Origin of the sequence: Streptomyces aureoversilis, assembly GCF_042657885.1 — a bacterium.
In the GTDB taxonomy this organism is placed as follows: Bacteria; Actinomycetota; Actinomycetes; order Streptomycetales; family Streptomycetaceae; genus Streptomyces; species Streptomyces aureoversilis.
On the sequence record NZ_JBHSKJ010000015.1, the window covers coordinates 171166 to 227794 of the forward strand.

The 56629-nt window shown below is 72.1% G+C and carries 52 protein-coding genes and 1 tRNA gene (2 of these 53 running past the window's edge); 14 read left to right on the forward strand and 39 right to left on the reverse strand.

Annotation, left to right across the window (positions count from 1 at the left end; all coding sequences use genetic code 11):
• Positions 1–55 carry the beginning of an SCO5389 family protein gene (locus ACFPP6_RS25265; RefSeq protein ID WP_256789670.1) on the reverse strand. It extends 338 nt beyond the left edge of the window, so the window shows 55 of its 393 coding nt (coding positions 1–55); it begins with the start codon at positions 53–55; its stop codon lies off the left edge, out of view.
• Between the two features lie 209 nt (positions 56–264).
• Here ACFPP6_RS25265 and nucS point away from each other — a divergent pair, with 209 nt between their 5' ends.
• A complete protein-coding gene (nucS, locus tag ACFPP6_RS25270; protein ID WP_256789671.1) occupies positions 265–927 on the forward strand; it encodes an endonuclease NucS in 663 nt (220 codons plus the stop codon).
• A 63-nt stretch (positions 928–990) separates the two neighbouring features.
• Here the strand turns inward: nucS and ACFPP6_RS25275 are convergent, their stop codons facing one another.
• The 3 genes from ACFPP6_RS25275 to ACFPP6_RS25285 all read right to left on the reverse strand — a co-directional run bounded on the left by ACFPP6_RS25275 (position 991) and on the right by ACFPP6_RS25285 (position 5343).
• Entirely contained in the window at positions 991–3699 is a 2709-nt protein-coding gene (locus tag ACFPP6_RS25275) for an ATP-binding protein (RefSeq protein WP_382046571.1), read from the reverse strand.
• Between the two features lie 271 nt (positions 3700–3970).
• Entirely contained in the window at positions 3971–4303 is a 333-nt protein-coding gene (locus ACFPP6_RS25280) for an STAS domain-containing protein (RefSeq protein ID WP_382046576.1), read from the reverse strand.
• 191 nt (positions 4304–4494) lie between these two features.
• Entirely contained in the window at positions 4495–5343 is an 849-nt protein-coding gene (locus tag ACFPP6_RS25285; protein ID WP_382046579.1) for a 3-hydroxyacyl-CoA dehydrogenase family protein, read from the reverse strand.
• Between the two features lie 247 nt (positions 5344–5590).
• Here ACFPP6_RS25285 and ACFPP6_RS25290 point away from each other — a divergent pair, with 247 nt between their 5' ends.
• Entirely contained in the window at positions 5591–6163 is a 573-nt protein-coding gene (locus ACFPP6_RS25290; protein ID WP_336005733.1) for a cob(I)yrinic acid a,c-diamide adenosyltransferase, read from the forward strand.
• Between the two features lie 80 nt (positions 6164–6243).
• Here ACFPP6_RS25290 and ACFPP6_RS25295 read toward each other — a convergent pair whose 3' ends face one another.
• A complete protein-coding gene (locus ACFPP6_RS25295; protein ID WP_382046582.1) occupies positions 6244–6825 on the reverse strand; it encodes a hypothetical protein in 582 nt (193 codons plus the stop codon).
• Between the two features lie 159 nt (positions 6826–6984).
• Between ACFPP6_RS25295 and ACFPP6_RS25300 the strand changes: the two genes are divergently transcribed.
• The 3 genes from ACFPP6_RS25300 to ACFPP6_RS25310 all read left to right on the forward strand — a co-directional run bounded on the left by ACFPP6_RS25300 (position 6985) and on the right by ACFPP6_RS25310 (position 11279).
• Complete coding sequence (locus ACFPP6_RS25300) at positions 6985–8190, forward strand: sensor histidine kinase (protein ID WP_382046585.1); 1206 nt, start codon at positions 6985–6987, stop codon at positions 8188–8190.
• On the forward strand, positions 8187–8876 hold the full coding sequence (locus ACFPP6_RS25305; protein ID WP_382046588.1) for a response regulator: 690 nt from the start codon (positions 8187–8189) through the stop codon (positions 8874–8876). Before ACFPP6_RS25300 ends, ACFPP6_RS25305 begins: the two co-directional genes overlap by 4 nt.
• Before the next feature lie 81 nt (positions 8877–8957).
• Positions 8958–11279 carry a glycosyl hydrolase family 18 protein gene (locus ACFPP6_RS25310; protein WP_382046591.1) on the forward strand — a complete coding sequence of 774 codons (2322 nt, stop codon included), beginning with the start codon at positions 8958–8960 and terminating at the stop codon, positions 11277–11279.
• A gap of 63 nt (positions 11280–11342) precedes the next feature.
• On the opposite strand, the gene ACFPP6_RS25315 is transcribed toward ACFPP6_RS25310, so the two are convergent.
• The 25 genes from ACFPP6_RS25315 to ACFPP6_RS25435 form a co-directional block, all read right to left on the reverse strand.
• Positions 11343–11792: a DUF2550 domain-containing protein gene (locus tag ACFPP6_RS25315; RefSeq protein ID WP_382046593.1), complete on the reverse strand. Its 450-nt coding sequence runs from the start codon at positions 11790–11792 to the stop codon at positions 11343–11345.
• Positions 11793–11909: 117 nt separating this feature from the next.
• Positions 11910–12284 (reverse strand): F0F1 ATP synthase subunit epsilon, encoded by a 375-nt coding sequence (locus ACFPP6_RS25320; RefSeq protein WP_058046298.1) that lies wholly within the window; start codon positions 12282–12284, stop codon positions 11910–11912.
• A gap of 114 nt (positions 12285–12398) precedes the next feature.
• Positions 12399–13841, reverse strand: a complete 1443-nt coding sequence (atpD, locus tag ACFPP6_RS25325; protein ID WP_382046596.1) for a F0F1 ATP synthase subunit beta — start codon at positions 13839–13841, stop codon at positions 12399–12401.
• Complete coding sequence (locus tag ACFPP6_RS25330; RefSeq protein ID WP_382046599.1) at positions 13841–14764, reverse strand: F0F1 ATP synthase subunit gamma; 924 nt, start codon at positions 14762–14764, stop codon at positions 13841–13843. The genes atpD and ACFPP6_RS25330 overlap by 1 nt, the downstream gene beginning before the upstream one ends.
• A 2-nt stretch (positions 14765–14766) precedes the next feature.
• Positions 14767–16338 carry a F0F1 ATP synthase subunit alpha gene (gene atpA / locus ACFPP6_RS25335; RefSeq protein ID WP_058046295.1) on the reverse strand — a complete coding sequence of 524 codons (1572 nt, stop codon included), beginning with the start codon at positions 16336–16338 and terminating at the stop codon, positions 14767–14769.
• Positions 16339–16474: 136 nt separating this feature from the next.
• Positions 16475–17293, reverse strand: a complete 819-nt coding sequence (locus ACFPP6_RS25340; RefSeq protein WP_382046603.1) for a F0F1 ATP synthase subunit delta — start codon at positions 17291–17293, stop codon at positions 16475–16477.
• Positions 17290–17859, reverse strand: coding sequence for a F0F1 ATP synthase subunit B (locus tag ACFPP6_RS25345; RefSeq protein ID WP_179082673.1), 570 nt, complete (start codon positions 17857–17859; stop codon positions 17290–17292). Before ACFPP6_RS25345 ends, ACFPP6_RS25340 begins: the two co-directional genes overlap by 4 nt.
• Before the next feature lie 41 nt (positions 17860–17900).
• Positions 17901–18152 carry an ATP synthase F0 subunit C gene (gene atpE, locus ACFPP6_RS25350; protein ID WP_087926250.1) on the reverse strand — a complete coding sequence of 84 codons (252 nt, stop codon included), beginning with the start codon at positions 18150–18152 and terminating at the stop codon, positions 17901–17903.
• A 76-nt stretch (positions 18153–18228) separates the two neighbouring features.
• On the reverse strand, positions 18229–19038 hold the full coding sequence (gene atpB / locus ACFPP6_RS25355) for a F0F1 ATP synthase subunit A (RefSeq protein ID WP_246430503.1): 810 nt from the start codon (positions 19036–19038) through the stop codon (positions 18229–18231).
• Positions 19039–19296: 258 nt separating this feature from the next.
• Entirely contained in the window at positions 19297–19734 is a 438-nt protein-coding gene (locus tag ACFPP6_RS25360) for a hypothetical protein (RefSeq protein ID WP_336005764.1), read from the reverse strand.
• A 309-nt stretch (positions 19735–20043) separates the two neighbouring features.
• Entirely contained in the window at positions 20044–21429 is a 1386-nt protein-coding gene (locus ACFPP6_RS25365) for an MraY family glycosyltransferase (protein ID WP_382046740.1), read from the reverse strand.
• Between the two features lie 99 nt (positions 21430–21528).
• Positions 21529–22803, reverse strand: coding sequence for a serine hydroxymethyltransferase (locus tag ACFPP6_RS25370; RefSeq protein WP_382046608.1), 1275 nt, complete (start codon positions 22801–22803; stop codon positions 21529–21531).
• Positions 22804–22895: 92 nt separating this feature from the next.
• Positions 22896–23555 (reverse strand): arsenate reductase/protein-tyrosine-phosphatase family protein, encoded by a 660-nt coding sequence (locus tag ACFPP6_RS25375; RefSeq protein ID WP_382046610.1) that lies wholly within the window; start codon positions 23553–23555, stop codon positions 22896–22898.
• Positions 23552–24199 (reverse strand): L-threonylcarbamoyladenylate synthase, encoded by a 648-nt coding sequence (locus tag ACFPP6_RS25380; RefSeq protein WP_058046287.1) that lies wholly within the window; start codon positions 24197–24199, stop codon positions 23552–23554. Before ACFPP6_RS25380 ends, ACFPP6_RS25375 begins: the two co-directional genes overlap by 4 nt.
• Before the next feature lie 52 nt (positions 24200–24251).
• Positions 24252–25097 (reverse strand): peptide chain release factor N(5)-glutamine methyltransferase, encoded by an 846-nt coding sequence (gene prmC, locus ACFPP6_RS25385; RefSeq protein ID WP_058046286.1) that lies wholly within the window; start codon positions 25095–25097, stop codon positions 24252–24254.
• Positions 25098–25194: 97 nt separating this feature from the next.
• The gene (gene prfA, locus ACFPP6_RS25390) at positions 25195–26274 is read right to left on the reverse strand and encodes a peptide chain release factor 1 (RefSeq protein ID WP_190022139.1); all 1080 of its coding nucleotides are present in this window, start codon (positions 26272–26274) and stop codon (positions 25195–25197) included.
• 117 nt (positions 26275–26391) lie between these two features.
• Complete coding sequence (gene rpmE, locus ACFPP6_RS25395; protein ID WP_086573283.1) at positions 26392–26616, reverse strand: 50S ribosomal protein L31; 225 nt, start codon at positions 26614–26616, stop codon at positions 26392–26394.
• A 213-nt stretch (positions 26617–26829) separates the two neighbouring features.
• Positions 26830–27948, reverse strand: a complete 1119-nt coding sequence (locus tag ACFPP6_RS25400) for an LCP family protein (protein ID WP_382046615.1) — start codon at positions 27946–27948, stop codon at positions 26830–26832.
• A 313-nt stretch (positions 27949–28261) separates the two neighbouring features.
• Positions 28262–30313, reverse strand: coding sequence for a transcription termination factor Rho (rho, locus tag ACFPP6_RS25405; protein ID WP_382046618.1), 2052 nt, complete (start codon positions 30311–30313; stop codon positions 28262–28264).
• Between the two features lie 425 nt (positions 30314–30738).
• Entirely contained in the window at positions 30739–31653 is a 915-nt protein-coding gene (thrB, locus tag ACFPP6_RS25410; RefSeq protein WP_382046621.1) for a homoserine kinase, read from the reverse strand.
• Positions 31654–31977: 324 nt separating this feature from the next.
• The gene (gene thrC, locus ACFPP6_RS25415) at positions 31978–33066 is read right to left on the reverse strand and encodes a threonine synthase (protein ID WP_382046623.1); all 1089 of its coding nucleotides are present in this window, start codon (positions 33064–33066) and stop codon (positions 31978–31980) included.
• An 8-nt stretch (positions 33067–33074) separates the two neighbouring features.
• A complete protein-coding gene (locus ACFPP6_RS25420) occupies positions 33075–34367 on the reverse strand; it encodes a homoserine dehydrogenase (RefSeq protein WP_382046626.1) in 1293 nt (430 codons plus the stop codon).
• A 97-nt stretch (positions 34368–34464) separates the two neighbouring features.
• Complete coding sequence (lysA, locus tag ACFPP6_RS25425) at positions 34465–35865, reverse strand: diaminopimelate decarboxylase (RefSeq protein ID WP_382046629.1); 1401 nt, start codon at positions 35863–35865, stop codon at positions 34465–34467.
• A 14-nt stretch (positions 35866–35879) separates the two neighbouring features.
• Positions 35880–36716, reverse strand: a complete 837-nt coding sequence (nrtL, locus tag ACFPP6_RS25430) for an ArgS-related anticodon-binding protein NrtL (protein ID WP_382046632.1) — start codon at positions 36714–36716, stop codon at positions 35880–35882.
• A 228-nt stretch (positions 36717–36944) separates the two neighbouring features.
• A complete protein-coding gene (locus tag ACFPP6_RS25435) occupies positions 36945–37478 on the reverse strand; it encodes a response regulator (RefSeq protein WP_382046635.1) in 534 nt (177 codons plus the stop codon).
• Between the two features lie 163 nt (positions 37479–37641).
• On the opposite strand from ACFPP6_RS25435, the gene ACFPP6_RS25440 reads away from it, so the two are divergent.
• From ACFPP6_RS25440 to ACFPP6_RS25450, 3 genes are all read left to right on the forward strand, one after another.
• Positions 37642–37713: transfer RNA gene (locus ACFPP6_RS25440), tRNA-Arg, on the forward strand.
• A 237-nt stretch (positions 37714–37950) separates the two neighbouring features.
• Positions 37951–38922 carry a hypothetical protein gene (locus ACFPP6_RS25445; RefSeq protein ID WP_382046638.1) on the forward strand — a complete coding sequence of 324 codons (972 nt, stop codon included), beginning with the start codon at positions 37951–37953 and terminating at the stop codon, positions 38920–38922.
• A gap of 118 nt (positions 38923–39040) precedes the next feature.
• Complete coding sequence (locus ACFPP6_RS25450) at positions 39041–40597, forward strand: amino acid permease (protein WP_382046641.1); 1557 nt, start codon at positions 39041–39043, stop codon at positions 40595–40597.
• 57 nt (positions 40598–40654) lie between these two features.
• On the opposite strand, the gene ACFPP6_RS25455 is transcribed toward ACFPP6_RS25450, so the two are convergent.
• Positions 40655–41482: a polysaccharide deacetylase family protein gene (locus ACFPP6_RS25455; RefSeq protein WP_382046644.1), complete on the reverse strand. Its 828-nt coding sequence runs from the start codon at positions 41480–41482 to the stop codon at positions 40655–40657.
• A 155-nt stretch (positions 41483–41637) separates the two neighbouring features.
• On the reverse strand, positions 41638–42765 hold the full coding sequence (locus ACFPP6_RS25460) for a ferritin-like domain-containing protein (RefSeq protein WP_382046647.1): 1128 nt from the start codon (positions 42763–42765) through the stop codon (positions 41638–41640).
• A 126-nt stretch (positions 42766–42891) separates the two neighbouring features.
• On the opposite strand from ACFPP6_RS25460, the gene ACFPP6_RS25465 reads away from it, so the two are divergent.
• The 4 genes from ACFPP6_RS25465 to ACFPP6_RS25480 all read left to right on the forward strand — a co-directional run bounded on the left by ACFPP6_RS25465 (position 42892) and on the right by ACFPP6_RS25480 (position 46375).
• Positions 42892–43824, forward strand: coding sequence for an AurF N-oxygenase family protein (locus tag ACFPP6_RS25465; RefSeq protein ID WP_382046650.1), 933 nt, complete (start codon positions 42892–42894; stop codon positions 43822–43824).
• A 104-nt stretch (positions 43825–43928) separates the two neighbouring features.
• On the forward strand, positions 43929–44681 hold the full coding sequence (locus tag ACFPP6_RS25470) for a TetR/AcrR family transcriptional regulator (RefSeq protein WP_382046652.1): 753 nt from the start codon (positions 43929–43931) through the stop codon (positions 44679–44681).
• A gap of 48 nt (positions 44682–44729) precedes the next feature.
• Positions 44730–45017, forward strand: a complete 288-nt coding sequence (locus tag ACFPP6_RS25475) for a hypothetical protein (protein WP_382046655.1) — start codon at positions 44730–44732, stop codon at positions 45015–45017.
• Positions 45018–45208: 191 nt separating this feature from the next.
• On the forward strand, positions 45209–46375 hold the full coding sequence (locus ACFPP6_RS25480; RefSeq protein ID WP_382046658.1) for a C40 family peptidase: 1167 nt from the start codon (positions 45209–45211) through the stop codon (positions 46373–46375).
• A gap of 27 nt (positions 46376–46402) precedes the next feature.
• Here ACFPP6_RS25480 and ACFPP6_RS25485 read toward each other — a convergent pair whose 3' ends face one another.
• The 5 genes from ACFPP6_RS25485 to ACFPP6_RS25505 are packed head-to-tail and all read right to left on the reverse strand — an operon-like array spanning position 46403 to position 51970.
• Positions 46403–47656 (reverse strand): styrene monooxygenase/indole monooxygenase family protein, encoded by a 1254-nt coding sequence (locus ACFPP6_RS25485; RefSeq protein WP_382046660.1) that lies wholly within the window; start codon positions 47654–47656, stop codon positions 46403–46405.
• A gap of 10 nt (positions 47657–47666) precedes the next feature.
• Positions 47667–48440 carry a GTP-binding protein gene (locus ACFPP6_RS25490; RefSeq protein WP_382046663.1) on the reverse strand — a complete coding sequence of 258 codons (774 nt, stop codon included), beginning with the start codon at positions 48438–48440 and terminating at the stop codon, positions 47667–47669.
• Complete coding sequence (locus tag ACFPP6_RS25495) at positions 48421–48816, reverse strand: DUF742 domain-containing protein (RefSeq protein WP_382046666.1); 396 nt, start codon at positions 48814–48816, stop codon at positions 48421–48423. The genes ACFPP6_RS25490 and ACFPP6_RS25495 overlap by 20 nt, the downstream gene beginning before the upstream one ends.
• Positions 48813–49322, reverse strand: a complete 510-nt coding sequence (locus ACFPP6_RS25500; protein ID WP_168091433.1) for a roadblock/LC7 domain-containing protein — start codon at positions 49320–49322, stop codon at positions 48813–48815. The genes ACFPP6_RS25495 and ACFPP6_RS25500 overlap by 4 nt, the downstream gene beginning before the upstream one ends.
• Positions 49319–51970 carry a sensor histidine kinase gene (locus ACFPP6_RS25505; RefSeq protein WP_382046669.1) on the reverse strand — a complete coding sequence of 884 codons (2652 nt, stop codon included), beginning with the start codon at positions 51968–51970 and terminating at the stop codon, positions 49319–49321. Before ACFPP6_RS25505 ends, ACFPP6_RS25500 begins: the two co-directional genes overlap by 4 nt.
• Before the next feature lie 248 nt (positions 51971–52218).
• Between ACFPP6_RS25505 and ACFPP6_RS25510 the strand changes: the two genes are divergently transcribed.
• Complete coding sequence (locus ACFPP6_RS25510) at positions 52219–52983, forward strand: protein phosphatase 2C domain-containing protein (RefSeq protein ID WP_382046672.1); 765 nt, start codon at positions 52219–52221, stop codon at positions 52981–52983.
• A gap of 169 nt (positions 52984–53152) precedes the next feature.
• Here ACFPP6_RS25510 and ACFPP6_RS25515 read toward each other — a convergent pair whose 3' ends face one another.
• On the reverse strand, positions 53153–53584 hold the full coding sequence (locus ACFPP6_RS25515) for a MarR family winged helix-turn-helix transcriptional regulator (RefSeq protein WP_382046743.1): 432 nt from the start codon (positions 53582–53584) through the stop codon (positions 53153–53155).
• A gap of 289 nt (positions 53585–53873) precedes the next feature.
• Between ACFPP6_RS25515 and ACFPP6_RS25520 the strand changes: the two genes are divergently transcribed.
• Positions 53874–54767, forward strand: a complete 894-nt coding sequence (locus tag ACFPP6_RS25520) for a lysozyme (RefSeq protein WP_382046674.1) — start codon at positions 53874–53876, stop codon at positions 54765–54767.
• Positions 54768–54873: 106 nt separating this feature from the next.
• Here the strand turns inward: ACFPP6_RS25520 and ACFPP6_RS25525 are convergent, their stop codons facing one another.
• Positions 54874–56629, reverse strand: partial view of a M4 family metallopeptidase gene (locus tag ACFPP6_RS25525; RefSeq protein WP_382046677.1) — the 3' portion only. The gene runs 1136 nt beyond the window's last position; 1756 of the gene's 2892 nt are visible here — the last part of the coding sequence; its start codon lies beyond the right edge, outside the window; the stop codon is at positions 54874–54876.

Here is a 56629-nt window from a genome sequence, read left to right on the forward strand (position 1 = left end):
CGACCTCGCCTCGCTCGGCCTGTTCGAGGAGGGCCGGTGAGACGTCGAGCGACATGGGGTTCTCCTCTCGCGACCCCGCGAGCGGGGTCTCAGGGGTGGGCGAGCGGACGACGACGCCCCGTGCCCGTACGACGACCGCCCGCTTCAACGGTAATTCGGCCACTGCGGGCGCACCAGGAGAACGCACCGACAACCAGCCACAGCCAAAGGGCCCATCGGGGGCGAATCGCGTCGGGGGGCAGGAGTCGAGTAGCGTTGCGCACCATGCGTCTCGTCATCGCCCGTTGCTCCGTGGACTACGCGGGCCGGCTCACCGCCCACCTCCCCTCCGCCCCGCGGCTGATCCTCGTCAAGGCGGACGGCAGCGTCTCGATCCATGCGGACGACCGCGCCTACAAACCGCTCAACTGGATGTCCCCGCCGTGCACCCTCAAGGAGGGCGACGGGGACGTATGGACCGTGGTCAACAAGGCGGGCGAGAAGCTGATCATCACGATGGAGGAAGTGCTGCACGACTCCTCCCACGAGCTCGGCGTGGACCCCGGCCTCATCAAGGACGGCGTGGAAGCACACCTTCAGGAGCTCCTCGCGGACCGCATCGAGACGCTCGGCGAGGGCTACTCCCTGATCCGCCGCGAGTACCCCACGGCGATCGGCCCGGTGGACATCCTGTGCCGCGACGCCGACGGCGCGACGGTGGCCGTGGAGATCAAGCGGCGTGGCGAGATCGATGGTGTGGAGCAGCTCACACGCTATCTGGAGCTCCTCAACCGCGACCCGCACCTGGCGCCCGTGCGCGGCGTCTTCGCGGCCCAGGAGATCAAGCCGCAGGCCCGCGTGCTCGCCACGGACCGCGGCATCGGCTGCGTCGTCCTGGACTACGACGCGATGCGCGGCATCGAGGACGACAAGCTGCGGCTCTTCTGACGCGCACCGCGCGGGAGCATCACCACGCCGGACGGGCCGACCAGGCCCGTCCGGCGTTCGCGTTCACGCCCCGGCGGACGAGGGGCTGCCGCTGCCGTCGGCCGGCTTGCTGCCCGACGGGCCGCTCGCGGCCGACTGGCTGCTGCCGCCGGCGGGGCCGCTCGCCGAGCTCGACCCGCCGCCGGCCGGCGAGGAGGGCTGGGAGGGCGAGGACGGCTGGGAGGAGGAGGGCTTCGACGACGGCTCGGTGCCGCCGCTGCTGCTCCTGCTCGGCGCGGGCGACTGCGAGGGCTGACCGCCACCGCCCTGCGAGCGCGACGGGCTCGGCGACGACCCGCCCGAGGAGGGCCGGCCCGACGGCTCGCCGCTGCCGCTGGGGGCGCCGCTCGGCGACGTGCTGCCGGAGGCGCCCGGCGAGGCCGAGCCGGAGCCGCCCGCGCCGGGCGAGTGGTTCGGCTTCCCCGGCTTGCCCGGCACCTGGGCGTGCCCGGCCTCGCCCGGGCCCGGCTGGTCGGCGGTGAGGCTGTTGTCGCCGTCCTGCTGGGACGCGGACTGGCCCGGCTTCACCCGTTCGGGCGACTTTCCGTCCTGACCGCCGGAGGTCACCCCCAGGGTGACGACCGTGCCGAGGACGGCGGCGAGCAGGGCACCCGCACCGGCCGCGACGAGGTTGCGCCGGGCGCCGCCCATCATCATCTTCCGGGCCCACGGCTGCCGCGCGGAGCCCCGCTGCCGCTGGGCGCGCTCGGCCGCGAGGCGGGCGATGACCGTCGTGGCGACCTGGTCCGGGTCGCCGCCGGGGGCCGCCGGGGCGGCGGAGGAGGGCACGGAGGGCGGCACGGCGGACTGCTCGCTGCGGGCGGCCGGGATCTCCTCGCCCGCGGGCGTACGGCCGGCGGGCCCTCCTGCGGGCCGGGACGCGGGCGGCTGCGGCACGGGCGACACCGCGGCGGCACCGGCGGCACCGGCGGCGCCGGGCGCGGCCGCGGGCGGGCTGCCCGCGGGGCCGCCCGCCGCGAACCCGGAGCGGTCGGCGACCAGCGCGAGCGCCCGGCGGCCCGCTATGGCGCCGCGCTTGTCCGCCATCACGCCGCGCATGCCGACGGACGCCTCCAGCTCGGCGCGGGCCCGCTGCAGATTGCCGGTGCACAGCGCCAGCACACCCAACTCGTGGTGGAAGTAGGCCTCTTCGCCAACCTCTCCGGCGCGCCGGGCGGCCTCCTGCCCGTAGCGCAGGACGCGCTCCCAGGCGCTCCAGTGCAGGGCCGCGGCGAAGGCGGGCGCAGCGGTGCGGGCGAGCTGGACGGCCGCGGCGCGGTGCCCGGGGTCGCCGTCGGCCGCGAGGGCCGCGAGCGCGGCGAGGATCGCGTCGGCCTCGGCGGCGGCCCGCTCGGGCGCGACGGAGGGGTGGCCGGCCCACCAGGCGTAGTGCTGGGCGGCGGAGTGGACGCGCTCGGCCGCGCCCGCGCCGTAGCCCTCGGCGGTGAGCTGGCCGGCGACGCCCGCGGCGAGCCGGTAGTGCCCGGCGACGGCGGTGATCAGACCGACGGCGAGCAGCTCGCCGACGGCCGCGTCGGCGTGGGTGTCGCCGACGAGCGCGGGCAGGTGGGCCTGGTGCGGGACCTCGCCGCCGAGGGCGACGGCGAAGCGCAGGGTCTCGCGGGAGGCCTCGTCGAGGCGGGAGGCGAGCGGCACGGCCGGGCGGGAGGCCTCGGCGAGCGGGGGCAGCGGCACGCCCTGGGCGGCACCGGCGCCGGCCTCGGCCTCGGCCCCGGCGGCAGCCACGTAGGGCCGCTCGGCGAAGACGCCGAACTCGTCGGCGGCGACGGGGTCGGCACCGGCGGCGTCCCTCGCCCGGCCGTCCGCGCCGGCGGCCGCCGGGTCCGCCCCCAGCCGCAGCAGCGCGCCGGCCTGGACGAAGCGCAGCGGCAGGCCCTCGGACTCGAACCACAGGTCCGCCGCCCAGTCGGCCTCCTCGTCCGTCAGCGGCCGGTCGACGCAGAGCTCCAGGAGCTCCAGGCAGGCGGTGCGGTCGAGGCCGCCGAGGAAGACCTCTTCGACGTGCGAGTCGGGAGAGGGCGCGGCGACGTCGGGGGTGGCCGCGAAGAGGAAGGCGCACTCGGGGGTGGCGTCGAGGAGCTCGTCCAGCGCGGCGCCGCCGAATTCGAGGTCGTCGAGGACGACGACGGCGCCGATCTCGCGGACGAGGGAGAGCAGCCCGGCCCGGTCGGGGCGGTGCAGCGGGGCGTGGTGGACGGCGGCGAAGAGGTCGTACAGGACGTCGGTGACGGTGCGGTGGTGGCCGGTGAGGCGGACGACGCCGTCGGGGGCGAGGCGGGCGCAGTCGTCGGCGACGGCGTCCAGCAGGGCGCTGCGGCCGGAGCCCGAGGGGCCGGTCAGCCGGACGGAGCGGCCGCGCGAGAGCAGCCGGGAGAGGCGCTCGCGCTCCTCCTGGCGGTGCAGCAGGGGCAGCTCGGGGCCGGCCTGGCGGGCGGGCGGCGGGGGCGCGGCGGCGCGGAGCAGCTCGGCGCGCTCCTCGGGGGTGTGTCTGCCGGGGCGCGGGGGCACCTCGGCGGGCAGGCAGGGCTCGATCTCGCTGCCGTCGACGGGGTTGACGGTGAGGGCGTAGTCGCCGGCGACGAGCCGGACGACGCGGGCGAGCCCGGGGGCCTGCTCCCCGGCCTCGGCGCCCGGGAGGTCGCGCGGGCCGCCGCCCTCCGCGGACTCGTGTGCGCCCTCGCCGAATTCCTCGGGTCGGTTCGTCGGGTCCATGGTGAAAGCCCCCCAAATGCGTGGCGTGCCGTCCTGCCCTTCCGGCCTGCCGCACTCCTCAACCCTCGGCCGGGCATACCGGCCGGCGCTTCATCGGTGCCCGCCGTGGGCTCTGTTATGCGGCCTTTCGCGGCGGGAAAACCGAACCTCAGACCTGGGCACAGTATCCATGAAGCGACGGGGGCCCCGCTGCCCGGGGCATGTCACAGTCTCATGAGAATCGGAAAGAAGGGGACGCATCCGGACGCGGGTGCCCCTATGGCAACTCCGTTCACACGCGGGGGAGGGACTCACCCGCCGCGACGCCGATTCCGCCCTCGATGGCGAGGATGCGGTGCAGCCGGGTGGCGACGAGCAGCCGCTGCATCCGGTCGGGCACGCCGCGCAGGACGAGGCGGCGGCCGGAGCGGCCGGCGCGGCGGTGGGCGCCCATGATGACGCCGAGGCCGGTGGCGTCCCAGGAGTCCAGCTCGGTGAGGTCGAGGACGAGGTCGCCGCGGCCGGAGTCGAGGGCGGAGTGCAGGACCGTACGGGCGTCCGCCGCGCTGCGGACGTCGAGGCGGCCCCCGACGACCAGTTCGGCGTGGTCGCCCCTGATGTGCATATGCGCTCCCGGAGTGATGCCCGATGGTGCGTGATGACGGTGTGACTCTGCGGCCCCGTGCGGTTCTCAAGGCTCTGTGGTTACAAAGAACTGACTGCCTCTCACACGACAAGGTTGCCGCCTGTTGGCGAACCGATACCTAATTCACCCTGGAGGGTGAATTAGGTATCGGTTACCCGGTCGGAGCCGATTCAGTGCTGATAAAAGCCCTGGCCGCTCTTTCGGCCCAGGTCGCCCGCGTCGACCATGCGGCGCATGATCTCCGGCGGCGCGAACTTCTCGTCCTGGCACTCGGTGTAGATGTTCCCCGTGGCGTGCATCAGGATGTCGATGCCGGTCAGGTCGGCCGTGGCCAGCGGGCCCATCGCGTGGCCGAAGCCCAGCTTGCAGGCGATGTCGATGTCCTCGGCGGTGGCCACGCCGGACTCGTACAGCTTGGCGGCCTCGACGACGAGGGCCGAGATCAGCCGGGTGGTGACGAAGCCGGCGACGTCGCGGTTGACGACGATGCAGGTCTTGCCGACGCCCTCGGCGAACTCACGGGCCTTGGCCAGCGTCTCGTCGCTGGTCTTGTAGCCGCGGACCAGCTCGCACAGCTGCATCATCGGCACAGGCGAGAAGAAGTGGGCACCGACGACGCGCTCGGGGCGCTGCGTGGCCGCGGCGATCTTGGTGATCGGGATGGCGGAGGTGTTGGAGGCGAGGACGGTCTCGTCCTTCACCAGGCCGTCCAGGGTGCGGAAGATGTCCCGCTTGGTGTCGATGTCCTCGAAGACGGCTTCGACGACGATGTCCGCGTCGGCGGCGGCGTCCAGGTCCGTCGTGGTGGTGATGCGGGCGAGGGCCTCCTCGGCCGCGGCGGCCTCCAGCTTGCCCTTGGAGACGAACTTGTCGTACGAGGCCTTGATGCCGTCCGTGCCGCGCTGCAGCGCCGCGTCGGTGACGTCCCGCAGCACGACGTCCCACCCGGCCTGGGCGGAGACCTGCGCGATCCCGGACCCCATCAGTCCGGCCCCGATGACGGCGAGCTTCTTGGCCACGGCTGTCCCCTTACTCCCTGTGCACATAGCTTTTCTCAACGCACTCTCCGCCGGACCTTAGCGCCCGTCGCGGCGCGGTTGGGCGGTAAGAGATGCGCGTCACGTCCCACATGACGGACATCACATCGAGACGCCCACTGGCCGGTCCCCACACTGCAGTTGGGCCCCTCCAGCCTCAGATGTCACAGGGGTGGCGCGGTGCGCGTCGGCCTCGGCAGGCACCCGCCGCGTGGCTAGGCTCGTACCCATGGTCAACCTGACGCGCATTTACACCCGCACCGGTGATAAGGGCACCACCGCCCTCGGCGACATGAGCCGCACCGTGAAGACCGACACCCGCATCGCCGCCTACGCCGACGCCAACGAGGCCAACGCCGCGATCGGGGTGGCGATCGCGCTCGGGCAGCTGCCCGAGGAGATCGTGAAGGTGCTCGTCCGCATCCAGAACGACCTCTTCGACGTGGGCGCCGACCTGGCCACGCCCGTCGCCGAGAACCCCAAGTACCCGCCGCTGCGCGTGGAGCAGTCCTACATCGACAAGCTGGAGGCGGACTGCGACCGCTTCCTGGAGGACCTGGAGAAGCTCCGCAGCTTCATCCTGCCGGGCGGGACGCCGGGGGCGGCGCTGCTGCACCAGGCCTGCACGGTCGTGCGCCGCGCGGAACGCTCCACCTGGGCGGCGATGGAACTCCACGCGGACATCATGAACCCCCTGACGGCCACCTACCTGAACCGCCTCTCGGACCTGCTGTTCATTCTCGCCAGGACGGCTAACAAGGAGGTCGGGGACGTCCTGTGGGTCCCGGGCGAGAACCGCTGACGCGCGGCAGCCCGGGGACCGGTGAGGAGCCGCACCGCCCTGGGGCCGACGGCCTTCGCCGCGCGCTGCGCCGTGAGGCGTCAGCGCTTCAGTTCCTCCGGGGCCGGGGCCTGCTCCGGCCCCTCCGGAGCCGGGGCCTGCTTCGGCCAGATCGTGTAGCTCATCGCGATGGCCAGGTTGATTCCGGCCGCGATGAGCGCCTTCGTCTGCCATGCCCGCAGCGAGCTGATGTCGCCGGAGTCCCCGACGTACCAGACCGCCGCCTGCAGCAGGCCGAGGGCGACCGCGCAGGACAGGATCCAGCGGGCGGCGGTCTTCCACTCGTGGACGGCGCGCGCCGTGCCGTACTTCGGCGGCTTCACCGGCGGCGGGCCGCCCGCGAAGCGGTGGGCGAAGCGGGCGTCGACCCACTTGATCGTGGCGTGGCCGAGGCCGACGGAGTAGCCGATGTAGACGGCGGCCAGACCGTGCTTCCAGTCGGCCTCCGCACCGTTCTTCAGGTCGATCGCGGTGGCGATGAACAGGACCAGCTCCAGCAGGGGCTCCAGCAGCAGCACGGCGACCCCCGCCCGCGGCATCTTCGCCAGGTACCGCAGGCTCAGGCCGCCGGCCAGCAGCACCCAGAAGCCGACCTCGCAGACGACGATCAGCGTGACGATCACGGTTGTCTCCCTTCCCTCCCTTCCAGGCTCCCTGCCGTGACCAGCGGCTTCGTCATCGCGTACGACGATTCGCGACTGCATCCTTCGATGTAGTGCGCGGCCCGCCGCACCCTCCTCCGGCGCGTCCCCGCCGCCCCCGCCGCATGCTGTGATGTACGCATGCCCGTCCGCCGCCTGCGCCTGCCCCGCCGCCCCGACCGCGACGCCGTCCTGATCGCGGCCACAGGCCTGCTGGGCGGCCTGGCGCTGTGGTTCCTGGGGCTGCACAACAACCCTCCGCTGGCCGATGTGCCCGGGTGGCTGTCCCTGGTGGCGCTGGGTGTCATGTGCGGCGCCGAGCTGCTGCGGCGCAGCGCCCCGCTGACGGCGCTCGCCGTCGGCACGCTCACGCTCGTCCTCGACATCTGCACGGGCTCGCTCGTCGCGACGATCGCGATGTACACGGACGTCGTCTACGCGGCCGTGCTCTACGGACGTCCGTCCGTCGCCTGGCGCATCCCCCGCATCGCCGAGGTGCTGACCGTGCTGGGGACGCTGCTGGCCGTGGCGGTGCTCCGCGAGCCGCAGGCGCTGCTGATCGGTTTCGGCTTCGGGGTGCTGGTGGTCGCGCCGGCGTGGACCGGCGCGGGTATCCGCCGGCACCGTGACGCCGCGCGCGCGGCCCGGCTGGAGGCCGAGCGGACGGCGCTGCTGGCGGAGATGGACCGTCGCGAGGCGGTGGGCGCCGAGCGCGCCCGGATGGCGCGCGAGCTGCACGACATGGTCGCGGGTCACCTGTCGGCGATCGCGATCCACTCCACCGCGGCGCTGTCGATCGGGGAGGCGAAGGCGTCGGAGGAGGCGCTCACCGTGATCCGGGAGAACAGCGTGCAGGGCCTGGCCGAAATGCGCCGGCTGATCGGGCTGCTGCGGCAGGCGGGCGGCGAGGACGAGCCCGCGGCCACGCCCCGCCTCGACGGCGTGGACGCGCTCCTCGCCCACGCCCGCAAGGCCGTCCGCGACGACCGGTTCCGCTTCGTCCTGGACGACGGGCGGGGCCCGGTGCCGCTCCCGGCGCCGACGGAGCTCGCGGCGTACCGCATCGTCCAGGAGTCGCTGACCAACGCGGTCAAGCACGCGGCGCCGGGAGAGGTGACGGTGCGCCTGGCGCGCGAGGGCCGCAGGTGGCTGGCGGTGGAGGTGACGAGCGCCTACGGCGCGGGTCCCGTGCCGCGGGCGCCGGGTTCCGGGGCGGGGCTGGTCGGCATGGGCGAGCGAGTGGCCCTGCTGGACGGGGAGTTCGAGGCGGGCCCGGTGGCGGGCCCGGACGGCAAGTGCTGGCGCGTGCGGGCGGTGCTGCCCGTACCGGAGGAAGGAACACCGTGACCACCACACCCCCCGCGGACGCCCCCGGGATCCGCGTCCTGGTCGCCGAGGACCAGGCGTCCGTACGCTCCGGGCTGGTGCTGATCCTGCGCTCGGCGCCGGGCGTCGAGGTCGTCGGGGAGGCGGCCGACGGCGAGAAGGCCGTCCGGCTGGCCCGCGAACTGCGCCCGGACCTGGTGCTGATGGACGTGCAGATGCCGCGCCTGGACGGGGTGTCGGCGACCCGGCAGGTGGTCGCCGAGCGGCTCGCCGACGTCCTGGTGCTGACCACGTTCGACCTGGACGAGTACGTCTTCGGGGCGCTGCGCGCGGGCGCGGCGGGCTTCCTGCTCAAGGACAGCGACGCCGCCGGTCTCATCGCGGCGGTGCGGACGGTGGCGGCCGGCGAGGGGCTGATCTCCCCGGCGGTGACGCGCCGCCTGATCGCGGAGTTCGCGCGCCCGGCGCAGGGCCGGATGCCGGGCGCCGGGGAGCCCGCGGCGCTGGAGACGCTGACCCGCCGTGAGCGCGAGGTGCTGGCGGCGCTGGGCGAGGGGCTGTCGAACGCGGAGATCGCGGGCCGTCTGGGCATGGCGGAGGCGACGGTGAAGACGCACGTCAGCAGGTTGCTGAACAAGCTGGAGCTGCGCAGCAGGGTGCAAGCGGCGGTGCTGGCCCGGGAGTTGGGATTGGTCCAGTCCTCTTGACCATTGGTACGGACCTTCTTACGCTCCCCGAGCAGCTGTGCACCCCCCACCTGTCCGCACCTCTCTCCGAGGAGCACCCCCTTGAGCACAGGAACCTCAGGAAGCATCGGCCGCACCTTACGAAGAGCGGTGGCCGCCCTGGCCACGCTCGCGCTGCCCGCCACCGCGCTCGTCGGCCTGGCGGCCGCCCCGGCCCACGCGGCGCCGTCCGCGACGGCGACATTCGTCAAGACCTCCGACTGGGGAACGGGCTTCCAGGCGGAGTGGACGGTCAAGAACACCGGCACCACGGCCATCACCGCCTGGACCGTCGAGTGGGACTTCCCCTCCACCACCACGGTCGGCGCCTACTGGGACGCCCTGCTCACGAGCTCGGGCTCCCACTACACCGCCAAGAACCGCGAGTACAACGGCAGCATCGCGCCCGGCGCCAGCGTCACCTTCGGCTTCGTCGGCTCCGGCGACGGCGCTCCCGCGGGCTGCCGGCTCGACGGCGGGCCCTGCGACGGCTCCCCCGCCGACACCCCGCCCAGCGCCCCCGGGCAGCCCTCCTCCACCGGTGTCACGGCCGACAGCATCGCGCTGACCTGGGCCGCGGCCACGGACGACAAGAGCGTCAAGAACTACGACGTCTACCGCGGCGACAGCGTCGTCGGCACGGTCTCCGGCACCGCCTTCACCGACACCGGCCTCAGCGCCGACACCGACTACACCTACAAGGTCGTCGCCCGCGACTCGGCCGGCCAGACCGGCCCGGCAAGCCCGTCCGCCACCCTGCGCACGGGGAGCGGCGGCGGCACCGACAAGCCGCCCTCCGCCCCCGGCACCCCGCAGGCGACCACGGTCACCGACACCTCCGTCGCCCTGAAATGGCCCGCGGCCACGGACGACAAGGGCATCAAGGACTACGACGTCTACCGCGGCACCGTGAAGGTCGCCACGGTCGGCAAGCTCGCCCACACCGACACCGGCCTCACCGCGGGCACCGACTACACCTACACCGTCGTCGCCCGGGACTCCGCGGGCCAGACCGGCAAGGCCAGCGCGCCGCTGACCGTGCGCACCACGGGCGGCGGCCAACCGCAGCCCGGCGCGGGCTACGCCAAGGTCGGCTACTTCGTGCAGTGGGGCATCTACGGCCGCGGCTACACCGTGAAGTCCCTGGAGACCACGGGCGCCGCCGCCAGGCTCACCCACATCAACTACTCCTTCTCCAACATCCACCCCACCGACCTCACCTGCCTCAATGGGGTCACCAAGGCCACCACCCCCAACCCCCAGGACCCGAGCCAGGGCGACGGCGCGGGCGACTCCTGGGCCGACTACGAGAAGGGCTTCGGCGCGGGCGAATCCGTCGACGGCGTCGGCGACACCTGGGACCAGAAGCTGGCCGGCAACTTCAACCAGCTGAAGAAGCTCAAGGCCAAGCACCCCGGCCTCAAGATCAATATGTCCATCGGCGGCTGGACCTACAGCAAGTACTTCTCGGACGTCGCCAGGACGGACGCCTCCCGGCAGAAGTTCGTCAAGTCCTGTATCGACATGTACATCAAGGGCGACCTGCCGGCGACCAACGGCCGCGGCGGCCCCGGCGTCGCCGCCGGGATCTTCGACGGCTTCGACATCGACTGGGAGTGGCCCGGCGCCGAGGGCCACGCCGGCAACCACGTCTCCAAGGACGACAAGGCCAACAACACCCTGCTGTTCGCCGAGTTCCGCCGGCAGCTCGACGCGCTGAGCGCGACGACGGGCAGGAAGTACCTGCTCACGGCCTTCACCCCGGCCGACCCGGCGAAGATCGAGGCCGGCTGGGACATCACCACCAAGGACGGCACGCCCGGCGTCTTCGACTACATGGACTTCGCCAACGTCCAGGGCTACGACTTCCACGGCTCCGGCAGCGACAACAGCTGGGAACCCAAGCGCACCGGCCACCAGGGGAACCTCTACCAGGACGCCAAGGACCCGTACGCGACGAAGTTCAGCGTCGACAAGACCGTCCAGACCTATCTCGACGCCGGGGTCGACCCGAAGAAGATCGTGCTCGGGCTGGCGTTCTACGGCCGCGGCTGGCAGCAGGTCGCCGACGGCGGTGAGCGCGGCGTCTGGCAGACGGCGAACGGGGCGGCACCGGGCCAGTTCCCGGAGGAGTCGGGCACCCGCGGCTACGACAACCTGATCGCGTCCGTCGCGGGCCTCACCGTCCACCACGACGAACAGTCGGTCGCCACGTACGGCTACACCGGCAACAACGGGCAGTGGTGGACGTTCGACGACGTCTGGTCGATCAACAAGAAGACGGCCTGGCTCAAGCCGAAGGGCCTGGGCGGCGTCATGATCTGGGAGATGTCGGGTGACAGCGGAACGCTGATGACGGCCGTGGACAACGGCTTGCGTTCCTGACCGGCAAAAACGCCGGCCGGGCTTGATATATCAAGCCCGGCCGGCGTTCGAGGCCACAGAAAGCTAAGCCACGTTCACGCGCTGGCCGGGAGGTGCCGCCTCCAGCCACGCCAAGAAGCCCGTCAGGGCGTCCTCGCTCATCGCCAGCTCCAGGCGCGTCCCCTGGTGCACACAGATCAGCACGACCGCGTCGGACAGCAGCGCGAGCTCCTCGTCCCCCTGCGGGGCCCGGCGCTCCAGCACCTCGATGGAGGCGCGCTCCAGCAGCCTGCGGGGCCGCGGCGCGTACGAGAAGACCCGGAACCACTCGATCCGGTCACTGTTGTAGCGGGCGACGCCGTACACCCAGCCCTTGCCGTCCGGCCTGGGGTCCGTCTCGGGGACGTTCCAGCGCAGACTGCAGTCGAACGTACCGCCGGAGCGCTGGATCAGGCGCCTCCGCAGCCCGAAGACGAAGAGCCCCACCAGCACCAGCAGGACGACGACGCCGCTCACGAGCAGAGCGAGGACCATCTCCACCGACCTCCTCGCAACATCTAGAGCAACGGGCTTGTATTGCCTCAGCCGCGGACCGCCCTGGAGTGTTCCAGTGCGGTCCGCGGCTGAGGGACGAACTCAGTGGGCCGTGGGCTAGTGAACGCCCGCGACCGCACGCAGCCGGACGTCGGCGCGCCGCTCGGCGGCGGCGTCCGCCGCCGACTTGGCGCGCTCGAGCGCCCGCTCCGCACGCTTGACGTCGATCTCGTCGGCAAGCTCCGCGATCTCGGCGAGCAGCGAGAGCTTGTCGTCCGCGAACGAGATGAACCCACCGTGCACCGCGGCGACGACGTTGCCGTCGGCGGTCCTGATGGTCACCGGGCCGGACTCCAGCACACCGAGCAGCGGCTGGTGGCCGGGCATGACGCCGATGTCACCCGATGTGGTACGCGCGATGACCAGAGTGGCCTCGCCGGACCAGACGCTTCGGTCCGCCGCGACCAGCTCGACGTGCAGCTCAGCAGCCAACGTGGCTCCTCGGGTCTTCACCTGCCGGGCACGGCAGGTGTTGGGTCAAAGAATAGGGGACGTGGCTGCCGGGGGCGGGAGCGCCCCGCCCCCGGCAGCTGGTGAGCACGGGGCTCAGGAGACGCCCAGCTCCTTGGCGTTCTTCTTCAGGTCCTCGAGACCACCGCACATGAAGAAGGCCTGCTCGGGGAAGTGGTCGTACTCACCGTCGCAGATGGCGTTGAACGCCGCGATGGACTCGTCCAGCGGGACGTCGGAGCCGTCGACACCGGTGAACTGCTTCGCCGCGTGGGTGTTCTGCGACAGGAAGCGCTCGACGCGACGGGCGCGGTGGACGACCAGCTTGTCCTCTTCGCCCAGCTCGTCGATACCGAGGATCGCGATGATGTCCTGGAGGTCCTTGTACTTCTGCAGGATCCCCTTGACGCGCGAGGCGGTGTCGTAGTGGTCCTGCGCGATGTAGCGCGGGTCCAGGATGCGGGACGTCGAGTCCAGCGGGTCCACCGCCGGGTAGATGCCCTTCTCCGAGATCGGACGCGACAGAACGGTCGTGGCGTCCAGGTGGGCGAAGGTCGTCGCCGGGGCCGGGTCGGTCAGGTCGTCCGCGGGGACGTAGATCGCCTGCATCGAGGTGATCGAGTGACCACGGGTCGAGGTGATGCGCTCCTGCAGGATGCCCATCTCGTCCGCGAGGTTCGGCTGGTAACCCACCGCGGAGGGCATGCGGCCCAGCAGGGTGGAGACCTCGGAACCGGCCTGGGTGAAGCGGAAGATGTTGTCGATGAAGAACAGCACGTCCTGCTTCTGCACATCGCGGAAGTACTCCGCCATGGTCAGACCGGCCAGGGCGACGCGCAGACGGGTGCCCGGGGGCTCGTCCATCTGACCGAAGACCAGCGCGGTCTTGTCGAGAACGCCGGCCTCCTCCATCTCGACCATGAGGTCGTTGCCCTCACGGGTGCGCTCACCGACACCGGCGAAGACGGAAACGCCCTCGTGCAGCTTCGCCACACGCATGATCATTTCCTGGATCAGAACGGTCTTGCCGACACCGGCACCACCGAACAGACCGATCTTGCCGCCCTTGACGTACGGGGTCAGCAGGTCGACGACCTTCAGGCCGGTCTCGAACATCTCGGTCTTGGACTCGAGCTGGTCGAAGGCCGGGGCCTTGCGGTGGATGGACCAGCGCTCGGCGTCGGCGACCGTGGACGGGTCCTCGTTGAGGACCTGGCCCAGGGTGTTGAACACCTTGCCCTTGGTCACGTCACCGACGGGGACGGTGATGCCCGTGCCGGTGTTGGTCACCGGGGCCTGGCGGACCAGACCGTCGGTGGGCTGCATCGAGATGGAGCGGACCAGGCCCTCGCCCAGGTGCTGGGCGACCTCGAGGGTCAGCGTCTTGCGAGCGCCCTCCTCGGCCGGGTCGTCGACCTCGACGTGCAGAGCGTTGTAGATCTCCGGCATCGCGTCGACGGGGAACTCCACGTCGACGACGGGGCCGATGACCCGCGCGACGCGGCCCGTGGCGGCGGCCGTCTCAACAGTGGTCGTCATTAGTTGTCACTCCCCGCGGTCGCGTCGGCCAGGGCGCTGGCGCCACCGACGATCTCGCTGATTTCCTGGGTGATGTCGGCCTGTCGGGCCGCATTGGCAAGCCGCGTGAGCGACTTGATGAGCTCTTCTGCATTGTCGGTGGCGGACTTCATCGCACGACGACGGGCGGCGTGCTCGGAAGCCGCTGCCTGCAGCAGCGCGTTGTAGATCCGGGACTCCACGTACCGCGGCAGCAGTGCGTCGAGGACCCCTTCGGCCGACGGCTCGAAGTCGAACAGCGGCAGGATCCGGCCCGGCGCAGCAGTCTCCTGCTCCTCCGGGGCCTTCTCCAGGCTCAGCGGCAGCAGACGGTTGTCGACCGGCGTCTGCGTCATCATCGAGACGAACTCGGTGAAGACGATGTGCAGCTCGTCCACGCCGCCCGCGGCCGTGTCCTGCTGGACGGCCTCGATCAGCGGACCCGCGATGCGCTTGGCGTCGGCGTAGGTCGGGCTGTCGGTGAAGCCGGTCCAGGACTCCGCCACCGGGCGCTCGCGGAAGCCGTAGTACGCGACGCCCTTGCGGCCGACGATGTACGTGACGACGTCCTTGCCCTCGGCCTTGAGCCGCTCGGTGAGCCGCTCGGCAGCCTTGATGGCGTTCGAGGAGTAGCCGCCGGCCAGACCGCGGTCGCTCGTGACGAGCAGCACCGCGGCCCGGACCGGGTTCTCCGCCTCGGTGGTCAGGGCGTGCTTGGTGGTGGAGCCGGTGGCAACCGCGGTCACTGCCCGGGTGAGCTCACTGGCGTACGGAGTCGATGCGGCCACCTGGCGCTGTGCCTTGACGATGCGCGAGGCGGCGATCATCTCCATCGCCTTGGTGATCTTCTTGGTCGCGGAGACGGACTTGATCCGCCTCTTGTAGACCCGGAGCTGGGCACCCATGCTCAGCCCTCGCCCAGCAGCTTGCCGTCCGAGGTCTCGAACTGCTGCTTGAAGGACGCGATCGCGTCGCCCACGGCCTGCAGCGTGTCGTCGGACATCTTGCCGCCCTCGACGATGCTGGTCATCAGGCCCTTGTGCTCGCGGTGCAGGTAGTCCAGCAGCTCGCGCTCGAAGCGGCGGATGTCCTCGACCGGGACGTCGTCCATCTTGCCGGTGGTGCCGGCCCAGATCGAGACGACCTGGTCCTCGGTGGAGTACGGGGCGTACTGGGCCTGCTTCAGCAGCTCGACCATGCGCTTGCCGCGCTCCAGCGAGGCCTTCGACGCGGCGTCCAGGTCGGAACCGAAGGCGGCGAACGCCTCCAGCTCACGGAACTGAGCGAGGTCCACGCGGAGGCGGCCGGAGACCTGCTTCATGGCCTTGTGCTGGGCGGAGCCACCGACACGGGAGACCGAGATACCGACGTTCAGGGCCGGGCGCTGGCCGGCGTTGAACAGGTCGGACTCCAGGAAGCACTGGCCGTCGGTGATGGAGATGACGTTGGTCGGGATGAACGCCGAGACGTCGTTGGCCTTGGTCTCGACGATCGGCAGACCGGTCATGGAGCCGGCGCCCATCTCGTCGGAGAGCTTGGCGCAGCGCTCCAGCAGACGCGAGTGCAGGTAGAAGACGTCACCCGGGTAGGCCTCACGGCCCGGCGGGCGGCGCAGCAGCAGGGACACGGCGCGGTAGGCGTCGGCCTGCTTCGACAGGTCGTCGAAGACGATCAGGACGTGCTTGCCCTGGTACATCCAGTGCTGACCGATGGCCGAGCCGGTGTAGGGGGCGAGGAACTTGAAGCCCGCCGGGTCGGACGCGGGGGCCGCGACGATCGTCGTGTACTCCAGCGCACCGGCCTCCTCCAGCGCCGCGCGCACGGAGGCGATGGTCGAGCCCTTCTGGCCGATGGCGACGTAGATGCAGCGGACCTGCTTCTTCGGGTCGCCGGTGCGCCAGTTGTCGCGCTGGTTGATGATCGTGTCGACGGCCAGCGCGGTCTTGCCGGTCTGGCGGTCACCGATGATCAGCTGACGCTGACCGCGGCCGACCGGGGTCATCGCGTCGACGGCCTTGTAGCCGGTCTCCATCGGCTCGTGGACCGACTTGCGCTGCATGACCGTGGGGGCCTGCAGCTCAAGGGCGCGCCGGCCCTCGGTCGCGATCTCGCCGAGGCCGTCGATCGGGTTGCCCAGCGGGTCGACGACGCGGCCGAGGTAGCCCTCGCCGACCGCGACGGAGAGCACCTCACCGGTGCGCTGCACCGGCTGGCCCTCCTCGATGCCGCTGAACTCGCCGAGGACGACCGCACCGATCTCGCGCTCCTCGAGGTTGAGGGCGAGACCGAGGGTTCCGTCCTCGAACCGCAGCAGCTCGTTCGCCATGGCCGAGGGAAGGCCCTCGACCTTAGCGATGCCGTCGCCGGCAACGCTGACCGTACCGACCTCCTCGCGCGAGGCCGCGTCCGGCTTGTACGCCTGGACAAAGTTCTCCAGCGCGTCCCGGATCTCCTCCGGCCGGATCGTGAGCTCCGCCATCTGGGTTCCCTGCTCTCCTTGTTGGGCCCGAAGTATTTCTTCTCCGGAGGCTGGGTTCCGCAGCGGTGCTGCGGGCCCCCGGAGGACACCGTCGGCCCAACTCGGGCCGTCAGTCATGCTCTTGAGTTGGTGGCTGTCAGCCGGCCGTCATCCGACGGTCCGCCTCGGCGAGCCGGTCCGCGATGCTGCCGTTGATGACCTCGTCGCCGATCCGCACCTGCACACCGCCGATGAGCTCGGGGTCGATGTCCAGGTTGAGGTGGACACGGCGCCCGTACAGCTTGGCGAGCGCGTCGCCGAGGCGCTGCTTCTGGGCATCGCTCATCGGCACCGCGGACGTGACCACTGCGACCACACGGTCCCGGCGGTCCGCGGCCAGCTTGGAGAGGGCGTTGAGCCCCGCCTCCAGGCTACGGCCCCGCGGCTGTGCCACAAGACGGACAACGAGACGCTCGGTGACCGGATTGGCCCGGCCCCCCAGCAGCTCGCTCACCAGCGCGGCCTTGGCCGAGCGGTTCGCGACCTTGTCCGTCAGCGCGGCCCGCAGCTCGGAGCTGGAGGCGACGATGCGGCCGAAGCGGAACAGCTCGTCCTCGACGTCGTCCAGGACACCGGCGCGGTCGGCGGCGATGAACTCGGCGCCGGAGGCCAGCTCCTCGATCGCGTCCACCAGGTCGCGCGAGCGCGACCAGCGGGAACGGACCATCCCGGAGACCAGGTCGGCGCACTCGCCGCCCACCTGGCCGCCGAGCAGACGCCCGGCCAGCTGGGACTTGGCCTCGCCCGGCTGGGCGGGGTCGGTCAGGACCCGGCGCAGCGAGACCTCGCGGTCCAGCAGCGCGGTGACCGCGGCGAGGTCGTCGGCGAGCTTCGCCGCGTCCACGGAGGTGTTGTCCGCCAGCGCGTCGAGGCGCTCACGTGCGGAGGCCTGCGCCTCCCGGCTCGCTCCACTCATCGGTTCGCCTCTGCCTTCGTCGCACCGGCCGCCGCCTTGGCCTCGAGGTCGTCGAGGAAGCGGTCGATGGTCCGGCTCTGCCGGGCCGCGTCCGCGAGGGACTCGCCGACGATCCGGCCGGCCAGATCGCCGGCGAGCTTGCCCACGTCCTGGCGGAGCGAGGCCGAAGCGGCCTTGCGGTCGGCCTCGATCTGGGCGTGGCCGGCAGCGATGATCTCCTCGCGCTGACGCTCACCTTCGGACCGCATCTCTGCGATCATCGACGCGCCCTGCTCCTGCGCCTCCTGGCGCATGCGGGCGGCCTCATGGCGGGCGTCGGCGAGCTGGGCCCGGTAGTCCTCGAGCACCTGCTGCGCCTCGGCCTGGGCGGCCTCGGCCTTCTCCATGCCGCCTTCGATGGCCTCGCGGCGCTCGTCCAGAGTCGAGTTGATCTTCGGGAGGAGCTTCTTGCCGAGGAAGATGAAGACGATGGCGAAGGCGATCAGGCCGATGACGAGCTCTGGGAGCGGGGGCAGGAGCGGGCTTTCCAGCTCCCCCTCGCTCGCCAGGACTGCCAGGGGATTCACATCAATGCCTTCCGTCGAAAACAGTGGTCGTCAGGCTGTGATCAGGCGGACGGGTAGACGAACGGCATGACCAGACCGATCAGGGCGAGCGCCTCACAGAAGGCGAAGCCGAGGATCTGGTTGGCGCGGATCAGGCCGGCGGCCTCGGGCTGGCGGGCCAGGGCCTGGGTGCCGTTACCGAAGACGATGCCGACGCCGACGCCGGGGCCGATCGCGGCGAGGCCGTAGCCGATCGAGCCGAGGTTGCCCTTGATCTCGACACCAGCGGCGATGGTCTGGAGAGCAGCAGACATGCTCGTTCTTCCTTCTCTTTCACGAACCGGTGGGGGTTGGCCACCGGACGACTGTTGGTCTGGGGAGCGGGGGTGCTCAGTGGTGCTCTGCGAGCGCGCCCTGGACGTAGTTGGTGGCCAGCAGCACGAAGACGTACGCCTGGACGGCCTGGATGAACAGCTCGAAGGCGGTCATCACGACGGTCATCACGAAGGAGACGCCGGCGTAGGCGATGCCGATCCCGTTCAGCAGGTACCAGCTGGCGATGGTGAACATCAGGATCAGCAGGTGACCGGCGAACATGTTGGCGAAGAGCCGCACCGCGTGGGTGAAGGGCCGGATGATCACGTTCGAGAAGAACTCGAGGACCACGGCGAGCGGGAGGATCGGGCCGAGCGACTTGTCGTAGCCGACGATGTTCTTCAGGCCGCCGACGAAACCGTGCTTCTTGAACGTCAGGTACATCCACAGGACGTAGACGATCAGGGCGAGCGCCGCCGGGAAGGCGATGATCGACGTCACCGGGAACTGGGCGACCGGAATGATCGACCAGAGGTTCATGATCCAGACGAAGAAGAACAGCGAGACCATGAAGGGGACGTACTTCTCGCCCTCCTTCTTGCCGAGCGAGTCGTAGACGATGCCGCGGCGCACGAAGTCGTAGCCCGCCTCACCGACCATCTGCAGCTTGCCGGGGACCACCTTGGCCCGGCCGAAGGCCGCCCAGAAGAAGCCGATGACGATGACCGTGGTCAGCACGGCCAGCAGCATGGGCTTGTTGAACTCGATGCCGCCGACGGTGAAGAGCGGCTCGAACAGGAACGAGTGGAGGCCCGGGGCTGGGAAGCCGCACCCATCGAAGATGTGGCAATCGGTCTCGAAGGCGAGCATCTGGTCAGCACTCACCGCGAGCTCCTTCAGCGTGGCGCATAGGTACGGCAACCTCGTTGTGTCGGCGCGGCGCACAGCCGCGGAACGGCACTGGACTGGTCTTGCGGATGGGGGGGCGGGTGATCGGCGCGGGGCCGGTCGCGGGCATCAGCTGCATGGACTGCCGATTCCGTCCCGGGAAACTCGGGTGTTCAGCTGCCTGCGCCCACTGTGCCTCAGATGGCACCGGACGATAGCAGGTGAGCGTCGGCACCTTTATCGCGGCCCTACCGGTCACGTCGGAGACCCGGCGGGCGCGGACTTCTTCGCCTCGGCGGATTCCGGATCGACATAAAGGATCTTGGCCTTCAGATACGCCCGGGTCTGCGCGGCAGTCCACACGAGGACCGCGCCGAGCAGCGCGAAGGCGAACGCCCGGGTGTTGAACAGCGACGTGTCCCGGAAGACCGCGAGAACGACCGCGGAGATCAGGAACTGTGTCACGTAGAGCACCAGACCCATGGCCTGGAACAGGTGCGGGAAGGACTTCGCCGTGCGCTGGAGAACGAACAGGCCCATGGCCATCACGCCGCCCGCCACGAGGGTGCCGACGACGGCGCCGACCGCACCCTTGCCGCCGGCGAGCACACCGCTCACGGCGGCGGCGACGATGCCGGCCACGGCGGTCGGGACGGCGCACTGGAAGAGTGTTCGGGCGTCGTTGGACTGCATGAAGGGTTTCTCCGGCGATGAGGTCGGAAGCAACGATTCGTCGTGGACGAGCGTATCCCCGGAAATGCTCGCGGCTTGCGACGGAGGACCGCCGCACTACGGTCCTTCGGCTCCAGCACCGGGTTTCGTGAACGGTATCACAAACTATTTGATGAGGTCTTTACCTACATCGTGTGCCCGACGTCACACGCAAGGGTCATGTCGCTGGTCATAGCGCTGACGAGCCGAAAGATCTCTGATAGAGACACCGACTCGCATTTTCGCCCGGATGCTTCCTCCGACCCCCGGAATGGATGCCTCCGGATGGCGTCAGCGGTTACCGCCGACCCCCCGGGCGTGCGCGAAGCGCGAACGGTCGCCGATGGCCGTGGCCCCGTGCACCCCGGCGGGCACGGGCTCGCGCTCCTCCCCCGGCTCCGCGGGCTCGGCACCGGCCGGCACGGCCTCCGCCGTCGGCTCCGCGGCGGCCGCCTCCGGCCCGGCGGCCGCCTCCGGCCCGGCGGCGGCCACCTTGCGGCGGCGGTAGCGCGGCGGCACGAACGCCTCGGCCCAGCGGGGGGCGCGCGGCTTGAAGCGCGGCAGCAGCAGCAGGACGAGGCCGGCCGCGCTCAGCGCGACGATCAGCAGCAGGATCCAGGTGCTCGCCGAGTGCACGGAATAGGCCACCGTGCCGAAGGCGATGAGCCCCGACCAGAAATACATGATCAGCACCGCACGGCTGTGCGAATGGCCGATTTCGAGCAGCCGGTGGTGCAGGTGACCGCGGTCCGCGGCGAACGGCGACTGCCCGTTCCAGGTGCGCCGCACGATGGCGAGCAGCAGGTCCGCGACGGGCACCGCGATCACCGTCAGCGGCAGCAGCAGCGGGATGTAGACCGGCACCGTGGCGTGCACGACCGCACGCTCCGAACCGCCCGTGAATGCATTGAGCACATCGGGGTCGACCTGGCCGGTGATGGAGATGGCGCCCGCCGCGAGCACCAGGCCGATGAGCATCGAGCCCGAATCGCCCATAAAGATACGTGCAGGGTGCATATTGTGCGGGAGGAATCCCAGGCACATGCCCATCAGGATCGCGGCGAACAGCGTCGCGGGTGCGGCCGCCTCCACGTTGTGGCCGAACCACAGGCGGTAGGCGTAGAGGAAGAACGCGGCGGCGGCGATGCACACCATTCCGGAGGCCAGGCCGTCCAGGCCGTCGACGAAATTGACCGCGTTGATGGTGATGACCACGAGGGCGACCGTCAGCAGCGTGCCCTGCATGGGGGTGAGCCCGACCGTGCCCACGCCGGGCACCGGGATCCACAGGATCGTCAGGCCCTGGAGCACCATCACACCGGCGGCGATCATCTGGCCGCCCAGCTTGACCAGGGCGTCCACGCCCCACTTGTCGTCCAGCACGCCGAGGATCCAGATCAGCCCGGCGCCCGACAGCAGCGCCCGCGGCTCGCTGTGCAGCTCGAAGACCTTGCCCAGGTTCGACAGGTGGGCCGCCACCAGCAGGCCCGCGCACAGGCCGCCGAACATCGCGATACCGCCGAGCCGCGGCGTCGGTTCCCGGTGCACGTCGCGGGCGCGGATCTCCGGCATCGCGCCGGCCACGATCGCGAACTTCCGCACCGGTCCCGTCAGCAGATAGGTGACTGCCGCGGTGACGCACAGCGTCAGCAGGTATTCACGCACGGGCTGCCCCAGAGGTCGCGCTGGACATCACAGCCCCACACCATATTCGCGTCCGCCCCCGATCCGTGAATACAGCTGTAGACGTACGGCCACCCGCGATGGTTGCAGCCGTCAGATGTGCGCGGGATAAGGAGCGTAGGGAGGGAAGCCCGCCGCGAGCCGGGCGACCTCCCCGCGCAGGCCCCCGTCCTGCCCCGCGCCCCGCAGCGCGGCCCCGATCAGCGCGCCGATCCGGGCCATCTCCGGCTCCCGCATGCCCTGCGTCGTCACGGCGGCAGTGCCCAGCCGCAGGCCGTGCGCCGTGCCGTGGGGCAGTCCGCAGACGTCCAGGACGATGCCGGCCGCCGCGAGCCTGCCGCGGGCCGTGGCGGCCTCCTGGGCGAGCCCGGAGACGTCGGCGGTGATGATGTGCGTATCGGTGCCGCCCGTGGTCACAGCGAGGCCCTCAGCGGCCAGGACGGCGGCAAGGGCGCGGGCGTTGGCCACCACCTGATGGGCGTACGCCGTGAAGGCCGGCGTCGCCGCCTCCCCGAAGGCCACCGCCTTCGCCGCGACGGTGTGCATCTGCGCGCCGCCCTGGGAGAAGGGGAAGACCGCGCGGTCGACCCGGCCCGCGAGCTCCGCGCGGCACAGGATCATGCCGCCGCGGGGGCCGCGCAGCACCTTGTGGGTGGTCGCGCACACCACGTCGGCGTACGGCACGGGGTTCGGCGCCGCTCCCCCGGCGACCAGGCCGATGGGGTGGGCGGCGTCCACGATCAGGTAGGCGCCCGTCTCGTCGGCGATCTCCCGGAAGGCCGCGTAGTCGGGGTGGCGCGGGTACGAGATCGAGCCGCAGACGATCGCCCTGGGCCGGTGCTCGCGGGCCAGCGCCCGGACCTCGTCGTAGTCGATCAGGCCGGTGTCGCGGCGTACGCCGTAGCCGGTGAAGTCGAACCAGCGGCCGGAGAAGTTCGCGGGCGAGCCGTGCGTGAGGTGCCCGCCGTACCGCAGGCCCATGGCCAGCACCTTGTCGCCCGGGCGCAGCAGGGCGGCGTAGGCGGCGAGCACCGCGGCGGAGCCGGAGTGGGGCTGGACGTTGGCGTGCCCGGCGCCGAAGAGGGCCTTGGCGCGGTCGGCGGCGATGCGCTCGGCGAGGTCGACCAGCTCGCAGCCGCCGTGGTGGCGGGCGCCGGGATAGCCCTCGGCGTACTTGTTGGCGAGCGGGGAGCCGAGGGCCGCGAGGACGGCGGGCGAGGTGAAGTTCTCGGCGGCGATCAGCTGGAGGCCCGTGGACTGCCGCTCGAGCTCGGCGAGCACCAGGCCCGCCAGCTCCGGGTCCTGACGGCGCAGCGCGGCGAAGTCGGGACTCCAGTGGGTGTGGGGTGCTGCTGCGGTGACCGGCATGGCGCGCGCTCCGGACCTCGGTGGTGCACGGGGCATCGGAAGATGCGGTTGTGCCACCCAATGTAGGCCCGCGCCCGCGCCGGCGCAGGCGGTCAGGACCGGGCGGAGCGCCCGGTGAGTGCGGTGAGGACCGGGTCGAGGGCCTGGTTGATCTCGTCGCCGATGGAGCGGAAGAAGGTGATCGGGGCGCCGTAGGGGTCGTGGACCTCGTCGGCCTCCGCGTTCGGGGCGAGCAGCCAGCCGCGCAGGGCGGCGGCGGCCTGCACCAGGGCGCGGGCCCGCTCGACCACGCCGCCGGCCCGCTCGGGGTCCGGGAGGGTCGCGGGGTCTATGGCCCGCACCAGCCGGGTGAACTCCTTCAGCGTGAAGGTGCGCAGCCCGGCCGAGTGGCCCATGGAGATGACCTGGGCGCGGTGGTCGCGGGTGGCGGTCAGGACGAGGTCGGCGCGGATGACGTGCTCGTCGAGCAGCTCGCGGCCGGTGAACCCGTGCGGGTCGGCGCCGAGGTCGGCGAGGACGGTGGCGGCGTGCGCCTCCATCGGAGCCCCCTCGTGGCCCCAGGTGCCGGCGCTCTCCACCACCAGGCCGCCCGCGAAGGGGTCGCCGAGCCGGTCGGTGAGGGCATGGCGGGTCAGCCGCTCGGTGATGGGCGAGCGGCAGACGTTGCCGGTGCTGACGTGGAGGATGCGGAAGGTGTCGGCCTTGGCCGCCGTGTCCGGTCCCGCTATGCCACGCCCCTGCGGGGCGATCAATTCGCCACCTCGAGGTCGGGTACCACCTCGCGCAGCTGCTCGGCGCTGATCGCACCGGCGCGCAGCAGCACGGGGACCTTGCCGGTGACGTCCACGATGGAGGACGGCACGTCGGCGGGGGTGGGGCCGCCGTCGAGGTAGACGGAGACGGAGTCGCCGAGCATCTCCTGGGCGGCGTCGCAGTCCTGCGGCGCCGGGTGGCCGGTGAGGTTGGCGCTGGAGACGGCCATCGGGCCGAACTCGGTGAGCAGCTCGATGGCGACCGGGTGCAGCGGCATCCGGACGGCGACGGTGCCGCGGGTCTCGCCCAGGTCCCAGGTCAGGGACGGCTGGTGGTTGGCGACGAGGGTGAGCGCGCCGGGCCAGAAGGCGTCGACGAGCTCCCAGGCCTGCTCGGAGAAGTCCGTGACGAGGCCGTGCAGGGTGTTCGGGGAGCCGACGAGGACGGGCGAGGGCATGCCGCGGCCGCGGCCCTTGGCCTGCAGGAGATCGCCGACGGCCTCGCGGCTGAAGGCGTCCGCACCGATGCCGTACACGGTGTCGGTGGGCAGCACGACCAGCTCACCGCGGCGCACCGCGGCGACGGCCTCGCGCAGGCCGGTCTTGCGGTCGGTCGCGTCGCTGCAGTCGTATCGCCGTGCCATTAACGGACCTCCTCGTACGGGGTGAACAGGGCAGATGTCAGGGGTGCCGTCGTCACGGCATGGCCTTCCGCGCGGTGGCGAAGCGGGGGCGGTTGTTCAGGTCGGGGTGGTCGGCGGCGTCGGCCCAGCCGCGCTCCTCGGTGAAGATCCACGGGACCTGGCCGCCCTGGGTGTCGGCGTGCTCGATGACGACGACGCCGCCCGGGCGCAGCAGCCGGTGGGCGGTGCGCTCGATGCCGCGGATGGTGTCGAGGCCGTCCTCGCCGGAGAACAGGGCGAGCTGCGGGTCGTGGTCGCGGGCCTCGGGGGCGACGTACTCCCATTCGGTGAGCGGGATGTACGGCGGGTTGCTGACGACGAGGTCGACCTGGCCGTCGAGCTCGGGCAGCGCGGTGAGGGCGTCGCCGTGGTGGAGGGTCACGCGGGAGCCCTCGACGTTCTTGCGGGCCCAGCCGAGGGCGGTCTCGTCCAGCTCGACGGCGTGCACGCGCGAGCGGGGCACCTCCTGGGCGAGGGCGAGGGCGATGGCGCCGGAGCCGGTGCACAGGTCGACGATCAGGGGCTCGACGACGTCCATGGCCCGTACGGCGTCTATGGCCCAGCCGACGACCGACTCGGTCTCGGGGCGGGGGACGAAGACGCCGGGGCCGACCTGGAGCTCCAGGTAGCGGAAGAAGGCGCGGCCGGTGATGTGCTGGAGCGGCTCCCGGGCCTCGCGGCGGGCGACGGCCTCCCAGTAGCGGGCGTCGAAGTCGGCGTCCGCGACCTGGTGCAGCTCACCCCGCTTGACGCCGTGCACGAAGGCGGCGAGCTCCTCCGCGTCGAAGCGCGGAGAAGGTACGCCGGCGTCGGCCAGCCGCTGAGTGGCTTGCGCCACTTCGGCGAGCAGCAGATTCACAGTGGTCCTCTCGCGTCTTCGGATCGTCGTCCCCGGCCTGCGGGCGGCCCCGGGGCGGGGCCGTTCCGGCGGTCGCGGACGGGCTTGCGGTCTGCGGTCAGCCCGCGGCGGCGAGCTTGGCGGCGGAGTCGGCGTCCACGCACGCCTGGATCATCGGGTCCAGCTCGCCGTCGAGCACCTGGTCCAAGTTGTACGCCTTGAAGCCGACGCGGTGGTCCGAGATGCGGTTTTCCGGGAAGTTGTACGTCCGGATCTTCTCGGAGCGGTCGACGGTGCGCACCTGGCTGCGGCGGGCGTCGGCGGCCTCGGCCTCGGCCTTCTCCTGGGCCGCGGCGAGCAGCCGCGAGCGCAGGATGCGCAGGGCCTGCTCCTTGTTCTGGAGCTGGCTCTTCTCGTTCTGGCAGGAGGCGACGACGCCGGTCGGCAGGTGGGTGATGCGGACCGCGGAGTCGGTGGTGTTGACGGACTGGCCGCCGGGGCCGGAGGAGCGGTAGACGTCGATGCGCAGATCGTTCATGTTGATCTCGACGTCGACCTCCTCGGCCTCGGGCGTGACGAGCACGCCGGCGGCGGAGGTGTGGATGCGGCCCTGGGACTCGGTGGCCGGCACGCGCTGGACGCGGTGGACGCCGCCCTCGTACTTCAGCCGGGCCCACACGCCCTGGCCGGGCTCGGTGGCGCCGTTGCCGCCCTTGGTCTTCACCGCGACCTGGACGTCCTTGTAGCCGCCGAGCTCGGACTCGGTGGAGTCGATGATCTCGGTCTTCCAGCCGACGCGCTCGGCGTAGCGCAGGTACATGCGCAGCAGGTCGCCGGCGAACAGTGCGGACTCGTCGCCGCCCGCACCGGCCTTGATCTCGAGGATGACGTCCTTGTCGTCGCTGGGGTCGCGCGGGACGAGGAGCAGGCGGAGCTTCTCGGTGAGCTCCTCGCGCTGCTTCTCCAGGTCCTTGACCTCGGCGGCGAAGTCGGGGTCGTCGGCGGCGAACTCGCGAGCGGTCTCGATGTCGTCCCCCGCCTGCTTCCAGGAGCGGTAGGTCCCGACGATCGGCGTCAGCTCGGCGTAGCGCTTGTTGAGCTTGCGGGCGTTGGCCTGGTCCGCGTGCACGGCGGGGTCGGCGAGCCGCTTCTCGAGGTCGGCGTGCTCACCGATCAGTTCCTCGACTGCCTCGAACATGGGGTTTCCCTAGCTGCTGGAAGTGACGGCCTGACTGTCGGGCCTGCTGGACGACAAAGCGCCGGTCCGGTCGCCCTCGCACGCGGAGGGCGACCGAGGACCGGCGCCTGCGGGTCGCTACTTCTTGGCGGACCCGGCGGTCTTGCCGAAGCGGGCCTCGAACCGCGCCACGCGGCCACCGGTGTCGAGGATCTTCTGCTTGCCCGTGTAGAACGGGTGGCACTCGGAGCACACGTCGGCACGGATGGTGCCGTCGGCGACGGTGCTACGGGTGGTGAACGAGGCGCCACAGGTGCAGCTGACCTGCGTCTCGACGTACTCCGGGTGGATGTCGCGCTTCAAGGGGTCTCCTAGGTTCGGGAGGGCTCCGGGTCGTAGAGGCGGGATTGCCTTACGTGAACCGGGGCCGACGGACCAGTTTGCCAGTACTGGCCGCATCCCCCAAAACGGGAGGTCGCGGCCGGTTATTCCCAAGGGCTCCGGTGCCTGGTCAGCGGGGGTCCGGCGGCCGTGCGGCCGGGTGCCGTCCGGCGGCGTGCCGTCCGGCACCGGAGATCACTTGACGACGTCCTCGGCGCCCGTCTTCGCGCCCGCGCCGTCCTGCAGGGCGGCCTCCGGGATGGGCCGGTCCGCGCGGAGCGCGGTCCAGATCTGCTCGCTCGCCTCCGTCAGCGGGATCACCCGGTTGCGGTCGGCGGGGTCGTCGCCCACCGGCAGCGTCACCATGTGCATGTCGCCGGAGCCGATGCCCTTGAGGCCGTTGGCGAAGGAGTACAGCTTGTCGACCGAGGCCAGCTCGCGGTCGGTGGTGAGCGCCTTGGTGGCGGTGTCGGCGATCCCGTAGAGCTTGGTGGGGCTGGTGAACAGCCCGACCTGCTTGACCTGGTCCAGCAGCGCCTTGATGAACGCCTGCTGGAGCTTGATCCGGCCGAGGTCGCTGCCGTCGCCGACGGCCTTGCGGGTGCGGACGAGGCCGAGGGACTGCTCGCCGTTGAGCTTGTGGGTGCCGGCCTCGAGGTCGAGGTGGCTCGACTTGTCGTGGATGGCCTTGGTGGTGGTGACCTCCACGCCGCCCAGCTTGTCGATGAGCTTCTGGAAGCCGGCGAAGTCGACCTCCATGTAGTGGTCCATGCGGATCTGCGTCATCGCCTCGACGGTCTTGACCGCGCAGACCGCGCCCCCGATGGAGTACGCCTCGTTGAACTGCCCGCGCTTGACCGCCGGGCTGGTCTTCCCCTCGGGGGTCTTGCACGCGGGGCGGGCGACGATGGTGTCGCGCGGGATCGAGACGACGCTGGCCTTCTTGTGACCCGCGTAGACGTGCACGATCATCGCCGTGTCGGAGCGGGAGCTGCCCTCGTCCCTGCCGTACTTGCCGTTGTCGCCGGCGCGGGAGTCGGAGCCGAGGACGAGGATGTCCTGCGAGCCGTTGTCGACGTTCTCCGGCCGGTTCTTGCCCAGGGCCGCGTTGATGTCGACGCTGCTGAGGTTCCCGTTGAACTTGTAGTAGAGGAACCCCGCCCCGGCGCCGCCCGCGAGGACCACACCGGTGGCCGTCCAGGCGGCTATTCGCCAGCCCTTGCGGCGCGGACGGGCCTTGCGGCGCCGGCCGCGGGTCCCGCCGGCACGGCGGCGGTGCGAACCCGCTGACGTGCCACTGCTCTCGTCGGCCATGCGCTCCTCAGTCCTCCACGGTCCCCGGGCCTCTCCCCGGCTTGTCCCCCCTGCGCTGATTGACGGGGAAGCCTGCGACAGGGTTGCACAGCGTTTTCTGAGGACTGTCTTAGAAACGCCCCTCCGGGCGGAGCGGCCGGCGATCACTACTACCCCTCGCCACCTGCGATTTCAGTCAAATGCGAGGCAATGATTCCGGCCAGTGCGGAGCCGCGCGGCTGTGGCGCAGATCTCAGAATGTCACAGGAAGATCACGGCGGAGGCCCCCCGCCACCGAGGTGACGAGGGGCCTCCTTGAGCCGCGGGATGCGAATCAGTCGTTGCCGTTGCCCGAGGAGGGCGTGGTCTTCGCGATCTGCATCAGGAACTCGGCGTTCGACTTGGTCTGCTTCATCTTGTCGAGGAGCAGCTCGATGGCCTGCTGCGAGTCGAGCGCGTGCAGCACCCGGCGCAGCTTCCAGACGATCGCCAGCTCCTCGCTGCCCAGGAGGATCTCCTCCTTGCGCGTACCCGAGGGGTCCACGTCGACGGCGGGGAAGATGCGCTTGTCGGCGAGCTTCCGGTCGAGCTTGAGCTCCATGTTGCCGGTGCCCTTGAACTCCTCGAAGATCACCTCGTCCATGCGCGAGCCGGTCTCGACCAGCGCGGTGGCCAGGATGGTCAGCGAGCCGCCGTCCTCGATGTTGCGCGCGGCACCGAAGAACTTCTTCGGCGGGTAGAGCGCGGTCGAGTCGACACCACCGGACAGGATGCGGCCCGAGGCCGGGGCGGCCAGGTTGTAGGCGCGGCCCAGACGGGTGATCGAGTCCAGCAGGACGACCACGTCGTGACCCAGCTCCACGAGGCGCTTGGCGCGCTCGATGGCCAGCTCGGCGACGGTGGTGTGGTCCTCGGCCGGGCGGTCGAAGGTCGAGGAGATGACCTCGCCCTTGACCGACCGCTGCATGTCGGTGACCTCTTCCGGACGCTCGTCGACCAGGACGACCATCAGGTGGCACTCGGGGTTGTTGGTGGTGATCGCGTTGGCGATCGCCTGCATGATCATGGTCTTACCGGTCTTCGGCGGGGCCACGATCAGACCGCGCTGGCCCTTGCCGATGGGGGCGACCAGATCGATGATCCGGGTCGTCAGCACGCCCGGGTCGGTCTCCAACCGCAGGCGGTCCTGCGGGTAGAGCGGGGTGAGCTTGTTGAACTCGGGGCGCCCGCGGCCGGATTCGGCCGACATGCCGTTGGCCGAGTCAAGGCGGACAAGGGCGTTGAACTTCTCGCGCCGCTCGCCGTCCTTCGGCTGCCGCACCGCACCGGTGACGTGGTCACCCTTGCGCAGGCCGTTCTTGCGGACCTGGGCGAGGGAGACGTAGACGTCGTTCGGGCCGGGCAGGTAACCGGAGGTACGGATGAACGCGTAGTTGTCGAGGATGTCCAGGATGCCCGCGACGGGAATCAGGACGTCGTCCTCGGAGACCTGCGGCTCGTTGCCGAAGTCGTCGCGGCCACGACGGCCACGGCGGTCGCGGTAGCGGCCACGGCGGCCGCGGCGGCCGCCCTCGAAGTCGTCCTCGTCCTGCGGGCCGCCCTGGGCGCCCTGAGGCGCGCCACGGCCGTCGCGCTGCTGGCGGCCGGCGCCGCCCTGCTGGCCGGCGTCGTCGCCGCGGTTGCCGCGCTCACGGCGGTCGCGCTGACCGCGCTCGCCGCGGTCCTGGCGGTCGCCGCGGTCGCCGCGCTCACGGCGGTCGCCCTTCTGGCCGCGCTCGGCGCGGTCCTGGCGGTCGCCCTTGGCGGCCTTGCCCTCGGCGGTGTCCAGCGCGGTCTCGGCCTTGGCCTCGGTGCGCTCCTCGGCGCGGGCCTCGGTCTTGACCTCGGTGCCCTCGGGGCTGCCGGCGGGCGCGGTGGCCCGGCGGCGGCGGCGCTCGGCGGCCGGCTGCTCGTCGCTGCCCGGCTGGCCCGGGATCTCGATCTGCTGCTGCGCGGCAGCAGCCTTCTCGGTCTTGGCCTCGGCCTTCTCGGCCGCCTCACCCGTACGGGCCTTGGAGGTGGCGCGGCGCTTCGGCTTGGTCTCGGCGTCCGCGGACGGCGCTGCCGCGTCGGCCTTGGCGGGCGCGGCGGAGGAGCCGGCCTGCCTCTCCTTGATGACCTCGATCAGCTGGCCTTTACGCATCCGCGCGGTGCCCTTGATGCCGAGGCTCGAGGCGAGCTGCTGGAGCTCGGCCAGGACCATGGCATCGAGGCCCGTGCCCGAGCGGCGCCGCTTGGGGGCGGTGGCAGCACCGGTGGCAGGCGCGGCGGGAGCGTCCGTGGCGGGCGCGGAGGCATTGCCGGTGGCGCCGGCGTTCACGCCCATCAGATCGGTGGTGTCGCTCACGAAGGGGTCCTTCCCTGGAGCGGGCGTCGGCCTGTCTGGCTCGGCGACCGGTTGTGCTGTCCGGCTACGGTCTGGCGGTTTGCGGACCGGGCCGGGGCGGTGGTCCGCCGGTACGGCTGGTACGGCGGAAGAATCAGTTCATTGGTCCGGCGTGAAGAATGAGGTGAAGACATGGAGTATCGGCTTCACTCATGTCACCCACGCCGATTCCGGAGCGTGCTCGAAGCTGCTCAGGCAGGCTGCTCAGGCAGTTTGGGAGGCTCCCGGAAGAAAAGCGGCCCCTGATCGGGACACAGAGCACCGAGCCGATGTGGCGTCGAGTGCAGACTTGAGGTTAACACTACCGGATCCCACAAACATTCCCCCTCTCCAAGACCGGCAACCGCTATTTTTCGCGGGGCCGGATTTCGCCCGGATTTCCGCTGTCAGGCGAGCGGCAGCACGCTCGTCCCCCCGGCGTCGAGAGCCAGCCGGTTGGCCGCCCACCCCTCGCCCGCCAGTCGTGCGACCTTGTCGGCCGCACCGCTCTCGACCAGCGCGAGGACCGTGGGCCCCGCGCCGGAGATGACCGCGGGGACGCCGTCCGCGCGCAGTCGGTTGACCAGGGCCACGCTCTCCGGCATCGCCGGGGCGCGGTACTCCTGGTGGAGCCGGTCCTCGGTGGCCGCCAGCAGCAGCTCGGGGCGCCTGGTGAGCGCCTCGACCAGCAGGGCGGCCCGGCCGGCGTTGGCCGCGGCGTCCACATGGGGGACGCTGCGCGGCAGCAGCCCGCGGGCGGTCTCGGTCAGCACCGGCCGGGACGGCACGAAGACCACCGGAACGATGGAATCCGCAGGGTCCATCCGAATGGCCCGCGCCACTCCGGCGTCCATCCACGCCAGGGTGAAACCGCCCATCAGGCACGCGGCGACGTTGTCGGGGTGTCCCTCGATCTCGGTGGCCAGCTCGAGCAGCGCCGCGTCGTCGAGCTTCTCGGCCCCGCCTATGGTCACGGCGCGGGCCGCGACTATCCCCGCGCAGATGGCGGCCGAGGAGGAGCCGAGGCCGCGCCCGTGCGGGATGCGGTTGGCACAGACGACCTCCAGGCCGCGCGGCTGGCCGCCGAGCAGGTCGAAGGCCGTGCGCAGGGCCCGTACGAGGAGATGGCTCTCGTCGCGCGGGAGGGTGTCGGCGCCCTCTCCGGCGATGTCGATGTGCAGCCCGGATTCGGCCACCCGGACCACGACGTCGTCGTAGAGCCCCAGCGCGAGGCCCAGGGCGTCGAAGCCGGGGCCGAGGTTTGCGCTGGTGGCAGGGGTGCGCACGCGGACAGCGGCGGCGCGGAACGCGGGACCGGCCATCGCTCGATGACTCTCCTTGGTCTGGCCTTGGTGGGGCGTGCAACGTCCGCAAGGGCCGCGACGGCGATGCCGTGGGTCACGGCGGCGGTCTGCGACGGGGCGGAGTGAGTACAGCCTATCGAAGGAAGGTTCTGCGGCGACATAGGGCGCACGGGAGGCGCACGATGCGTGTCGCCTGCGGCGGGCTTGCGGGCGGCGGGGCAGCCCGGTCCCGGGGCTCGCCCCCAACCTGTTGTGGGCAATCGTCCCGCTGGGCGGGACGGGTGGGCACAACCCGACGGCGCGCCCGCACCCGCCCCGCCTCACTGGCGGGAGACTGGCAGGTCAGACGAGGCCCAGCCGCTGCGCGGCCGCACCCGCGTCCACCGGAACGGTAATCGGCTGGGGCGCGCCCGCCACCGCCCAGTCCGGGTCCTTGAGGCCGTTGCCGGTGACCGTGCAGACGATGCGCTGCCCGGGGTCCACCAGGCCGAGTTCGGCGGCCTTGAGGAGACCGGCCACGCTCGCGGCCGAGGCGGGCTCGACGAAGACGCCCTCCTGCGAGGCCAACAGGCGGTACGCGGCGAGGATCTGGCGGTCGGTCACCTCGTCGATGAGGCCGCCCGATTCGTCGCGCGCCTGCTCGGCGAACTGCCACGAGGCGGGGTTGCCGATGCGGATGGCGGTCGCGATGGTGTGCGGGTCCTTGACCGGCTCGCCGCGCACGATCGGCGCCGAACCGGAGGCCTGGAAGCCCCACATGCGGGGGGTGCGGGAGGCGATCCCGTCACCGGCGTACTCCCGGTAGCCGCGCCAGTAGGCGGTGATGTTGCCGGCGTTGCCGACGGGGAGGACGTGGATGTCGGGCGCGTCGCCGAGCGCGTCGACGATCTCGAACGCGGCGGTCTTCTGGCCCTCGATGCGCACCGGGTTGACCGAGTTGACCAGCGCCACGGGGTACTGCTCGGACAGGCCGCGGGCCAGCGTCAGGCAGTCGTCGAAGTTGCCGTCGACCTGCAGGATGCGGGCGCCGTGGACCAGGGCCTGGCCCATCTTGCCGAGCGCGATCTTGCCCTGCGGGACCAGGACGGCGCAGACCATGCCGGCGCGCACGGCGTAGGCCGCGGCGGAGGCGGAGGTGTTGCCGGTGGAGGCGCAGATGACGGCCTTGGCGCCCTCCTCCTTCGCCCGGGTGATGGCCATGGTCATGCCACGGTCCTTGAAGGAGCCCGTGGGGTTCGCGCCCTCGACCTTGAGGTGGACCTCGCAACCCGTGCGCTCGGAGAGCACCTGTGCGGGGACGAGCGGCGTGCCGCCCTCGCGGAGGGTGACCACCGGGGTGTCCGCGGTGACCGGAAGGCGGTCGCGGTACTCCTCGATGATGCCGCGCCACTGGTGGGTACGGGAGGCCGGACGGCCGTTGTTGTCGGACATTGCTTTTGTTACTCCCCTTCAACCCGCATGATGCTCGCGACACCGCGGACCGTATCCAGCTTGCGCAGCGCCTCGACCGTCGCCGTGAGGGCGGCGTCGGGGGCGCGGTGGGTCACCACGACGAGGGAGGCCTCGCCGTCCTTGCCCGTCTGGCGGACGGTGTCGATCGACACCCCGTGCGCGGCGAAGACCGTGGCGACCTGGGCGAGGACACCCGGCTTGTCGGCCACGTCGAGGCTGATGTGGTAGCGCGTGACCACCTCGCCCATGGGGCTCACCGGCAGCCGCGTGTAGGCGGACTCACCGGGGCCGGTGGACTCGGCGAGCTTGTTGCGGCATACGGCGACGAGGTCGCCGAGGACCGCCGAGGCGGTCGGCGAGCCGCCCGCGCCGGGGCCGTAGAACATCAGCTGACCGGCCGCCTCGGCCTCCACGAAGACCGCGTTGTACGCCTCGCGCACCGAGGCCAGCGGGTGGCTGAGCGGGATCATCGCCGGGTGCACCCGGGCGGTGACCGACTGCCCGTCGGCGGCCCGCTCGCAGATGGCCAGCAGCTTGATCGTGCAGCCCATCTGTTTTGCGGAAGCAAAGTCCGCCGCGGTGACCTCCGTCATGCCCTCGCGATAGACGTCGTCGAGGCGGACGCGGGTGTGGAAGGCGATCCCGGCGAGGATCGCGGCCTTCGCCGCGGCGTCGAAGCCCTCGACGTCGGCGGTCGGGTCGGCCTCGGCGTAGCCCAGCGCGGTGGCCTCGTCCAGCGCCTCGGAGTAGCCGGCGCCGCTGGAGTCCATCTTGTCGAGGATGAAGTTGGTCGTGCCGTTGACGATGCCGAGCACCCGGTTGACCTTGTCGCCGGCGAGCGACTCGCGCAGCGGCCGGACCAGCGGGATGGCACCGGCGACGGCGGCCTCGTAGTAGAGGTCCGCGCCGTACTTCTCGGCGGCGGCGTGCAGGGCCGCGCCATCGTCCGCGAGCAGCGCCTTGTTGGCCGAAACGACGCTCGCGCCGTTCTCGAAGGCCTTGGTGATCAGCGTGCGGGCGGGCTCGATGCCGCCGATGACCTCGATGATCACGTCGATGTCACCGCGCTCGACCAGGGCCGTGGCGTCGGTGGTGATCAGTTCCTCGGGCACCCCCGCGCGGACCCGGCCGGGCCGGCGGACGGCGATGCCGGCGAGCTCGACGGGCGCACCGATGCGGGCCGCGAGGTCGTCGGCGTGCGTCGTCATGATGCGCGTCACCTCAGAGCCGACGACTCCACAGCCCAGCAGCGCCACCTTCAGCGGACGCGTACGCATCATCCGACCTCGTTTCTTGTACATCTTGGGTTGTGCACCAGTCTCACTCACCGGACGGGGGTTTCCTTCCCCCGTCCAGTATCCGAGATCTTTGTTTCCGTCAGCCGACGTCGAGACGAAGAAGGTCATCTTCGGTCTCGCGCCGGACGATCACACGGGCCGCGCCGTCGGCCACCGCCACCACCGGCGGCCGCAGCGCGTGGTTGTAGTTGCTGGCCATCGAGCGGCAGTAGGCGCCGGTGGCGGGGACCGCGAGCAGGTCACCCGGCGCCACGTCGGCGGGGAGGAAGGCGTCCCGGACGACGATGTCGCCGGACTCGCAGTGCTTGCCGACCACGCGCGAGAGCATCGGCGCGGCGGTGGACGTCCGGGAGACCAGCGCGACGGTGTACTCGGCGTCGTAGAGGGCGGTGCGGATGTTGTCCGACATGCCGCCGTCGACGCTGACGTACGTGCGCAGGCCCGGCAGTTCCTTGACCGTGCCCACCTCGTAGAGCGTGAAGGCGGTCGGGCCGACGATGGCGCGCCCCGGCTCGACGGAGATCCGCGGCACGGCGAGACCGGCGGCCGCGCACTCGCGCGTGACGATCTCGCGCAGGGCCGTGGCGATCTCGTGCGGCTCGCGCGGGTCGTCGTCGGCGGTGTAGGCGATGCCGAGGCCGCCGCCGAGGTCGATCTCGGGCAGTTCGACGCCGTGCTCGTCGCGGACCTCCTTGAGCAGGCCGACCACGCGGTGGGCGGCGACCTCGAAGCCGGAGGTGTCGAAGATCTGCGAACCGATGTGGGAGTGGATGCCGATGAGCTCCAGGCCGTCGAGCTTCAGCGCCCGGCGGACGGCCTCGGCGGCCTGCCCACCGGCGAGCGCGAGGCCGAACTTCTGGTCCTCGTGCGCGGTGGCGATGAACTCGTGGGTGTGAGCCTCGACTCCGACGGTGACCCGGATCTGGACGCGCTGGCGCTTGCCGAGCCGCTCGGCGACGTGCGCGACGCGCACGATCTCCTGGAAGGAGTCGAGGACGATCCGCCCGACGCCGGCCTCGACGGCGCGGGTGATCTCCTCGATGGACTTGTTGTTGCCGTGCAGGGCGATGCGCTCGGCGGGCATCCCGGCGGCCAGCGCGGTGGCGAGCTCGCCGGCGGAGCAGACGTCGAGGTTCAGCCCCTCCTCGTGCAGCCAGCGCACGACGGCCCGCGAGAGGAACGCCTTCCCCGCGTAGAAGACGTCGGCGTCCGTCCCGAAGGCGTCGCGCCAGGCGCGGCAGCGGGCCCGGAAGTCGCTCTCGTCGAGGAAGTAGGCCGGGGTGCCGAACTCCTCGGCGAGCCGGGTGACGGGGATGCCGCCGACGGTGACGACCCCGTCCTCGCCGCGGCCGACCGTGCGCGACCACACCTTCGGTTCGAGGGCGTTGAGGTCGGACGGCGGAACTGTGCCCGAAACGGAGCGCCCCTCGGGAAGGACGTCGGCATAGCGGGGCCCGGCGGGGTGGGCGGAACGGCTCATGGTCTCTGATCCCCTCAGAGGTGTGCGGGTGCGGTGATGCCGAGCTGGTGGAGGCCGTCGGCCAGCACGTTGCCCGTGGCCTCGGCGAGGGCCAGGCGGGCGCGGTGGACGGCCGAGGGTTTCTCGTCACCGCGGGGCAGCACGGCGCAGCCGGTCTGCCACGTCAGGAAGGCGCCGGCGATCCGGTCGAGATGCCGGGCGAGGCGCTCGGGGTCGCGGGCGGTCGTGATGCGGGAGTGGTCGGCGAGGGCGGCGAGAAGGGCCGTCGCGGCGCCGTCGTGGGCGGTGTCGTAGCCGGTGTCGGCCGGCTCGGAGCGGAACCCCAGGTCGCGGGCGTTGCGCACGAGGGCCCGGGAGCGGGCGTGGGCGTAGCGCACCCGGAAGAGGGGGTTGCCGTCGCGCTGGACGAGGAGATCGGCGCGGTCGAAGCCGGCGGGCCACAGCAGGCTCCAGCGGGCGGCGTCGGAGCCCAGGCGGGCGACGAGCTCGGGGGCGGGAGCGGGCAGCGGGAGCGGCTCGGCGGCGGGGGGCGTGCGCAGCACGTCCCGCACGAGCTGCGTGTAAGAGGTCCCCTCAAGGGTGATGTTGAGGAACCCCGGCCCGGCGATGTCGACCCGGGCGACCCCCGGCTCCGCGGCCAGCCGCTTGCGGAGCACCTCGGCGACCTCGCGGGCGGGCCTGCCGGTGTCCTGGGCCACGCGCAGGGCGACGTTGGTGGCGTAGTCACCGCACCCCGGGCGGGGCGGGACCCGCACGGTGACCCGCGTGGGCACGGCGGCGGGCAGCTCGTCGGCCTCGACGGCGCAGTGCACGGCGTGCAGCACGGTGCGGGAGAGATCGGCCGGGGTCACGGGGCCAAGCCTAGGGGAGAGGGGTGGGGCCGGGGCGAATGGGTTTCGCCGACCGAGACGGCGCGGCGTCACCGGCACGCGGATGCGGCGCGGCGAGGGAGGCACGAAAACGAAGCCGGGACCGGAGCCGGAGCTGGATCAGAAACAGCCCGGGGGCGGCTCGGGAACGGACCACTCATGCCCCACTGCGCACGCCCGACCACTCATTGCCTGACTACTCACACCCGACTACTCATGCCCCCGGAAGGCCTCCGCCCCGCAGACGGACTGGATCCCGCGCATAGCCCCCGCATCCCCGGGGGCCGAGGCCCCCGGAACCCCGTCGCCCCGCTCCCCCGTGCGGCGCCGCATGAGCCTGCGCACGAGCCGCACCATCTCGACCGGCTCGAACGGCTTCGCCAGAAACGCGTCGACCCCGGCGGAACGGCCGCTCTCGACCTCCAGCTGGGTGCAGGCGCTGATGATCGCGATCGGTATGTCGTGCGTACGGGCATCGGCGCGCAGCCGGGCGGCCGTGTTCAGCCCGTCGAGCCGGGGCATGACGACATCCAGCGTCACCACATCAGGACGCACGCGGTGCACGATCTCCAGACACTCGGCACCATCGGCCGCGGTCACGACCTCGAAGCCTTCGAGCTCGAGGTTGACCCTGATCAGCTGCCGGATGACCTTGTTGTCGTCGACGACAAGGACCCGGCCGGACAAGCCAGGCACACCCCGAGAGTAAGCGCGCCCGCCACGCTGCGTCCGGGTTTTCCCCACTTCCACCCCGTGCGGGCGAGCTTTCCCCGACCGCCCCGCACTCCCCCACCCCGTGCGCTACCCCCACCCGGCCCCGGCCCCCGGAACCCCGCCGAACCACATTGCGGATCACCCTCCGGAAGCTGGTAATGTTCTACCCGTCACCGCGCGACGCGGACGACGCGCCCCCGTAGCTCAGGGGATAGAGCAACGGCCTCCGGAGCCGTGTGCGCAGGTTCGAATCCTGCCGGGGGCACTCGCCTGGTTCGTCGGGAAGACGGTGCAGGTGGATGCCTTGGGAGAAGGCCCGGACTCAGCAGTGCTGAGTCCGGGCCTTCTTCGTTGTGGGCACCATTGGCCTCACCCGTTACGGCCTCATCCGGCGCCGCCCCGGGGTAGTGTGCGCCCCCGGGGGCAGGGGTGGTGATCCCGGTCCCGTTCCAAGTTTTCCTGCAACACGCCTACTTGACGCATCTTCAGGGAAGCGGGGCGGATGAGATTTCGCCGGGGTGCCGGGCACGGGCTGGATCTGCATCAGGCCCGGGACGATCTGCCGTTACGGGCCGTGCTGGAGGACGCCGCCATGGGGCGGTGGGAAGGGCCGCGGGATCTGCTCGCGGGCACCGGGGCGGACTGGGACCGGCGGATCTTCCGGCTGCAGGTGCTGGCGCGGGCCGGGGCGCGGCTGCGGTTCGCCGATACGTGGGCGCGCGCGGAGCCGCGGTCCGGGGACGCTCTGGCGCTGCTCGCGCACGTGCAGGCCGTGCGGTCGATGATCAGCGGGGCGGGGGCCGGGCGGGCCGAGATGGAGGCCGCCTGGGCGACCTGTCTGGCGGCCGCCGAGGCCGCGCCGGCCGACCCCTCGCCGTGGGTGGTGATGCTCGCGCTCCTGCGGGTCCACGCGCCGGGCCGGAACGTGCTGGAGCAGGTCTGGGCCGAGGTGGTGCGGCGCGATCCGTACAACCGCGAGGCCCACCACGAGCTGCTCACCTATCTCTTTCCCCGCAACCACGGCTCGGGGGCGGAGATGTTCCACTGGGCCCAGGAGCAGGCCGACACCGCTCCCCGGGGGCTGCCGGTCGCCGTGCTGCCGCTGGTGGCGCTCGCCGAGTCGCACCGGCACCGGATGGAGACCGTCGCCGGCAGCTACGGCAGTTACGGGCTGAGCATCCACCCCTGGATCGACTGCCCGCACATCGACCCCGTACTGGACGGCTGGTGGCGGCACCGCTCCCCGCAGCCCCACGCCCAGTTCATGGACGACGCCAACTACCTGGCCCACGCGCTGGCCTTCGCCGGGCGGCACGCCGAGGCGTACGAGGTCTTCCGGGCAATCGGGCCGTACGCCTCCGAGGTGCCCTGGGCCTACTGCGGCGATGCCCGGGAGCTCTTCCTCCGGCACCGGGAGTGGGCCGTGCGGGCCGTCCGGGACGGGCGGCGTCCGCCCCGCGCCCGTCGGCGGTGACCCCGACCACCCATCCCGCATCCGCACCAGCACCAGCACCAGCACCAGCACCAGCACCAGCACCAGCACCCAGAAACACGCACATTTCTTGACCGTTCCCCACGAGAAAGAGAATCGCGTGCCACTCGACGTCCCCGGCTCCTCCGGCGTCTCCGGCGTCTCCGACGAGGAGCGCCTCCGCCAGCTCGGCTACACCCAGGTCCTCGCCCGCCACATGTCGGGGTTCGCCAACTTCGCCGTCTCGTTCACGATCATCTCCGTCCTCTCCGGCTGCATGACGCTCTACGGCTTCGGCATGCACACCGGCGGGCCCGCCATGCTCACCTGGGGCTGGATCGGCGTCGGGGCGATGTCGCTGGTCGTGGGGCTGGCGATGGCCGAGGTGTGCTCCTCGTACCCGACGTCGGCCGGGCTGTACTTCTGGGCGCACCGGATGGCCCCGGAGAAGTCGCGGGCGGCGTGGGCCTGGTTCACCGGCTGGTTCAACGTGCTGGGGCAGGTCGCGGCGACGGCGGGCATCGACTTCGGTGCGGCCTCGTTCCTGAACGCCTATCTGGACCTGCAGTTCGGGTTCGCGGCCACGCCGGGGCACACGATCCTGCTGTTCGGCGCGGTGCTCCTGCTGCACGCGGTGCTGAACACCTTCGGCGTGCGGCTGGTGGCCTTCCTCAATTCGGTGAGCGTGTGGTGGCACCTGCTGGGCGTCCTGCTCATCGTCGGCGCGCTCGCCCTCGTGCCGGACCACCACCGGCCGGCGTCGTTCGTCTTCACGCACTTCGTCAACGACACCGGCTGGGGCTCGGGCCTCTACGTGGGGCTGCTCTCGCTCCTCGTCGCGCAGTACACCTTCACCGGCTACGACGCCTCCGCCCACATGACCGAGGAGACGAACGACGCGGCGGTGGCCGGGCCGCGCGGCATCGTCCGGTCGATCTGGGCGTCCTGGATCGCCGGGTTCGTGCTGCTGGCGGGCCTGACGTACGCGATCCAGGACTGGGACGGCGCGGCGGGCACCGCGACGGGGGTCCCGCCCGCGCAGATCTTCATGGACGCGCTCGGCGCGGCCGCCGGCAAGCTGCTGCTGCTCGTCGTGATCGTCGCGCAGCTGTTCTGCGGCATGGCCTCCGTGACGGCCAACTCGCGGATGATCTACGCCTTCTCGCGCGACGGCGCGCTGCCCTTCTCCCGCGTCTGGCACCGGATCAACCCGCAGACGCGTACGCCCACCAACGCCGTGTGGCTGGCCGCCGCGGGGGCGTTCGCGCTGGGCCTGCCGTACCTGATCAACTCCACGGCCTACGCGGCCGTGACCTCGATCGCCACCATCGGCCTGTACCTGGCCTACGCCGCGCCGACCCTGCTGCGGCTGCGCAAGGGCGACGCCTTCGAGCGCGGGCCCTGGCACCTGGGCCGCTGGTCGAAGCCGGTCGGGGTGGTGGCCATCGGCTGGGTCGCGGTGATCACCGTGCTGTTCATGCTGCCGCAGGCGAGCCCCGTCACCGTCGACACGTTCAACTACGCGCCCATCGCGGTCGCCGCCGTCCTGGGTTTCGCCGGTGTCTGGTGGCTCGCCTCGGCCCGCAGGTGGTTCCTCGATCCGCACCACCCGCGCAATGCCGCCTCCGTCCGTGAGCCGGCCGCCCCGCCTCAGGAGACCGACGTCTTCCGCTGGTAGGTCAGCAGGTCAGTAGGCCAGTAGGTCAGCGACTCGGCGGCCCACCGACCCGGTGGCTCAGGTCTTCGGGTACGCGAACGCGTACCCCTGCTCCTTGAACCACGGCAGGAGCTGTTCCAGGGCGGCGACCGTCTGGCCGCGGTTGCCGCCGCCGTCGTGGAAGAGGACCACGGGGCCGTCCTTCATGCCCTTCTTGACCGCGTCGACGATGTGGCCGACGCCGGGGTTGCGCCAGTCGTGGGTGTCGACGCTCCAGCCGAGCGGGCGCATGCCGTGGGAGGCGGCGACCTCCCGGCTGTACGGGGTGAACGCGCCGCCGGGCGCCCGGTAGTAGAACACCCGGACGCCGGGCCCGGCCGCCTTCTCGATCATCGTGCGGGCGTCGAGGACCTGGCGCTCCTGGTAGGGCTCGGGGCGCTTGTCCATGGCGGTGTTGTGGTCGACGGAGTGGTTGCAGAGCCGGTGGCCGGCCGCGACGACCTTCTTCACGAGGTCGGGGTACTCCTGGGCCCGCGACCCGATGATGCAGAACGTCGCCTTGGCGTCGTACTTCCCGAGCAGGTCGAGGACCTTCACCGTCCAGCCCGGCTCGGGTCCGTCGTCGATCGTCAGGTTGACCGTTTTTCCTGGGTCCTCGCTCTCGTGCGAGATCTCGGCCGAGACCCGGGCCGGCGGCGTGCTCGCGCCGCTGCCGGGCCCGGCCGGGGACGAGGCCCCGCCCCGCCCCTTGCCGTCGTCGCCGCCCCGGCCCGTGCCCGGCGTACCCGTCGTCCCCGGGTCCTCCGTGGCCATGGCCACGCAACCGGATATCGTGGCGAAGAACGTCAGTGCCGACGCCGTCGCGATCAGGAGATGCCGACTCCTCCGAGCGGTCGGTCGTGCCATGAGCGTCCCCTCCCTCGGTGTGTGCTCCCGGTGCCCCACCCGCCTACGGGTCTGCCGGGGGGCCTACCCGTAGGTGCACCCGAAGACGTCCATACCGAAAAGAAGGTTCCAGCAGGGCACAAGTCACTCAAGGCACTCAAGTGCCCCTGCCGACCCTACGTTTCAGGTGTCCCGGAATCCCCTCCCGCACCCTGCGCGATCGCCTCCGCGACCTCGGCCCGGCGCGCCGCCTCCTCCTCCGCGAAGCGCTCCGCGTCCAGCCGCTCGGCGATCTCCTCGTCCTGGGCCATGAGCAGGTCCAGGCTCGCGTCGCCCAGCTCCAGCACGCCCATGTCGACGTACGCGCGCTGCAGCCGCTCACCCCACAGGCCGATGTCCTTGACGCACGGCACGATGCGCGAGAACAGCAACTGCCGGAAGATCCGCAGGAATTCGGACTGCTCGCTGAGTTCGACCGCCTCGGCCTCCGGAATGCCGAAGTCCGTGAGCACCACGTCGCCCCGCAGCCGGTCGCGCATCAAATAGCAGCCCTCGATGACGAATTCCTCGCGCTCGCGCAGTTCGGCGCGCGACAACTGGCGGTAGTAGTCCCGCAGGGCCATGCGGCCGAAAGCGACGTGCCGGGCCTCGTCCTGCATGACGTAGGCGAGGATCTGTTTGGGCAGGGGTTTGTCGGTGGCGTCGCGGAGCATGCCGAAGGCGGCGAGGGCCAGGCCTTCGATGAGCACCTGCATGCCGAGGTAGGGCATGTCCCAGCGGGAGTCGCGCAGGGTGTCCCCCAGCAGGGACTGCAGGTTGTCGTCGATGGGGTAGACCAGCCCGATCTTCTCCTGGAGGAAGCGGCCGTAGAGCTCGGCGTGGCGGGCCTCGTCCATGGTCTGGGTGGCGGAGTAGAACTTGGCGTCGAGGTCCGGGACGGATTCCACGATGCGCGCCGCGCAGACCATGGCGCCCTGCTCGCCGTGCAGGAACTGGCTGAATTGCCAGGCGGCGTAATTGCGCCGCAGCTCGTCCTTCTCCTTCCCGCTCATCTTTCCCCAGTAGGGGGTGTCGTAGACGGGCATGTTGTCGTCGGGCAGGCCGAGCGGGTCGTACGGATCGACGGGAAGGGACCAGTCGATGCGCTTCTCGGCGTCCCACTGCTTGTCCTTGCCTTTTTGGTAAAGGGCGAGCAGGCGGTCGCGGCCGTCATCGTATTCCCAGCTGAAGCGGGCCGCTCCGGTCGCGGGCACCGTCCATCCGGGGTCGCCGGGGTCGTGTGCGTAGAGGTTGCGCGTCGTCATCGACGTCTCCTGTCCTCTCCCGTTCTCGTTGGCAGGCTCACACGCCGGTTACCGCCGGGTCAACGACCCTTCATCAACTCACCCCGAAGGATTGACGCCCTTGCTGACAGGCAGTCTCATAAGGGTGTGACCCCAAGTAACCCTGTAGCAAACGCCCTCCGGGACGCCCTCGGCCCGCTCAAGGACCGCGAACAGGTCGCTCTGCGGCTGCTGGAGTCCTCCGCCAGACACTCCTTCGACCCGGACACGGAACTCGACTGGGAAGCACCCCTCGAGGACGGCAAGTGGTTCTGGCCCCCCGAGCTGCTCTCCCTCTACGACACCCCGCTGTGGCGCACGATGTCCGAGGAGCAGCGCATCGAACTCTCCCGGCACGAGGCCGCCTCGCTCGCCTCGCTCGGCATATGGTTCGAGCTCATCCTCATGCAGCTGCTGGTCCGGCACGTCTACGACAAGCCCCTGACCAGCTCCCACGTCCGCTACGCGCTCACCGAGATCGCCGACGAGTGCCGGCACTCGAAGATGTTCGCCCGGCTGATCGAGCGCGGCGGCGCCCCCGCGTACCCCGTGGCGCCCCTGCACCACAACCTGGCCCGCATCCTCAAGACGGTGTCCACCACGCCCGGTTCCTTCGCCTGCACGCTGCTGGGCGAGGAGATCCTCGACCACATGCAGCGCCTGACCTTCCCCGACGAGCGGGTGCAGACGCTCGTGCGCGGCGTCACGCGCATCCACGTCGTGGAGGAGGCGCGCCACGTGCGGTACGCCCGCGAGGAGCTGCGCCGCCAGATGGTGGGCTGCCCGCGCTGGGAGGCCGGCCTGACCCGGCTCAGCTGCGGCGAGGCGGCCCGCGTCTTCTCGGTCGCCTTCGTCAACCCGGCCGTCTACACGAACGTGGGCCTGGACCGGCGCGAGGCTGTCGCCCAGGTGCGGGCCAGCGGCCACCGGCGCGAGGTGATGCGGGCGGGCGCCGAGCGGCTCACCGGTTTCCTGGACGACATCGGCGTGATGCGGGGCGTGGGCCGCCGGCTGTGGCGCGCCTCCGGGCTCCTGGCCTGACCCCGCCGGAGGCTGCCCGCACTCCCGGCCTGATCCTTCCCGAGCGGGTCCGGCCCGGACGGCGCGGGCGAAGCACCCGCGGCCGCACCGTTACGCTGCCCTGCATGAACGGCAGCGGAACCGCCCCGGCAGCACCGACTCCGTCCGCCCGCCCCGCCTACCGCAGACTCAGCGTCGAGGAACGCCGCACCCAGCTGATCGCCGCCGCCCTCGTGCTCTTCGCCCACCGCGCCCCGGAGGACGTCTCCCTGGACGACGTGGCGGCGGCCGCCAAGGTGTCGAGGCCGCTCGTGTACCGCTACTTCCCCGGCGGCAAGCCCCAGCTGTACGAGACGGCGCTGCGCAGCGCCGCCGACGACCTGGAGCTGTGCTTCGCCGAGCCGCGGACCGGCCCCCTCACCGGCCGCCTGGCCGCCGTCCTCGACCGCTACCTGGCGTTCGTGGACGAGCACGACGCGGGGTTCGGCGCGCTGCTGCAGGGCGGCAGCGTCGCCGAGACCTCCCGCACGGGCGCGATCGTGGACGGCGTGCGCCGGGCCGCCGCCGCGCAGATCCTCAAGCACCTGCAGGTGCCGGAGCCCGGCCCCCGGCTGCGCATGATGGTCCGCACCTGGATCACGGCCGTGGAGGCGGCCTCCCTGATCTGGCTGGACGAGGGCAAGCAGCCGCCGGTCGAGGAGCTGCGGGACTGGCTCGTCGACCACTTCGTGGCACTGCTGACGGCCACGTCGGCGAGCGACCCGCAGACGGCCGAGGTCACCCGTGCGGCGCTGGCGCTGGAGCGTGCGGAAGGGCCCGTGGGGCGCCTGGCCCGCCAGGTCATTCCGGTGGTGTCGGACGCGGCGCACCTGCTCTGATCCGGTACGTCCGCGGGCCGACGCCGCGGCCTGACGGACACTGGTCCCGTGAGAAGCGAAGATACGCCCTTCGTGGGCGGCCCCCTGGACGGGCGCGTACTGCCGGTACTGCTGGGACACACCGGGCACCCGCCCAAGGTCTACGAGGTCCCGGTGCCGGACGAGCACGGCGGGGCCCCGACGGTCCTCGTCTACCACCGGGTCCAGTCGGGCACGACGCGCCGCCTGGGGCTGCACAAGGGCTGGAAGTACGTCTACGACCCGGAGGGGCGCCGCCCGGAGCGCGGCCCGAAGTGGCCGTGGACGAAGCGGCCGCGCCCCGGAGCGGACGGCTGAGCCTCCGCAAGGGCGCCCGCGGGCGGCATCCGGGGCACGCGGGCGGGCGCGGGGCCGCCGGCCGGGTGACGCCCGGCAACCCAGGGGTGAGCAGGTTAGGCGGATTCGCCCACATCGCCCACATAAATAGGACCGCACGTGGAACGATCCTCACCTGGTAAACGATCACGCCCCACACCGGAGGTGAGCTCGTGTCAGGACGGTTCGCGCGTTCTGTCTGCACGGCGGCGCTGATGGCCGGCGCCGCGTCGCTCGCACTGCCCGCGCCCCTGTCCGCGGCCGCGCCCGGCGAGCCGCCCGAACGGTCCCGCCCGTCCCGCCAGTCCGTCGGCAGCCTGCTCTCCCGGCTGCAGTCCCTCTACCGGAAGGCCGAGGAGGCCACCGAGGCCTACAACGCGACCGAGGAGAAGCTCAAGGTCCAGCAGAAGCGGGTCGACGAGCTCAACGACGAGCTCGCCACCGCCCGGGTGGCCCTCACCGGCAGCCGGGACGCCGCCGGCCGACTCGCCCGGGAGCAGTACCAGGGCATGAGCGGCACCCTCGCCCCGTACGTCTCCGTCTTCCTCAGCTCCGACCCGCAGCAGGCGCTCGACAGCGGCCACCGCATCCAGCGCGCGGCCGGGCAGCGGGCGGCCACCGTCGGGCGCCTCGCGAAGGGCGAGAAGTACGCGTCGGACGTGGCCGCCCGGGCCCGGGCCGCCCTCAACGAGCAGCAGGTGCTCGCGGCGCGGCAGAAGCGGCAGCGCGACGCCGTCAGGAAGCGCCTCGGCGAGGTCGAGAAGATGCTCGCCTCGCTGACCGGCACGCAGCTCGCCGAGGTCCAGCGCCTGGAGCAGAAGAACATCGGCGAGGCCCAGCGCACGCTGCTGTCCTCGGGCCGGCTCAGCGGCTCCTCCAGGCCGTCCGCCGCGGGCGGCCGGGCCATCGCCTACGCCTTCCGGCAGTTCGGCAAGCCGTACGTGTGGGGCGCGGAGGGGCCGGACTCCTTCGACTGCTCGGGGCTCACCTCCCAGGCCTGGGCCCACGCGGGCGACGCCATCCCGCGCACCAGCCAGGAGCAGTGGAGGACTCTGCCGAGGGTCCCGCTGGACGAGCTGCGCCCCGGCGACCTGGTGATCTACTTCGAGGGGGCGACGCACGTCGCGCTCTACATCGGCCACGGCCTGGTGATGCAGGCGCCGCGGCCCGGCGGCACCGTGAAGGTCTCGCCGATCACCGCCAACCCGCTGCTCGGCGCCGTACGGCCGGACGCGGACGAGGCGCCGCTGCGGAAGTACGTGCCGCCGCCGATGCCGGAGGGCGCCCTGTCCGGCTCCGACACCGGCTACGGATCGGCGCAGGCACCGTCGAGGGCGTGACGGCGCGGGGGCGGGCGGGGCGACCGGTCAGCCGGCCGCCTTCTCCGCCTCCGCCACGTAGGCCGCCGCCTGCTCCGGCTCGTAGAAGTAGTCCGCGAAGTCCGCGGGGTCGTCGAAGCCGTTGGCGATGCGGTCGGCGACGGGCTGGAGGCCCGCCGCGGCCGCCAGCAGCTCCCGTACGTGCGCCGGCTGCCGCGGCGCGAGCATCGCGTGGGTCCAGGCGGTGGCGTGCCGGGCCGTGGCCCAGTGGCGGTCGAACGCCGTGCGCATCCACGCGGCGTCGAAGGGCTTCTCGCCGTGCCGCACGATCGCCGCGAGGTAGGCGGCGGCCCACTTGGCGGCCGAGTTGGCGCCCTGCCCGGTGACGGGGTCGTCGGCGACGACAGCGTCGCCGACGCCGAGGACCACGCCGCCCGACGGCAGCCGGCCGACGGGGTCGCGCACGGCCGGGGTGTAGCGGCCGGCCAGGGTGGCGTGGGCGTCGGTGAGCTCGACGCGGGTCGCGCGGGCGTACTCCCACGGGGCGTAGTGCTCCATCAGCTCCAGGGTGCGGGCCAGGTGCTCGCCCGGGCCGGGCTGGTCCTGGAAGACGTCCAGCGGGCCGTCCGGGACGGCCTCCCAGAACAGGACGTCGGCGCGGCCGGAGACGGTCAGCGTCGGCAGGACGAACAGCTCCCCCGCGCCCGGGACCAGGTTGCACCGCACCGCCTCGGTGCCCGGGTGCTCGGGCCGGGGCCCGAGCCCGTGCACGTAGGCGACGGCGAGGGCCCGCTGCGGGACGGTGTGCGGGGAGCGGGCGGGGTCGCGGTCGAAGAGCTCCGCGAGCTCGCCCTTGCCGGTGGCGACGAGCACCAGGTCGTAGTGGCCGGCGAGGGCGTCCAGGTCGGAGACGGCGGCGGCGTGGACGACCAGCCGGCCGCCGCGCTCGGCGAAGGTGTCCAGCCAGCCGGACATCTTCAGCCGCTGGTCCACGGACTGGGCGCAGCCGTCGAGCCGGCCGAGCCAGTCGACGGCGCGCCGGTGCCCGCCCGGGGCCGGTTCGGCGACGGAGACGCCGACGCCCTCGATGCGCGGGGCGGCGCCCGCCCAGAAGCCGAGCCCGAGCTCGTGCTCGTGGCGCAGGGCCGTGGCGAACATGCACTGGGTGGACGTCACCCGGCCGGAACGTATCTCTTCGGAGGTGCGGTTGGACATCAGGGTGACGTCGTAGCCGTGGAACTGCAGGCCGAGGGCCAGTTGGAGGCCGGACTGGCCGGCCCCGGCGATGAGGATCCGTCGCACGGGTCGCTCCTCACTCGGGCAGGGTCTCGAGCGCCCGGCCGACCAGGGCCAGCAGGGTGTCGACGACCGTGATCCGCTTCCGGGCGTCCATGGTCACCACCGGCACGGGCGGCGGCAGCGCGAGCGCCTCGCGCACGGCCTCGGGAGGGTGGCGGTCGGCGCCCTCGAAGTGGTTGACCGCGACGATGTAGGGCAGGCCGGCGGTCTCGAAGTAGTCGAGGGCGGCGAAGGACTCGGCGAGGCGGCGGGTGTCGGCCAGGACGACGGCGCCGATCGCGCCGCGCACCAGGTCGTCCCACATGAACCAGAATCGTTTCTGGCCCGGTGTGCCGAAGAGGTAGAGCACGAGGTCGGCGTCGAGCGTGAGGCGCCCGAAGTCCATGGCGACGGTGGTGGTCCGCTTGGCGGGGGTGGCGCCGGCGTCGTCGATGCCGGCCGCCGCGGCCGTCATCAGCGCCTCGGTGCGCAGCGGGGTGATCTCGGAGACGGAGCCGACGAAGGTGGTCTTGCCGACGCCGAAGCCGCCCGCCACGACGATCTTCGTGGCGACGGGGGCGCGGGTGCGGTCGGTCTGCCAGGCGCGCGGCGCGTCGTCGGCGGCGACGGCGCCGAGCGTGGCCGTGCGGGGCACATGGCCGGCCGGCGCGGGGCGGCCGGCCGCGGTGAGCGCGGCGAGCGGGCGGCCCGGTGCCGCGGGCAGGGCGGCCGCCGCGGGGCGGGCGGCCGGGGGGCAGGGCTCCGGGCGCCGGGGCTCCGGGCGCTCTTCACAGTCGGTGGAGTGCATCCCGCACCCTCTCCAGCAGCACGCGGTCGGGCCGGTCCGTGCCGTGCGCGGTGTCGAAGACGCGCACCCGGCCCTGCTCGGCCAGTTCGAGCAGGAGGACCCGGACCGCGCCGAGCGGCATCCGCAGCAGGGCGGCGATCTCCGCGACCGAGCGCAGCCGGTGGCACAGGTCCAGGATGGCGCGGGCCTCGGGCGGCACGCGGGCGCCGGGGCCGGCGCCGCCGTGCGGCCCGGCGCCGGTGAGGTCCCCGGGGGTGTCGAGCGCCGCGACGAACGTCTCCACGAGCAGCAGCCGGCACCGGCGGGGGCGCCCGCCGGTGAGCGAGTAGGGGCGGACGCGCGCCGGCTTGCCGCAGGTGGCGGCGGAGCCCGTCATCCGACGGCCTCCACCGACTGCCGCAGCTCCCTGCGGAGTTCGGGGGTGAGGACGTGCCCGGCCCGGCCGACGAACAGGGCCATGTGGTAGGCGACGACGCCCATGTCGCAGTCGGGTTCGGCGTGGACGCCCAGCAGCGAGCCGTCGCTGATGGTCATCACGAACAGGCTGCCCTCGTCCATCGCGACCATGGTCTGCTTGACGAAGCCGCCGTCCATCAGGCACGCCGCACCGGTCGTCAGGCTGCCCAGGCCCGCGACGATGGTGGCGAGGTCGGCGGTGGAGCCGCGCGGGCCCTCCGGTCTCTCGCCGCGGTGGGCCATGCGCGGGTCGGAGGAGAGCAGGAGCAGCCCGTCCGAGGACACGACGGCGACGGACCGCACGCCGGGCACCTCCTCCACCAGGTTGGTCAGCAGCCAGTGCAGGTTGCGGGCTTCGTGGCTCAGTCCGTAGGAGACGGGGCCGACGGGGGATACGGGGGTCGCCCCCCGGGGGAATGCAGTCAACCGCGTGCCTCCTCGGGGGTGCCGCCGGCGTCCGGCGGGCCCGCTTGATTCCGTTGTGTCTCGCGCCCGGCCAGCTCGGCCCGGGCGTCCCTCCGTCCGTCGGCCGCGCCGCGCTGGAAGCCCGCCAGCTTGCGCCGCAGCGCCTCCGCGTCCACGCCCTGGCGCACCCGCTGGGGGGCGGGGCGCTGGGCGACGACCTTGGGGGTGCGCTTGGGCAGGGCGGTGCCGTTGGGAAGTCCGGTGCCGGGGCCGTCGGCGGGTGGGGCCGTGGCCTCGGGGGGCGCGGCCGGGCGGGCGTGGCGCCCCGTCGACGCGGGCGGCGACGGCACGGGCGGCGGCGCCTCCGTGAACCCGGTGAGCCGCATCGTCGACTCGGCGGACGGCACGGGCTCCGCGAGGCCGCCGGGCGCGCCGGGTGCGGCGGGCGGATCGGCCGGGTGGACGGGCGCGGGTGCCGCGTGGGCGCCGGGCGGCCGGTGGCCGTGCTGGGGGCGGCCGCGCAGCGTATGGGAGTTGGCCTCGGCGATGGAGCCGGGGAGGTGGACCTGCGGGACGGCCGCGGCGCCCGGGACGGGCGGGGTGTCGCCCAGGCCGGTGACGGCCGGGGGGCCGGCGGGCAGCAGGCTCACGGGCAGCACCACGACCGCGGCGACCCCGCCGGTGGTCTGCTCGCGCAGCTGGACGCGCACCCCGTGCCGGAGGCCGAGCCGGGCGACCACGTAGAGGCCGAGGCCGAGCGGCGACTGCGCCGCACGCCCGGAGCGTCCCGCGCCGTCGGCCCGGCCGGCGTGGTCGGCGGCCGGCAGCGGGGGGCAGGCGGGGTCGGGGTCGGCCAGCAGGGCGTTGACCTCGGCGAGCCGCTCGGGGGGCATGCCGATGCCCTCGTCCTGGACGCAGAGCACGATCTCGCCGCCCTCCAGGTGCCAGGCGGAGACCTGCACCTGGGCGTCCGGCGGGGAGAACGCGGTGGCGTTCTCCAGGAGTTCGGCGACGAGGTGGCTCACGTCCTCGGAGGCGAAGCCGGCGAGGCGGGCGTGCGGCGGCAGGGACTGGATGCGCACGCGCTGGTAGCGCTCGGTCTCGCCGACGGCCGCCCGCAGGACGTCGAGCAGGGGGACGGGGCCGGCGCGGCCGGTGCCGCTCTCGGCGCCGGCGAGGACGAGCAGGTTCTCGCTGTTGCGGCGCATGCGGGTGGCGAGGTGGTCGAGCTTGAAGAGCGTCTCGAGGCGCTCGGGGTCGGCCTCGTGCGCCTCCATGCCCTCGATGACGGCCAGTTGGCGCTCGACCAGGCCGAGGGTGCGCAGGGACAGGCCGACGAGGATGCCCGTCTCGCCGGCGCGGCCGCCGGGCTGCTCGGCGGGCAGGGCGGCGAGCCGCTCGGTGAGCCGCTGCTGCTCGGCGCGCAGGTTGTCGCGCTCGTCGGCGGCGTCCTGGCGGGCGGCGATCAGGCGGGTGCGCTCGCCTTCGAGGGCGGCGATGCGGCCCTGCTGACGGCGGAACTTGCCCTGGAGGTGGTTGACGGCCCGGACGGTCTCGGCGAACTCGTCGTCGCGGCCCTTGAAGGCGATGGGCTCCTCGGTCACCGGGTCGGCGCTCACGCGCCGGGTGCCCAGCCGCACGGCACCGAGCGGGCGGGTCACCGAGCGGGTGGACCAGATGCCGGCGAACAGGGCGGTGAAGAGGCACAGCGCGGCGGCCATCACCCGCCGCTCCAGCTCGATCACGGCCTCGTGGCGCAGGGCCTCCAGGCGGGGCGCCTCGCTCGCGGCGAGGGCGGTCTCGACGCCGCGCATGCGCTGGAGGCGGGTGGTGAGGGCCGCGCGGACGGGCTCGGCCGGCTGGGTGGCGAGCTCGCCGGCCGCCTGGCTCTTGGTGAGGCGGCCGAGGTGGCCCTGGGCCGCGGTGATGTCGGGGCCGGTGACAGCCTCGGCGTAGGCGTCGCGGGCGGCGGCGGGGGCGAGGCGTTCGAAGTCGGCCAGGGCGTCCTGGGTGCGGGTGTCGGCGCGCTGGGCCGCGGCGGCCAGCTCGGGCTTACGGCCCTGGGCGGCCAGGGCGCCCAGGAGCAGGCCGCGCCCGGCCGAGGCGGCCTCGGTGGCGCGGGCGAGCGGCGGCAGCGCGGCGGAGTCGCCGCCTCCGGCCTGCCGGTCGAGGGTGTCCGCAAGGCCGTGGAGGGCCTGCACGGCGGGGGTGTAGGCGGTGAAGGCGGCCAGGGCGTCGCCCTTGCCGGAGTAGGCCTCGCGGCGGGTGTGCGGGAGGGCGTCCAGGAGCTCGCGGACGGGCGCGGGCGCATGGGGCCGGAACTGCTCGATCTGCCGGTCCAGGGCGACCCGTTGGCGGTCGGAGAGTCCCGCACCGGTGGAGTCGGCGCGCCCTCCCGCCACGTACTGCACCATGGCATCGCGCTCGTCGGCCAGGGAGTGCGCGAGCGCGAGGGCCGACTCGTCGGCGGCGGCGAGGGCGACGAGGCGGCGCGCCTCGGTGAGATCGCGCCAGGCCTCGCGGACGCCGGAGGCGCTCGCGCCGAGCACGGCGAGGGCGATGACCGCGACGGATGCGGTCAGTCGGTTCCGTACGCGGGCGGTGCGCTCCGGCACCGCCGTGGCCCGCGGCTTCCGTCCGCCGCCGCCCCCAAGCCGCTTCTTCCGCACCGGTGCTCACAATCTTTTCTCGTCCCACCCCTGGTACTGATTTGACCCTTTCAGCACCTCTGCAAGGCGGGGGTGCCCATCGACCGCCCGGCCACTCGAAGGAGTGAATCCCTATGGGAGATTGACAATCGGCCTGCTTCACTCATCGCACACGTGCCAGGTCAGCACGTCACCTGAAGCAACGCGGAGGTCGCCGACAGGATGCGCACGTGCCTCCGTCGATTTCCGACATCCGGCACACTGGCCCCATGCGCATCGAACTCGCCACCCAGCCGGGGGATATCCGGCACCCGAACGAGGACTTCGTATCCGTCGCCCTGCCGGCCTCGGGTAAGGGCGGTGCGCTGGTCCTGCTCGACGGGGTGACGCCGCCGCCCTCCGGAGAGACCGGATGCGTGCACGGAGTGCCCTGGTTCACGGCGCGGCTGGGCGGTGCGCTCCTCGAACTGGCCGTGTCGGAACGGGAGCTGACGCTGAAGCGCTGCCTGTCGGCGGCCATCTCCCGTACGGCGGACGCCCACCGGGACTCCTGCGACCTCGCGCACCGGCGCACGCCGCAGGCGACGGTGGTCGTGGCGCGGTGGGACGACGCGCGCGTGGAGTACCTCGTGCTCTCCGACTCCGCGCTGCTCGTCGAGTCGCCCGGCCGCACGGTGACGGCGGTCCTGGACGACCGCATCGAACGCCTGCGGGCGCTGGGGCCGGTGACGGACGCCGCGCGCAACGCGGAGGGCGGCTTCTTCACGGCCGCCGCGGATCCGGACGTGGCCGCGCGGGCGGTGACGGGCTCGCTCGCGCGGGCGGAGGTACGGGCGCTGGCCGCGCTCACGGACGGCGCGGCGCGGTGGGTCGAGGTCTTCCGGGAAGGGGACTGGACCGATTGCCTGGCGGTCCTGGCGAAGGAGGGGCCGCAGGCGCTGATCGACCGCGTACGCACCGCGGAAAGGGGCCCGCAGGGCGAGCGGCCCGGCAAGCGGCACGACGACGCGGCGGCCGTGTACACGGAACTCTGACGGGCCTCGGCTCCGGCCGGGGCGGGGGATTCCGGAGCCGGCGGGTCCCGGGGCCGGTGGTCCCGGGGCCGGTGGTCCCGGGGCCGGTGGCGCCCAGGGCCGGTGGTCCCAGGGCCGGTGGGTCCGGAGCCGGTGGGTCCCGGAGCCCGTGGGTCCCGGAGCCCGTGGACTACTGCTCCGCGCTCGCGTTCAGCTGGTGCAGCAGCCGGGCCAGCTCCGCCACCTCGCCGCGGTCCCAGTCGGCCAGCTTGCGTACGTACTGCGCGCGGCGGGCGTCGCGGACGCGCGTGAAGCGGGCGCGGCCCTCCTCGGTGATGCGGACGAGGGAGGCGCGGCCGTCGGCCGGGTCCGGTTCGCGGGTGACGAGGCCGAGCTCGCACAGGGCGCGCAGCTGGCGGCTCATCGTGGCCTTGCCGACGCCGAAGTACGCCGCGAGGTCCGTGGCGCGCTGCTGCCCGGCGTCCTCCAGGCGGACGAGGAGGCCGTAGGCCGCCGCCTCCAGCTCGGGGTGGACCGCGCGGGCCATCTCACCGGAGGACGCCCGGGCCCGGCGCAGGAAGACGGCCAGCTCGCGTTCCAGGGAGAGGTAGGCCTGGTCCATACCTCTGCCGTCCGCGGCGCCCGGCCCGCCCTCCTCGGGGGGCGGGGTAGTCGTCTGGTGCACGTCAGGACCCTCTCCGGGTTTCCGGTTGTTGAAAGTTTTTCCCGTTCGCGGTCTTCACCGCAGCTCCGCCAGTATTTCGCAGGATTAGACCAACGGCAGCACCGCGTCCCCCTATGCCTGGCGCGTCCGTCCCCATAACGTCATTTATGACATGGCCATACCAATGCCGCGCGTCGCCGACGCGTCAATTGGTACTCCCCCCACGGACCCTTCTGGAAGGCACGCCATGGTCGCGTTCAGATGCAGATCCGGCCGCACGGGCCGCAGACGCCCCACAGCGTTACGTACCCGCTCCCCCTTCTCCCCCCTGTCTCCCCTCTCCGTTCTCTCCCTCCTCCTGTCCTGTCTGCTGTCCGCCCTCTGCCTCCTCGTCCTGCCCGCCGCCGCGCAGGACGCGAAACCTCCCGCCCACCCCGAGCGGGACTGGCTCGGCTCCACCCTGCGGGCCCACGAGGACCCCGGCCCCGGCACCCCTCCCCCGCCCCGGTCCGCCGCCTCCGTCGAAGGCGTCGACGTCTCCAGCCACAACGGCAACGTCCCCTGGGCCACTCTCTGGAACGCCGGGAACCGCTTCGCCTACGTCAAGGCGACCGAGGGCACGAGCTACACCAACCCGTACTTCGCGCAGCAGTACAACGGCTCGTACGCCGCCGGGATGATCCGCGGCGCGTACCACTTCGCCCTGCCCGACAACTCCGGCGGCGCCGCCCAGGCCGTCTACTTCGCCACGCACGGCGGCGGCTGGTCCAAGGACGGCAGGACGCTGCCGGGCGTCCTGGACATCGAGTACAACCCCTACGGACCCACCTGTTACGGGATGAGCGCGAGCGCGCTCGTCGGCTGGATCAGGGACTTCTTCTCCGCGTACAAGGCGCGCACGGGGCGCGACGCGGTCGTCTACACCTCGACCAACTGGTGGAAGCAGTGCACCGGCAACTACGGCGGCTTCGCCTCCGCCCACCCCCTGTGGGTGCCGCGCTACGGAGCCTCCGCCGGTGAACTCCCGTCCGGCTGGGGGTATCACACCTTCTGGCAGTACACCGACACCGGGCCGACCGTCGGTGACCACAACCGCTTCAACGGCGCCTACAGCCGGCTCCAGGCCCTGGCCACCGGCTGACCCCGGCCCGCCCCGCCGGACCGCAAGGAAGGACGCCGGGCCCCCGGCACATCGGCGCCGGGGGCCCGGTACTGCTGTCACGCGGGGATCGTGCCGGACGTGCGGGTCAGCCGCAGGTGCCCGCCGGACGGGTGCGGGTGACCAGGTCGGTGGTGCCGGTGGTGCCGTCGATCCAGACCACCTGCTTGCCGCCGGCCGCGGCGGCCGAGGTCTGCTCGCCGCGGTTGCAGGAGACCCGCGCCCGGGACGAGCCGTCGGCCGCGAACTGCCAGAGCTTGGCCAGCGTCTCGTTGCGGTACGTCATGTCCGGCACCTCGGCGGTCACCGTCACCGCGCTCTCGGAGACCGTGAGGTCGGAGGCGTGCAGCGCGTCCGCGCCCGTCTCCTTGCTGAGGTCCTTGACGCCGGTGCCGTCGAACGCGGCGCGCCGCACGGCGACCTGCCCCTGGTCCCCGGCCGCCTCGTCCGCCAGCCAGAAGACGCCGGTCGCGTTGATGCCGGTCTGCCCGATGGACTCGGGCTTGCCCAGCTGCCCCATGAGGGTCTTGGCGCCGGTCCTGAGGTCCAGCACCTCGGTGCCGATCCCGTAGTCGTCGCCCTCGGGGTAGAGCTTGGCGTAGGCGACCTTCCCGCCGCTCAGCGACGGCAGGGCCGTGGCCAGCTCGGCCCGGCCGCCGTCCACCCAGGTGGGCTGCTTGTCGCCGGTGCGGACGTAGCCGACGTGGCGGCCGCCGGTGGGGTCGGCCGTGTCGATGACGACCGTGCCGCCCTCGACGCGCACGCCGTTGACCTCGCCGGTCGTGGTGCCGTACACCTTCTTGATCGGCCCGCCCGCCAGGGGCCGGGTCAGGACGTCGGAACCGGTCGCGCTGTAGGCGACCCAGGCGACAGTCCTGCCGTCGGTGGCCGGGTGGACGTGGTAGCGCCCGTCGTTGGGGCTGATCAGCTTCGGCGAGCCGCTGCCGTCCGTGCGGCCGGCCCAGACGGAGTACGCCTCGGAGCCGTCGTCGTTCGACCGCGAGGCGGCCCACCAGCCGCCGCCCGCGCCCGTGCCCGTGCCGGCGGTGTTGAGCCTGGACGAGAGCAGGTCGGTGTCGACGCCGAGGGCCTGCTCCCAGTTGGCCACGATGCCGTGGGCGTTGAAGGAGCGCTGGACGATGCCCAGTTCCTTGGCGGAGGCGCCGAGCGCCTTGGCGGCGGCGATCACCGCGTCACGGCCCTCGGTGAAGCCGTCGAGCGGCGTCATGTACTCGGTCAGCGCCTTGTAGACGATCTTGTCGGCGAGGGTGCGGCCCACGTCCTCGCGGATGTCCCACAGGGCACCCGAGAAGATGGTGGAGTTCAGGTGCACGCCGCCGCCGTCGGAGCCGTAGCCGACGCCGATGAAGTTCTTGGACGTGGTGTGGCCGTCGTTGAGGTCACGGAAGGCGCACTCGCGCGGGGACTTCGTCCGGCACAGGTCCTCGCCGAGCAGGCCGGCGGACGGGTCGTCCATGGCCTTGCCGGCGGCGTCGGCGTCGATGGCGTTGCCGAAGTAGTCGGCGATGGCCTCGTTGAGGGCGCCGGACTGGCCCGCGTAGACGAGGTTGGCGCTGTTCTCGACGACGCCGTGCGTCATCTCGTGGCCGACGACGTCGAGGTCGGCGGAGAGCGTCTTGTACTCCTCGTCGCCGCCGCCGTACACCATCTTGGTGCCGTCCCAGAAGGCGTTGATCAGCGGCCCGCCGAACTGGGTGACGCCCACGAGGGAGTTGATGGCCATGCCGCGGCCGTCGAGGCTGTCGCGGCCGTGGACCTTCTTGTAATAGTCGTAGACCTTGCCCGCGGCCCAGTGGGCGTCGACGGCGCCGGCCTCCGTGGCC

Coding starts and splice junctions, on each gene's coding strand:
- nucS (WP_256789671.1), top strand. CDS start 265: ATGCGTCTCGTCATCGCCCGTTGCTCCGTGGACTACGCGGGCCGGCTC.
- ACFPP6_RS25275 (WP_382046571.1), bottom strand. CDS start 3,699: ATGGACCCGACGAACCGACCCGAGGAATTCGGCGAGGGCGCACACGAG.
- ACFPP6_RS25280 (WP_382046576.1), bottom strand. CDS start 4,303: ATGCACATCAGGGGCGACCACGCCGAACTGGTCGTCGGGGGCCGCCTC.
- ACFPP6_RS25290 (WP_336005733.1), top strand. CDS start 5,591: ATGGTCAACCTGACGCGCATTTACACCCGCACCGGTGATAAGGGCACC.
- ACFPP6_RS25300 (WP_382046585.1), top strand. CDS start 6,985: ATGCCCGTCCGCCGCCTGCGCCTGCCCCGCCGCCCCGACCGCGACGCC.
- ACFPP6_RS25315 (WP_382046593.1), bottom strand. CDS start 11,792: ATGGTCCTCGCTCTGCTCGTGAGCGGCGTCGTCGTCCTGCTGGTGCTG.
- atpD (WP_382046596.1), bottom strand. CDS start 13,841: ATGACGACCACTGTTGAGACGGCCGCCGCCACGGGCCGCGTCGCGCGG.
- ACFPP6_RS25330 (WP_382046599.1), bottom strand. CDS start 14,764: ATGGGTGCCCAGCTCCGGGTCTACAAGAGGCGGATCAAGTCCGTCTCC.
- atpA (WP_058046295.1), bottom strand. CDS start 16,338: ATGGCGGAGCTCACGATCCGGCCGGAGGAGATCCGGGACGCGCTGGAG.
- ACFPP6_RS25340 (WP_382046603.1), bottom strand. CDS start 17,293: ATGAGTGGAGCGAGCCGGGAGGCGCAGGCCTCCGCACGTGAGCGCCTC.
- atpE (WP_087926250.1), bottom strand. CDS start 18,152: ATGTCTGCTGCTCTCCAGACCATCGCCGCTGGTGTCGAGATCAAGGGC.
- ACFPP6_RS25360 (WP_336005764.1), bottom strand. CDS start 19,734: ATGCAGTCCAACGACGCCCGAACACTCTTCCAGTGCGCCGTCCCGACC.
- ACFPP6_RS25370 (WP_382046608.1), bottom strand. CDS start 22,803: ATGCCGGTCACCGCAGCAGCACCCCACACCCACTGGAGTCCCGACTTC.
- ACFPP6_RS25380 (WP_058046287.1), bottom strand. CDS start 24,199: ATGGCACGGCGATACGACTGCAGCGACGCGACCGACCGCAAGACCGGC.
- prfA (WP_190022139.1), bottom strand. CDS start 26,274: ATGTTCGAGGCAGTCGAGGAACTGATCGGTGAGCACGCCGACCTCGAG.
- ACFPP6_RS25400 (WP_382046615.1), bottom strand. CDS start 27,948: ATGGCCGACGAGAGCAGTGGCACGTCAGCGGGTTCGCACCGCCGCCGT.
- thrB (WP_382046621.1), bottom strand. CDS start 31,653: ATGGCCGGTCCCGCGTTCCGCGCCGCCGCTGTCCGCGTGCGCACCCCT.
- thrC (WP_382046623.1), bottom strand. CDS start 33,066: ATGTCCGACAACAACGGCCGTCCGGCCTCCCGTACCCACCAGTGGCGC.
- ACFPP6_RS25420 (WP_382046626.1), bottom strand. CDS start 34,367: ATGATGCGTACGCGTCCGCTGAAGGTGGCGCTGCTGGGCTGTGGAGTC.
- lysA (WP_382046629.1), bottom strand. CDS start 35,865: ATGAGCCGTTCCGCCCACCCCGCCGGGCCCCGCTATGCCGACGTCCTT.
- ACFPP6_RS25445 (WP_382046638.1), top strand. CDS start 37,951: ATGAGATTTCGCCGGGGTGCCGGGCACGGGCTGGATCTGCATCAGGCC.
- ACFPP6_RS25455 (WP_382046644.1), bottom strand. CDS start 41,482: ATGGCACGACCGACCGCTCGGAGGAGTCGGCATCTCCTGATCGCGACG.
- ACFPP6_RS25460 (WP_382046647.1), bottom strand. CDS start 42,765: ATGACGACGCGCAACCTCTACGCACACGACCCCGGCGACCCCGGATGG.
- ACFPP6_RS25470 (WP_382046652.1), top strand. CDS start 43,929: ATGAACGGCAGCGGAACCGCCCCGGCAGCACCGACTCCGTCCGCCCGC.
- ACFPP6_RS25490 (WP_382046663.1), bottom strand. CDS start 48,440: ATGCACTCCACCGACTGTGAAGAGCGCCCGGAGCCCCGGCGCCCGGAG.
- ACFPP6_RS25495 (WP_382046666.1), bottom strand. CDS start 48,816: ATGACGGGCTCCGCCGCCACCTGCGGCAAGCCGGCGCGCGTCCGCCCC.
- ACFPP6_RS25510 (WP_382046672.1), top strand. CDS start 52,219: ATGCGCATCGAACTCGCCACCCAGCCGGGGGATATCCGGCACCCGAAC.
- ACFPP6_RS25515 (WP_382046743.1), bottom strand. CDS start 53,584: ATGGACCAGGCCTACCTCTCCCTGGAACGCGAGCTGGCCGTCTTCCTG.
- ACFPP6_RS25520 (WP_382046674.1), top strand. CDS start 53,874: ATGGTCGCGTTCAGATGCAGATCCGGCCGCACGGGCCGCAGACGCCCC.